We start from the raw sequence: 53342 nt of genomic DNA on the forward strand, positions 1-53342 counted from the left end.
TGTCCGTCGTCAGAACATTTGGCGCTGATGGCTGCGTAAATTAGCGGAGCGTTGGCCTCATCAGTTGGGTTGATATTAAGCGGCGAGCTTGCGGTGTTGCAAGCGCCGATATTCGATAGTCTGTCGTTTGATCCTTTCGCGTTGTTGGATGATGGTTTGTGCCCTGCCGAAGTAGGCATCGGCGGGCGTGACGTTGTTCAGGCTCTCGTGGTAGCGCTGGTGGTTGTAATGCTCGACGAACGCTTCGATCTGCTGCTCAAGGTCGCCGGGCAGGAAGTAGTTTTCCAGCAGGATGCGGTTTTTGAGTGTCTGGTGCCAGCGTTCGATCTTGCCCTGGGTTTGCGGATGCATCGGGGCACCACGCACATGGCTCATCTTCTGTGCCTCGATATACTCAGCCAGTTCGCCTGCGATGTAGCTGGGACCATTGTCGCTGAGCAGCCGGGGCTTGTGCTGAACAGTAGCATGATCGCAGCCCGACGCTGCCAAGGCCATGTCGAGCGTATCGGTGACATCCTCGGCGCGCATATTGCTGCACAGCCTCCAGGCGATGATATAGCGCGAGAAGTCGTCGAGCACCGTGGATAGGTACATCCATCCCCAGCCAATGATCTTGAAGTAGGTAAAGTCTGTCTGCCACATCTCGTTGGGACGGGTAGTCTTGGTGTGGAACTCGTTGGCTGCCTTCACCACAACATAGGCCGGACTGGTGATCAGGTCATGGGCCTTCAGAAGCCTGTAAACCGTAGCTTCCGACACGAAGTAACGCCGCGCGTCGGTAAACCGTACCGCCCGCTCCCGGGGTGGCAGCGCGGACTGATCCAGCGCCCGTTCAATGATCTGGTCATGGATGGCGTCGGGGATGCGGTTCCACACGCGGCTTGGTGCGGATGGCCGATCAGCCAGCGCCTCCGGCCCGCCTTCGAGATAGCGGTCATACCAGCGATAGAAGGTTCGCCGGGCGATGCCCAGCTTGTCAAGGGTGAGCTTGGCAGGCAGATGCGACTGCTCGACGATGCGGATGATCTCGAGCTTTTCAGATGCGGGATACCTCATTCGTCGTCGCCCCCATCCGCGATCATGCTTTTTTTGAGCAGGCGGTTCTCAAGGGTCAGATCCGCAACGCACTCCTTTAAGGCACGTGCCTCACGGCGTAGTTCCTGCACATCGCCGCTGGTGGCCGCGCGGGCAGTATCACCCGCAAGCCTGCGCTTGCCAGCTTCCATGAACTCCTTGGACCAGGTGTAATACAGGCTCTGCGCAATGCCTTCCTTGCGGCACAGCTCGGCGATACTGTCTTCCCCGCGCAGGCCTTCCAGCACGATCCTGATCTTGTCTTCAGCAGAAAAATGCCGCCGGGTTGCACGGCGAATATCCTTTACGACACGCTCGGCAGAGGCCTTAGGTTGGCCAGAGTGTTTTGGTCTCATCTTCGTTCCTTCGTCACTCCGATGAGACCAAAACACTCCTTAAATCACAACATCAAATCTGTGCCATTGGTGCTGACGGGGAACAGAGGTGAAGTGAATGTTGTAGCTGGAAGGAAAGGCTCCGGAAAAACAGCAATCTTCTTTCAGGTACGAGATGCCTTTAGAACCGATAAGTCGGCAATTATCACCGACCTAAAGCCCGAATCGCACCAGCTGAGTCAGTTTCGCGAAGAGCTGTTGAAAATTGTTGAAGTTGGAGCTTACGACCATACGCTTGCAGCGTTTTGGTATTTCGTAGTGCTCTCTGAAATTCTCTTAACAATGAGGCATAACTTCGATTTCCAGTCGAAATTTGACTCCCGGGCTCTTGGACGACTGCAGGAAGCAGACCGCTGGCTGGAAGAATTTAACGTTGATCAAACGGGAGATTTTACAACTCGTATTAACCGCCTGGGAAGCTTTATACTTCAAGAAATTGAAGCTGCTAAAGGGCATCGTCAGAAAATATCCGCGGACTTCCTAACTAATGTAATTTTTCGCGGTGGTATCACGCAACTCAAGAAATTTCTGCTTGAGAACACAACTGGGAATGATCATTTCGTGTTACTGTTCGATAACATCGACAAGGGCTGGCCTACAAATGGCGTCCACGAATTTGATGTGCGTTTAGTACGATTGTTGATTGAAACGCTTGACAAAATTAAGCGAGATTTCTCTGCCGCATCGCGTGATTTCATGTCGGTAGTATTCTTGAGAAATGATATTTACGAGATGCTCGTCGATAAAACCCCAGATCGCGGAAAAGCGGGTCAGGTAAGAATTGACTGGACCGATCGTGCCAAACTGAAGCAAGTTATTTTTCGAAGGTTGCAGGCGTCGTCGAAGTCCAAAGGCGAGAGTTTCGACAAAGTCTGGCAGACATTCTTTGTTCGAAATGTTGATAACAAGGACTCTTTTGAATTTTTTGTTGATCATTGCTTAATGAGACCTCGCTTTCTCATCAACATAATCGAAAATGCCATATCGAATGCGGTGAATCGGGGTCATGCGAAGGTGGACGAGACGGATTGTATTGATGCAGTTCGCCAGCATTCATTATATTTGGTCGATGATTTTGGATACGAGATTAGAGACGTATCTGGTTTGTCGGCTGAATTGTTATATTCTCTAGTTGGCGTAGAGAAAATAATGGAAGAGAGCCAATTTCTCTCTCGTTTCATCCACGATGGTATGAACGCTGAAGAAGCTGAAAAGGCATTTAGCCTAATGTTGTGGTACGGTGTCATCGGAATCCATGATCGGAACGGAAATGAGCGTTTCATATACGATTACGAATACAACATGAAGCGATTGGAGGCAGAACGCCGGCTACTCGGAGATGAAGCTAAGTACGTGACAAATGCCGCGTTGCATGTGGCACTTCAAAGCTGAATGATCGCTACTGAGATAGAAATCATCATTCACCCGGGTCGTCATTATGTGATTCCAATATATGTGGAATCTGAACCGACGGTTGTCGGCTGACTCTTATCTAAATAAAGCAGACAATTTCGCTCCAACGGCAGTTGACTTTCACTATCAGCAAATTCTGCACGATCACCAAACTCAACCGCTACAAAGAGCAGCAGAGACGCGGAGCGCAAACGCCGGTCTTGCATCTCGAAACGCCCGTCTCTAAAATGAGTTTACCACCCGAAATGGCGCAAATTCGCGCCGATTCTTGAGTAATTTATCGTTATATTACAAGTGCTTGACTTGCTGGCGGAGATGGAGGGATTCGAACTCTCGATGGTGTTTTGTCATTAAATGACGGCATACTGTCCAATTATGACATTAGGAGCCGGCCGTTTATCATTTTGTGCTCCCGATTGATTCTGAAACTAAACCGAACGTTGCCTTCTGACTCGCTGCTCAACTCATCAGGCAAATTCAAGCAGCCGTAGTTGAGTTTGAACATTGGCAAATTTTGTTCATTCACCAAACTCAACGGCCTCCAAGTGCATCAGAGACGCTGGGTGCTTACGCCCCGTCCATGCCCACAAGCACGGGTCTCCGAAGATGACTTTTGACCGCAAAATGGCGCAAATTCGCGCCACTTTTTCAACATTTTATTGTTATATAGCAAATACTTGACTAGGTGGCGGAGACGGAGGGATTCGAACCCTCGATACGCTTTTGACGTATACTCACTTTCCAGGCGAGCGCCTTCGACCACTCGGCCACGTCTCCGCATCCCTTTTGGGGAAGCGACGCCCCTAGCGGCTCCTTTACGCTTTCGCAAGGCACTGTGATTTGCCATAAGCCGTTCCATGAAAAGATTTTCGAAATTGACCGCAGTTGCCGCCCTTTGCGCGACCATTCCCGCTTTCGCCCAAGAGGTGAAAACCTACCCCGCACCGGGCGAGATTATCGCTGCAGCAAGTGCGCGGGAATGGGTTTCGATTGCGCCAGCCGACCTTTTGGTCATGGACCTTGCACCGGATACCGCAGGCAAACCGCGCCGCGTGGTCATACAGTTGATGACTGCTCCATTCAGTCAGGGTTGGGTCGGCAATATCCGCAAGCTTGCCGCCGCCAAATGGTGGGATGGCACGGCGATTGTTCGCGTTCAGGACAATTATGTGACGCAATGGGGTGACCCGACCGAGAAAAAAGCGTTGCCCGATGGGTTGGCTGTTGTGCCGGAGAGCGACTATTCGGTCAGCAAAAAGCAGCCAACCGGCGGGTGGACCGCAAAAACGATGAAAAGTACCGCACCGAAGCAAAAAGGCGAATATGGCCTTAGCCAACCACTTTGGGGGTGGCCAATAGGACAGGACGCAAGCCACATCTGGCCAACGCACTGCTACGGCATGGTTGGCGTTGGCCGTAACCTGTCGCCCGACACCGGGACGGGCGCGGAACTCTATACCGTCATTGGCCATGCCCCGCGACATCTGGACCGCAATATTGCGCTGGTCGGACGGATCATTGAAGGCATGGAACATATGTCCAGCCTGCCGCGCGGGACGGGCGCGCTGGGTTTTTACGAAAAGGACGAAGAGCGGGTGCCTATCCTTTCGGTAAGGCTAGGGCACGAAGCGCAAGATGTTGCGGCCTTCGAATATCTTTCGACCGAAAGCGCAAGTTTCGCCGCCTATGCCGATGCCCGCGCCAACCGGCGCGATCCATTTTTCATATCCCCAGCAGGCGGTGCAGATATCTGTAACATTCCCGTTCCGGTCAGGCGGAAACTTTCGAAATAACGAAGGAGGATTATGGTGACCGAAAGCTATGCGGTTACCGCCCAGCTTTGGCTTTGGAACAGCGACAAGGCCCCCGCAAGCTGGCATTTTTTGACGATTGATGGCGAGGCTGCCGAAGCCATTCATGCGTTGGCATTTATGCGGCGGCTCGAAAGCGGACGACGGCGCGGCTGGGGCGCTATGAAGGTGCGGGCCTGTATCGGCGATACGTCATGGGACACATCCATTTTTCCCGACAAGGGCAGTGGCGGGTGGTTATTGCCGGTAAAAGCTGCTGTCCGAAAATCAGAGGGGTTGGTCGCAGGGGATGAAGTTGAGGTTTCTTTGGCGGTTTAGGGTCGAGGGCAAGGGTCAGGACCCTAATCCATCATCAAGTCGCGCATCTTGTCGAGTGCCGCCTTTTTAATCTGGCACACGCGCGCGGCTCCGACGCCAAGTGTTTCCCCGATTTCATCCAGATTCAGTTCCTCGACAAAATAGAGCTGCAAAATTGTAGCCTCCCGCTCGGTCAGCTTGGCGAGATTGGCCACCAATGTTTCGCGCAACTGGGCCTTTTCAAGCGCGGTGTCGGCGCTGTCCGCCAGGTCGGCAAACCACATATCATGGTCGGAATAGCTTTCGTCGATGGAATCCTGCGCCACGGCCTGTGTCGATGCCGTCATCGCATAATAGGCCTGCGGTTCAAGGCCTGCTGCATCGGCCATTTCAGCATCGCTGGGTGGGCGCATATATTCCTGTTCCAATTTCGCGCGGATGCTGGCCAGATATCGGCGGTTTGCCATCCCCGCACGGCCCATGCGCGCGTCGCGGCGCAACGCATCGACCATAGCACCGCGTATGCGGGTTGAGGCATAAGGGGCAAAAGCGATGCCGCGATCTTCAAAATGCTGGGCGGCTTCGACCAGCGCGATAAAACCGATCTGGATCAGGTCTTCCACTTCGATGGCGGTCGACATACGGCTATGCACATGCCATGCAACGCGGCGGACAAGCGTGCTATGCGTTTCGATCAGGCGCGCCGGGCTTGTTGCGTCCGGGCGGGCATAAGCCGCGCGTGCTTCATTCAGCATCATGGTCTCCTTTATAGTGATTGGCATCGGCCAAGCGCGGTGTTCCGCCGACGACGGCGATCACTTCGACTTTTTTGGTTTCGGGTATTTCGAGGAAAGACAGCACCGCGACATCGCTGAACTGCGCCCGCAACAACCGGGCAACAGCGGCGCGGCATAGAGGCGATGTGATGACAGCAAAGCTGCGGGCGGCGACCAGCATAGGTTGGACCGCATCATCGACAGCAGTGATAATCCGGCGGGCAAGCGCGGGTTCGAACGGCCAGTTTGCCGAAGGCGCACTTTGCACGGACTGGACGAGCAGGCTTTCCAGTTCACCCTCAAAGGTAATAGCCGGTAACGGCATTTTCACCGGAACAATGGTCTGCACGATCAGCGCGCCCAGACGCTGGCGCACAGCCTCGACCAGATCGGCAGCGTCGAGATTGCGGGGGGCGAGGTCGACCATCGCTTCGGCCACACGGCGGAAATCGCGCAGTGGGACGCGCTCAACCAACAAAGCCCGGCACAATGCTGTGATCGCGGCCAATGCATAAGGCGCAGGGGTCAGTCCGGCGGCGAGTTGCGGATAGCTCTCTTTAAGATTGTCGATCAGCGCTTGTGCGTCATCCATGCCAAACAATTCAGCCGCTGACGCGGTGGCCAATTGGTTGAGATGGGTGGCAATTACGGTAGCTGGATCGACGACCGTATATCCAGCCGCAACCGCATCGATCCGGTCACGTTCTGATATCCAAAGCGCGTCCAAGCCAAAGCTGGGGTCTTTGACCGCCCGGCCCGTGACACCTTCAAGGCAATCACCGGAATCAAGCGCGAGCAGTTCATTTGCCCATGCACTATCTTCGCCGACCAATACCCCGGATATCCGGATCTGATAGGCATTACCCGGCAGGGAAAGATCATCGGAGACCTTCACCATCGGGACAACAAAGCCGAATTCACGCGATAGCTGGCGGCGAATTGCGGTTACCCGGCCCATCAATGGTGCACCCTTGCGTTCATCGACAAGGCTGACCAGTGAATAGCCCAGTTCCAGCGTAATCGGAGCGGTCTCCGCGATTTCATGCCATTCGATAATGTGGCCGGGTGTCGCGTCCGGAATTGTCTCGGCCGGCCGGGGCGGTAATTTTTCTGCGCGCCTGAGCAGCCACCAAATACCACCGGCGAGAGCGGCTGCCGGAAGGACAACGAGTTGCGGCATCGCCGGAACCATCCCCAGCAAGGTCAAAGTACCCGCCACCGGCCCCCACGCCCTGGCATGGCCGAACTGTGTGGAAATCTGTCCTGACAAATCCAGCGGCGAAGACACGCGGGTAACAATCGCAGCAGCAGCAATAGACAACAGCAACGCGGGTACCTGCGCCACCAAAGCGTCACCAATGGCCAGTTTGATATAGATTTCCGCCGCATCGCCAAAGCTGAGGTCATGGCTGACAACGCCGAGCAGCAATCCGCCAAAGATATTGACGAACAGGATCAGCAGGCCTGCAATCGCGTCGCCTTTTACAAATTTGGAAGCACCGTCCATCGACCCGTAAAAGTCGGCTTCGGTTGCAACTTCCTGACGCCGCGCTTTGGCTTCGTCCGGCGTTACAAGCCCGGCGTTCAAATCGGCGTCGATGGCCATTTGCTTGCCCGGCAGTGCATCAAGGGTAAAGCGCGCCGACACTTCGGAAACGCGGCCCGCACCCTTGGTGATCACGACCATGTTGATAATCAAAAGAACGGCAAAGACTAATAGGCCGACAATGTAATCGCCGCCGATCAGCAATGCGCCGAAAGCTTCAATGACATGGCCCGCGGCCGCCGTGCCGGTATGGCCATCGACCAGAACCACGCGGGTCGAGGCAACATTTAGCGCCAACCGGAATAATGTCGCCAAAAGCAAAACCGTCGGGAATGCAGAAAAATCCAGCGGCTTTGCGACATTCATCGCGACCATCAGGACAGCAAGGCTAATCATGATATTGAGGATGAACCCCACGTCGAGCAACAGCGCAGGGACCGGCACAATCATCAACATGACGAGCAGCAGCACTGCCACCGGCAAAGCGCCGCCCTTTATCGTATTGAGCCAGATCGAAAAGTTGATCCGCCCGATCATGTCGAAGCACCCGACAGGCGGCGATAGGCGTTACGGGCGAAGTTGAGGTCGAGTTTTTTCGGCATTGGCTCCATCGTCGCCATTTCTAGCGGGGTCCGGTTCTGCGTGGTCGCAATCGCACTTTTTTGGCGATTGGCGCTCATCATTGGAAAGCCGCTGGGCGAATTGCCCAGTTTTGATGCGAAATTCTGGCGTATCTCGGACAGGCTTCGTGCAGAACCATCGCCACGGTAGAATATGGATCGGTTTGCCCGCGCAGCTTCGGCAAATAACGGTGCGGCACTTTGTTCAGGGTCGTCCCGATGCGCGTCAAGAAATTTTGCCGCGCCTTCCGCGCCCAAAAAATGTGCGAGGTAGAGATCGACGGGTTCCGGACTGCTGCCGGTCCGGGATTGCAAATATTGGCCATTATCAGCTGCAAATTCGGCGGCCATGGAGGCGGCCGCTTCGGGATTGTTCCGCAAATCAAGAATGGCGGAACGCGCGTCACCATCTGCAACGGAAAATGTCCCGTCAGAATTTTTGGATATCGCGCTGGCCGCCCATTCAAGCCCATGCGATGCACCATGTTCTTTAACGGTACCCAGCCATGTCTGTTTGGTGAATTGATAGAGCCCAGTCGCACTCGAGGTGCTGGCGCGCGCATTTGGGCGCATTCCGCTCTCGATCCGCGCCTGATCCATCAAATAGTCGAAATCCACGCCTGTGCGCGCGGATGCCTGTGCAATCGCCGCCGCCACGCGTTGCGGTGACGCTGTGTCGTTTATAGGTCTGGTCATATCCTGGTCCGGTTGGTCATGCCGGATGAATTGCAATGCCCGTGCCAGTTTTGTGAAACTTACGCTTTTATGCGCGTTTCTGGGGCATTACATAAATAGCAGACGATGCAAGACCGCGACATTCGGCCAAGCGGTCAATTTTCTGTCGGTTCCACGCCGTCAGATATTTGACCCGGATACGCGCCGCCTCTGCCTGTTTCAGGCCATGCGACAACTGGCTTTGCGCGGGCACTTGCTTTTGCAAACGCAGCTTTTCAATGGCCGTGGACAGCGCGCTGCTGGCCGCCATTATTGCGTCAGCGTCTTGCATATCGAGCGCCGCTATCAATTCAGCCTGTTGTTGAAGAACCGCATCCATCATCACACTCATCCAAGGTCCTGCCCGCCAAAGCGTATGATGCCTTCGGCAACCGCACCAAGATCGACCTGATATGCTCCGCTAGCAAGGGCGGCTCTTAGAGTCGCAACCTTTTCGGCGTCAAAAGGAGGCCCCTTTTGCGCGAGCGCAGATGCAAGGCTCAAGCTTTGCGGCGCGGCGGGCTTCAAATTATTTTCACGCTTCGGCACGGCGTCTACAGCACCCGATGCACGAAGACCCGGAGCCAGTCTGGCCGGTCCGAACTGTACGGAATCCACCATTTTTCTGTTCCTTTCCATTTGGGCCGTCAGGAAACCGACAGCCTGTATGGAATCAGAAACGGCGATCACGCCATAAAGTTTAGCAATAGATTAATCCGGATCAGAACGAAGCCTGTCCGCGTGCCGTTGCGACGGCGGTCATGGTCGATGACGGCCCGGCATTTGTCGAGGATTTGACACGCACAGCCTGTCCCACTGCAGCATCCTCCAACGCGATCATAGTCGTAGAAACGGCAAAACCGCGACCACCTGAAACACATTCGACCATTTCACCTTTGCGGATCACAATCTCTGCCGTTTCCGCCTTTTGTGCGGTGGTATTCACCGGAACCCGAAGACGCCAGCCAAGGGCGGGGCATCGCACAATGACCGAACCGCCCGCAGGCGGAGCTATAATCGGGCTTTCCGGACACGCTGCAAGCTTCAACCGTTTGTCGACCTGCTCTGCGTCGGGTGACACTGCTGTGATACGGTCATCCAGCCTGTTCAGATCTTCAAACGTAGAAGAGGAAGCGGCGACAAGCAGCAAGAGGTGAAACATGAAAAGCTCCTGTGAAAAGATATGTTCTCACAGCAAAGCAATTATCGTGCCATTTAGAGATAAATTAGGTGGCTCGGGTACCGCTTAAAGGAAAGGAGCTATATCAGAGATCGCGCGATTGCCCGTATAGCATCCACGCCGGAAACAAATGCCATATGCGTGCAGTCGAGCTCGATCTGGTGATCTGACTCGTGACTTTGGCCACAAGCCGACCCCGGAGCGACCACGCCGTCGTTTTGCGACCAAAAGGCACAAGTGGGAACTGGCGGCTTTTCAGATAAAGTTACGTCGAGCGGTGGGTTATCCACTTTGTAACCGGCAACAAATTCATAGAGCCGCCATGCGTTATTAGCCCGGGGATCACCTGAAAAAGGGCTGCCTAATGTTACAACTTTTGCAACATTGTGGCGGGAAACTTTGGCGTATTCGCGCGCGATCAACCCGCCCAAACTCCAGCCCACAAGCGTCAGCGGCTTATCTATGTCGAGTTCCGCCACGCGTTTGTCGAGCCGTTCGAAAATATCGGCCTTTATGCCCTTATTGCGACCCAAGCCCCAGCCATGTGCGGCAAATCCGGCATCCTGCAGCGAACGGCGTAGGCGTGAAGTTGTCTGGTCGGAGGCCATAAAGCCCGGAACGATCATAACCGGCCGTCCATTCCCGACCACATCCAGATCTACAGTCGAGGCAAAAGCTGCGCTGGTACGCATATAGGCAAAGGACAAGGCTTCACGTGCCAATAATTGCAAAGCGGGCGCGACCGGTCCGGCACTATTACGTGCGTGACCCATCGGGCGGTTGAACGAAATGTCTGAGAATCGGGAAGCCATGCTCCCTTATATGGCCGTCGTAGATTTATGAAAGATTTATGACGAAATTTATGACGAAACTTATTCTGGCATCACGCTTTGCGTCGGGACGTCCATTACCGAAGGAGCGGTCGCGGGAAAAGCGGGTACGGGGATTGGGGGTGCTGCAAGCGCGCTTCTTTCCAGTATATCCAGAGCTTTACGCGTTTCGGCATAGGTTTTAGCCCGTGCCAGCCAGGCTTGCGCCTCGACCGAAGACCCGCCGGGCATTGACGAAATTTCCAATATCGCGCCGCTCAAATTTCCAGATTCTACCAGTGCGTGGGCGCGCAACAACCTTTGCGTAGGCGCCGGCGACAGCGATTCGGACTTACGTAATACAAATAATTCGGAAAACTCGCGCTGGATCGTCGCCCAAATTGTTTCATCCCGCATTCCCGTTAGCAAGAGATTTTCGATAGCGGAAAGTTCAGATTGCAGGGATTGCAAGGTAACCGGTGTCTGTGCGGCCTCCATGATTGTGATGACGGCATCGGGCTGGCTCGTCCCGAAACGCAACCGCAACTGGTCAATCAAATAGCCCAACGGCGCACCGCTATCGATCGCTCTTCGTGCTGCAAATGCGACCAGAAGTCCTTCTGCACGCGCAGTATTTCCAGCTGCAATCGCAGAATCGATCGAAGAAATGGCGGGTGGCGCAGTCAACTGCACTGCGGTCGCATCCCGCATCTTGCTTGCCGGTGCAGGCGCGGTAATCCGCTTTTCGCCTTTTTCGAACCAGCCATATTCATCGGCCAGCCACCAACTGACACCTGCCCCACCTGCGAATGCAAAAAACAGCAAGGCAAGTATATGTTTCATCTTCATCCCGCCACGCGCGGGTGCGGCATTCGTCGCAAAATCGGTCATTCAATCCCCTTCGTCCCAACCATCAGTTAGGGATTAAGCGCCCTTTTTGTAAAGCGCCTTTAAAGCAGAGACAAGAGTGCGTCGTCCGATGGCATTGAAGCAACAAACACTTTGGCCCAACCCGAACCCGCCGCCAGTGCGATTTTTTCAGAAAGCGCCGCAATCGAAATAGCATCTTTTTTAATAGCTTGTTGCGAAACCAAATCTGCAAAATGACGCGCTGCCCGCGCCGAATGTAGCAGAACATGGTCAGCGCTTAACAACATTTCGGAAAAATACTGCGGGTTTGGCAACGCAGCACTTCGGTATACGATGCGGCAGCTGATCTCCATATCATCAGGTTTTTGAAATTCCGTGCGGTCTTCGCCTGCAAGCCAAAGCAAATTGCGCGCTTCAATATCAGCCAAAAGCTGATCGACGCCATTGATGCCGGTATACTCTATTTGAAACCCGAAAGAACGGGCGACGTCGGCGCTATTCTGTCCGACCGCAAAAACCGGCAAATGTTCGAGCGCCGCGTGTTTATCCCCGGCATGACGGATTGCGTTTGCGCTTGTGATTAGAAGGCCGTCATATTCAATTTCGCCCGGAATTTCCCAATCCACCGGCTCGGCGGCGAATAACGGCATAAGTAGCGGTTCATGACCAGAGGCACGAACACGATCAGCGGTTGCATCAGCGCCCGGTTGAGGGCGGATAATCAGCAATTTCACTGGGTGAATAATTGACGCAAGCTGTCGCTGGATTTTTCCAGCAACTGCGCCGCCAATGTTGCCGGACCATTTATATCATCCAAGGCAAACTCGATCGATCCGCATTGCCGCTCGCTGCCGTCTTCCAACAATATTTCACCGCGCAAATATATACTGTCACTATGACATAGCGCATATGCAGCTACAGGCGAATGGCAGTTGCCGCTCAACGCCGCCAAAAATGCGCGCTCGGCGGAAACGGCAACGAAGGTCGCCCGGTCATTCACAGCCTGCAAAAACGCTGCCAAATCTTCGCGCGTGGCCAAGTGATCAATACCGATAGCGCCCTGGGCAGAAGCCGGAAGCATGGTTTCAAGCGCCAGGCTTGTTCCCACATCGCTTTGTCCGAGGCGATCAAGACCAGCCGCCGCCAAAAGCGTTGCGTCAAACTCTCCTGCCTCGACCTGAGCCATTCGCGTGGCAACATTGCCACGGATCGGTGACATGACCAAATCGGGCCGCAAAGCCTTTAACTGCGCCGCCCTGCGGGGACTTGAGGTTCCAATCTTTGCGTTAAGCGGCAGATCGTCCAATGTTGAAGCACCAATCAAACGGTCGTGCACATCGGCCCGGGGCAGCATTGCCGACAGGGTAAATAAGGGCGACCGGACCGTTTCGACATCTTTCATCGAATGGACCGCGATGTCGATATCATCGTCGATCAGTGCGCGTTCCAGTTCTTTGGTCCACAGCGCTTTGCCCCCAATTTCTGCAAGTGGCCGGTCCTGAATCTTGTCGCCGGTCGACAGCATCGGGACCAGCACCACCGCATTTTCAGCCAAGTCATAAGCTTTTCGTATCGCCGACGCGGCCATTTCGGCTTGGGCCAAAGCGAGAGGCGAGCGGCGCGTTCCGATACGCAAAGGGCTGTCTGGTGTATATTCAGTGACGGTCATGCCGCTTGTTCATAACGAGGTAGGCACCTATGGGAAAGGGCAATGGCAATTATTCTGGGTCTTGAATCTAGCTGCGACGAAACCGCAGCTGCAATTGTGCGTTCGGATCGCACGATATTGGCCCATGCACTTGCCGGACAGGAGGATCATCACCGCGCCTTTGGCGGCGTTGTTCCCGAGATCGCCGCGCGCGCCCATGCCGAACTGATGACTCCATTGGTGCAGGCCGCGCTTGCCGATGCCGGGATGACCTTGGACGACGTCGACGCAATCGCCGCGACGGCAGGTCCCGGCCTTATCGGCGGTGTAATGGTGGGGCTGGTTACCGCAAAGGCTTTGGCCATGGCCGCTGGCAAGCCGCTCATTGCGGTCAACCATCTGGAGGGTCATGCGCTGTCGCCGCGTCTGGTCGATCCTGACTTGAATTTCCCGTATCTGCTGTTGTTGGTTTCTGGCGGCCATTGCCAGTTGCTGCGCGTTAACGGCGTCGGTGACTACAACCGGTTGGCTACCACCATTGATGACGCGGTGGGCGAAGCGTTCGACAAAACAGCCAAGATTTTGGGACTCGGTTTTCCGGGCGGCCCCGCCGTCGAACGTGCCGCAACCAATGGAAACTCAGCGGCGGTTCCACTGCCAAGGCCTCTCAAAGGTGCCGATGAACCCCATTTTTCCTTTGCTGGATTGAAAAGCGCGGTTCTGCGGGCTTTTCAATCGGGGCAATATAAGGTCGACGATATTGCGGCATCTTTTCAACAGGCGGTTGTCGAATGTCTCCGCGACAGGCTGCAATATTCGGTCGACCGTATCGATCCCCTGCCTGCTTTGGTTGTGGCTGGCGGCGTTGCTGCGAATATTGCGATACGCGATATGCTATCCGAATTTGCCGCAGCAAGAGCGATGCGCTTTGTCGCGCCTCCATTATGGTTATGTACCGATAATGGCGCGATGATTGCGTGGGCAGGCGCGGAACGTTTTGCCGCTGGCTTAACCGACGGATTGGATTTTGTGGCACGGCCACGCTGGCCACTCGACCCCGACGCGGCCCCTGCGCGGGGTGCAGGAGTAAAGGCATGAACGATCCTAAATACCCGATAGGCATAATAGGCGGTGGTGCATGGGGAACCGCGCTGGCATCGGTAATGGCACAAATCCATCCGCAGGTCCTGATCTGGGCCCGCGAAGAGGATGTCGTCACTGCGATCAACGAAACGCGGGAGAACAGTGTATTTCTGAAGGGCTTGAAACTCCCGCTTAATATTCAGGCAACAAGCGACCTTGCGGCAATGGGTACCTGCGGCGCGCTGCTGATCGTTACACCTGCCCAACATGTCCGTGCGACCATTGCAGCACTGCCAGCGACTGACGCGCCTTTGTTGCTGTGTGCGAAGGGAATCGAGGCGGGCACGCAAATGTTGATGTCGGACATTGTCGCCGAACTGCGCCCGGATAATGCAATAGCGGTACTGTCTGGACCGACTTTTGCCCATGAAGTGGCGGCAGGAAAGCCTACAGCCATAACGCTTGCAACCGCCAATCAGGGGCTGGGTGCGGTCCTTGTGCGGTTGATCGCAACGCCGCATTTCCGGCCTTATTGGTCAGATGATGTCACCGGAGCAGAAATCGGCGGGGCAGTTAAAAATGTCCTCGCCATAGGTTGTGGCGTTGTGGACGGTGCAGGCCTAGGCCAAAACGCCCGCGCCTCGCTCATTGCGCGCGGCTTTGCCGAGATCCAGCGTTATGGACTTGCCCGAGGAGCGCGCCCCGATACGTTGGCCGGTCTATCGGGCTTAGGCGATTTGGTGCTAACCTGTAGCTCGGAAAATTCGCGTAATTTCTCGTTAGGTCGCGGGTTAGGTCAGGGGAAATCGGCAATGGATCTGCTTGCCAACCGCCGCACCGTTGCAGAAGGTGCCTATACTGCCCCTGTTCTGCTTAAATCAGCCCAAGAGCTAGGCGTCGACATGCCCATTGTCGCTGCAGTCTGTGCATTGCTTGAGGGCAAGGCCACGGTCGGCGAAGTCACATCCGCGCTGCTTACCCGTCCCCTGAAGGCCGAAAGCTGGTAACGCGTTGGCATTTACGCTAGCGTATGTTCAACAGGGATGAAATTTTGAACGCAGTCCGGACCGACGAGGATGACATTCAGGCGCTTGCGAAAGGCGGGCGGACTAATGTACTCGGCTTTTTGTTGCGGCTTGCCGCCAGAATTCCGTTCCTGCTTATTGCAGGCCGTCTTTATGGGCCAGAGGCACTGGGCAGATTTGCTTATGCCATTTTAATCGTCGAATTCGTAGCGCAACTGGCAACGTTAGGCCTAAGACGCGGTTTGGCGGAATTGTTGTCGCAAGGTGACCGGCCACACGCCAATCTTGTGGCGGACGCAATGTTTTCGGCTATGGTTGCCTCGGCCCTTGGCGCGGTATTTTTAATTGCCGTTCCGCAGATCATGTTCCCCAACAGCTCCATTAACGGTCTTGACCGTTTTTTACCGCTTGTCATCTTTGCTATAGTTGCAACCGATGTTGCGCTGGCGGCGCTGGCCTATCGTTTTGACATCCTTTCAACAGTGCGCGCCCGAGCCATAATAGAGCCATGGACAATCAGCATCGCGGCAGGCGCTCTATATTTTTATTCCGCGCGTGACGGCTTGATCATTGCATATGTGGTATCGTTAGTTGCCGCATTGCTCTTCGCGCTCTGGCCCTTGTGGCGCAGCTATGGAGTCGCCAGGGGCTGGGTGCCGAATCTATCGCGTTCTTATGTCATTGCCCGCCGCAACCTCCCCCTCGCCGCCGCAGATGCTGCCGAATGGGGAAGCAGACGGCTTGATCTTGCAATATTAGGCCTATTCGCTTCCCCTGCCGTCGTCGGAATATATTATGTGGCACAACAGGTCGCCAGCCTGCCGCAAAAGTTGAAAACCAGTTTTGACCCAATTTTAAGCCCTGTCATCACCCGCAATCTGAAATCAAAAAACTACGCCGAAATTGCCCGTCAAATTGGCCAAGTGGGCTTCTGGATTATCGCCGCTCAGGCCGGTATCGCGCTCGCGCTTGGCATTCCAGGGGAGGCAGTGATGGGACTGGTCGGGCCGGAATTTGTGGGCGGAACAGGTGCTTTGGCTTTCTTGTTAGCGGCCGAAGTAGCCGCAGCCGCTGCTGTGGTCAGCGAATCTGCACTTGTCTATATGGCCCGCCACCGCAATCTGCTTATCTCCATCGCCATGTTATCGGTTCAGGCGCTGGTTAGCGTCGGCCTTATTTTAATGATCCCTTATTTGCCCGTTAAGCCGTCTTATGTCGGGCTTTATCAGGCAGCTGCGGTGGCCTGTGGCCTTATGATTTCCCTTGGTATCGGCTCGATCATCAAATCCCGTTTGCTGAGCCGCTTGCTAGGGCACGGCATCAGCATCTGGCGCAGCACTTTGATCTTTGCAGTTATCAGTGCAGCCGGAATGGGCATCATCATCGTCAGTGTGCCCGCTCGTTTCGAATGGGTGGAGCTAGCGCTGGGAATACCTGCAATATTGGGGCTTTATGGCTGGATCATCTGGCGCTGGGGTTTCGGTCCCGAAGACAGGGTGTTGTTCCGCAAACAAGCGGATTAACCCAATCGTTGACGAACCAACTCCGCAATATCGGCTTCGGGCCGTGCACCATAATGCGAGATGATTTCAGCCGCGCACACAGCCCCCATCGTCAGGCATTTCGCCATTGGCTGACCTTGTGCAATTCCTGCAAAGACACCGGCAGCGAACAAGTCGCCTGCGCCAGTAGTGTCGACAAGTTGCGTGACCGGTTCCGCCGACACTGTGGTGCGCACACCATTTTCCACGGCAATTGCCCCATGTTCACCGCGTGTGCAAACCAGCAATGGCACCTTAGCAGATATAGCCGAAACCGAATCTTCAAAATCCTCACTGCCATGCAGCGCGCAAATTTCGACTTCGTTCGCAAACAGAATGTCGATGCGCCCGGCTTCCATCTCGGCCAGAAAATCAGGGCCGTGGCGCGAAATGACAAAGGCATCCGATAAAGTCAGCGCCACTTTCCGACCGGCGGCACGCGCCACATCAATCGCGGTCCGCATCGCGGCGCGGGGCTCTTCGGGGTCCCACAAATAACCTTCAAGATACAGGATCGCCGCGCTTTCGATCAGATCTTTATCGATCAACCGCGCAGGCAAATATTGCGACGCGCCTAAAAATGTATTCATGGTCCGCTGCGCGTCAGGCGTGACCAAGATGTAGCAACAGGCGGTCGCTGGCGGACCATCACGCGCGGGTATGTCGAAATGGATACCACCGGCGCGAATGTCGTGCGCGAAAACATCGCCCAACTGATCGTTTGCCACCTGCCCGATAAACGCGGTCTTGTGTCCCAGTCGTGCCAGACCGGCCAAAGTGTTGGCGGCTGACCCGCCACTGATTTCACGCGCGGGGCCCATATGGTCATAAAGCGACTTTGCGCGAACTTCGTCAATTAGCTGCATGCTGCCTTTGGTCAGGCTCTGTTCGGTGATGAACGCATCGTCCGTTTCGGCGATAATATCCACAATAGCATTACCAATTGCGAGTACGTCAAAGCGAATGTCTTTCATATTTAATCCTGTTTACGGTCCGGCGCGCCCTAGTGGGATTGGACATTCCGGGCAAGCGCTTTAGAGTGTCGCCATGATCCAAGCACTTATGTTGTCATTCCAGAGCCTGTCGGACACCCGCGTCGCCCGCCTTCTGGCTAAAGTTATCGCTCTTAGTATCGGCATTTTCATTGTGTTGGGTGTTGGCCTTTGGTTCGGTATGGCAGCTTTGTTCGGTTGGCTCAATTTGACGGATGACGGAACATGGTCGGCGCTTTTGTCGATAGCTCTATCGCTTTTGGCGGCCGTCCTGCTTTTTCGCATTGTCGCTATCGCCGTCACCTGGGTCTTTGCCGACGATATCATTGACGCCGTTGAAGACCATTATTACCCGCAATTTGCAGATATAGGCAAAAGGCCGGGACTTGCGACCGGAGTTAAAATGGCGATCCGCTCCGTCATTCGCGTTATTGCTTATAATTTGCTGGCCCTGCCAGTTTATGTTTTGCTGCTCTTTACCGGCGTTGGCACTGCCATTGCTTTCATGCTGGTCAATGCCTTGCTGCTTGGCCGCGATCTGGAGGATATGCTGATCGCCCGGCATGGGGCCGCACATGGCGCGATCCGCAAGCTGCCTCGCCTTTTGCTTGGCCTTTTAGGCACGGCGGGAATGCTGGTGCCGGTGCTCAATCTGTTCGTGCCCGTCTTAATTACGGCAATGGCCGTGCACATTGTGCATTCGGGGGTCGCAAAGCTGTGAATTTTAGGCGAGGCATTTTATGGTGTGTTGCGTTGGCGTTCGGTACGTCTGCCCAAATTCATGCTGAGCGGCCGGTACTTGAAAAGCGCGGGCTGGACTTGGTGATGGGCAAGGATGTCGAAACGCTGAAGCGATTATTTGGCGAACCACGCCTCGATATAATCGAGGTCTATGGCCGCAAATTGCAATTCATTGGCAAGGCCTGCGTGCTGGACGCTTTTTTCTATCCGGACGGAAAAGGCGGGACGGAAATAGTGACCCATATTGACGCCCGGCGCAGCGACGGTGCCGAGGTTGACCGCGCGGCCTGCATCGAAGCGCTGATCCGAAGGTAGAGCCGGAAACAGGGGCTGTTACGCCTCCCATTCTGCGCGCACGGAATGGCTTTCTTCCTGACTTGCCAAGCGTAGTTTCAAACCAGCGAAACCTTCCGGCGATAACTGCCGCAGCGTCCAAATCGCACTGCCCCTTACCACATCATCCGCGTCATCCAGCAAGCGCATCACAGCCGGTAACAAAGAAACATCCCTGCTATTGCCCGCCGCAATCAGCACGTTCCGCACAAAGCGATTGCGGCCAATTCGCTTGATCGGCGACCCCGAAAACAGCACCCGGAATGCGGCATCATCAAGTGTCAACAAATCAGCCAGTTTCGGTGCCACCAGTTCTGCCCTTGGCAAAAATGCCTTGTTTGCGGCGGCGGAACTGGCAAATTTATTCCACGGGCACACCGCCAGACAATCGTCACAGCCATAAATGTGATTGCCAATCAAGGGGCGTAAAGCGGCGTCAATTGGTCCTTTATGTTCGATAGTCAGATAAGAAATGCACCGCCGTGCATCGACTTTATAGGGCGCTGGAAAGGCGTCCGTCGGACAGATATCCTGACACGCACGACATGAACCGCAATTGTCCTTGGCCGCCACATCAGGTTCGATTTCGGCGGTAGTGTAAATCGCGCCCAGAAAAAGCCAGCTCCCATGTGTGCGACTGACGACATTGCTGTGCTTTCCTTGCCAGCCCAGTCCTGCAGCTTCGGCGAGTGCCTTTTCCATAACAGGTGCGGTGTCGACAAACACTTTTACCCCGACATCAGCCTGATGCGCGATCCAGCCCGCAAGCCGCTTTAGCGCGCCTTTCACAACGTCATGATAGTCACGCCCCTGGGCATAGACCGAAATGCGCGCGCAATCATTCTGACCGGCAAGAGCCATAGGATCAGCAGCGGGGGCATAGCTCATGCCGAGCATGATAACCGACTTTACCTCTGGCCAAAGCACATCAGGGCTGGCCCTTTGATCGACGCGGCTCTCCATCCAGAGCATTTCGCCGTGGCATCCATCGGCAAGCCATTGGCGCAATCGTGCGCCAGCCGCCGGTGCCAAATGGCCGGGCGCGATGCCAATTGCGACAAAACCTTCACCTGCGGCTTGGGCTTTCAACGCGTTAACCAAATTTGTCTTGTGTCTTTTCACACGCCAACCCTATTCAGCACCTCAATCTTATCCGGGGCGCGTTACCAATATGTATGCAATCGAGGCACATGGACTTGTCAAGCAATTCGACGGATTTCGTGCCGTTGATGGCGTGGATTTGAAAGTTCCGGTGGGTAGCATTTATGGCATATTGGGGCCCAATGGCGCAGGCAAAACAACGATGCTACGTACCTTACTGGGTATTATCGACCCGGATGCCGGCGTGCGGACCCTGCTTGGGTCCGACAGGCCAATCACCCAATCACGCAATGTTGGCTATTTACCGGAAGAGCGCGGCCTTTACCAATCGATGCGTGCTGTCGATACCATTGCATTCATGGGCGCGCTGCGTGGCCTATCGCTAAAGGAAGGCAAGGAAAAAGGCCGTGCTTTATTGGAAGAAGCAGGGCTAGGGTACGCTGCCGACCGACAGATAAGGCAGCTTTCCAAAGGCATGGCGCAAACCGTGCAATTAATGGGTACGATTGTGCATGATCCCAAGCTGATCGTTTTGGATGAACCTTTTTCAGGCCTGGATGCCCTGAACCAGGCCAAGCTTGAACACATGATCCGGGCACAATCGAAAAAAGGCGTGACGATCATTTTTTCGACCCATGTCATCGCACACGCTGAACGTCTGTGTGAACGCATTGCCATCATTGCCAGAGGCAAGATCAGTTTCGACGGGCTGGTATCCGAAGCTCGCGACCGGCTGCGTCCGCAAGTGCATCTGGAAACAGAAACGCTGGACGGTGCATGGCGTGCTGCCCTTCCTGCGGACACTCGGGCAGAGGGGCATTGGTGGCATTTTACATTGCCCGAAACTGGCGTCGAACCATTGCTGACCGCCTTGGTCGAGGGCAAAGCGGGCATCAAATCACTGTCGATCGAACGGCCCGGGCTGCATGACGCGTTTGTTGCGATTGCCGGCGAATCGGTCGCCGCCGAAATGGACGAACCCGTGGCAGGAGAAACATTGTGAAAGAGATACTCCGCGCCGCTTTTGTGATCGCCCGCCGCGACTTCACCGCGATCATTTATTCCAAAGCCTTTATCTTCTTTCTTCTTGGGCCATTCTTTCCGGTCCTCGTTGGAATCGCCGCTGGCAGCCTTGGCGGCCAGATTGCCCGCGAAGCCGCGCAACCTGTGGTCGGACTTGCCATGACGCAATCTGATTCACGGAAAATGACCGAGGCGCGCGAAACCTTGTCGGCTAACATGGGCGAAAATTATTTTACCAAGATCAAGATTGTTGGCGATGCAGCGCAGGATAAAGGTAAAAATCCGAAAGATTATCTCAAGAAAAAAGAGGATAATCTAAGCGTCGTTGTGACCGGAACGCTCGCTAAACCGGTTGTCACCGGCACCAAAGCTTCGGTCAAGCGCGAAAGTGCAGGGATCGAATTGCTGGCCGCTCACGCGCTAAATCCCGGCGCTGTCAAATTGACAGAGGCCGAAGCCGATATCGTTGCCGAAACCGCCAATAGCGACAAGCAATTACGGACGGTAACCGCGCAGGGTGGCCAGATCCTCGTATTCTTCCTGACAATGTTGCTGGCCGGTATGGTGCTGTCCAATCTGGTTGAAGAGAAATCGAACAAGATTATCGAAATCCTGGCAGCCTCAATACCGATGGAATCGGTGTTTTTGGGCAAATTATTCGCGATGCTGGGGATGGCGCTGTTGGGCATATTGGTGTGGACGACAATCGGGGGAATTGGCATGCAGGTCACGCAAGGGCTGCCCAATTTCCCGACACCAGCGGTGGGATGGCCCGTTTTCATCACTCTGTGCTTCACCTATTTCATCATGGCGTATCTCATGCTTGGCGCGCTGTTTTTGGGGATTGGCGCAATGGCCGCAACAGTGCGCGAGGTGCAGACCATATCGATGCCTGTCACGATGGCGCAGCTCATCAATTTCTTTTTCGCATCCTATGCTTTGACTAAAACAAGCCAACCCGTGGAGCAATTCGCCGCGATTTTCCCGTTCAGCTCGCCCTTCGCCATGATAGGCCGCGCCGCGCTGGAACCGACGCTTTGGCATCATGGCGTGGCGATTGTGGGCCAGTTATTCTTCGCGATCCTTCTGCTTCGCCTCGGCGTGTGGCTATTCAAGCGTAATGTCATGAAATCGGGCAATGCCGGCCGCATAAAGGATGGCGGCAAACGTAAATTGTTCGGACTGATTGGGGTGGGCGGTTGAAAGGTGCCGATCTTACGATAAGTTGCGTATCGAAACGGGATTGACATATTTGTAAGTAGTGGCAGTTTCTTCGGCGAGAGGAATTTATAAAATGGCCACTGCACCCGTCTTTGAAAACGATTCGCTTCCATGGGAAATAAACAAGGCTCCGCATCGTTGGGATGTAACCCTTCCCGAAATTTATACTGAAGATCGCTGGCATCCGATATTCAAGGAAATGCGGGAGAAAGCACCGATCAACAAAATCGAAGGCAGTGGTTTTGGCAGTTACTGGAACGTTACAACGCTAAAAGCCATTCAGCATGTTGAAGCTTTGCCGGACATTTATTCTTCATCCTTTGAACATGGCGGCATTACACTGGTTGATGAAGAATCGCTGGATGATCCCATTCCTGAAGACCAGAAAATCGTCATGCCGATGTTCATTGCGATGGACCGGCCCAAACATACCGAAGAACGGCGGGTTATAGCGCCTGCATTCACGCCGGGGGAAATGGAGCGAATGTCGCTCGACATTCGCCAACGCACGGGCGAGTTGCTTGATTCATTACCAATTGGCAAGCCTATTGATTGGGTCGATCTGGTTTCGATTGAACTGACAACCCAAATGCTGGCTTTGCTGTTCGATTTTCCGTGGCAGGACCGTCGCAAATTGACCGAATGGTCGGACTGGGCCGGTGATGTCGAACTGTTCCGTACCGAAGAAACCCGCAAGGCCAGGCTGGAAAAAATGTTCGAAATGGGGGCCTATTTCCAAGGCCTTTGGGAAGAACGTAAAAACCGGGGTGAGGCACCTGATCTTATAAGCCGTATGATCCATTCACCGATGAAGGACATGAACCAATTCGAATATATGGGCAATTTGATCCTGTTAATCGTGGGCGGTAATGACACCACCCGCAATTCGATGTCCGGCTATGCTTATGGCCTGCATTCGTTTCAGGACGAGCGGGAAAAGCTGGAGCAAAACCCGCAATTCATTCCCAATGCAGTCAGCGAAATCATCCGTTGGCAGACGCCTTTGGCACATATGCGGCGCACGGCAATGCGCGACCACGACCTGTTCGGTGCGCCGATCAAGGCCGGGGACAAGATCGGCATGTGGTATCTGTCCGCCAACCGCGATGAAACGGTGTTCGATAATCCCGACAAGTTGGTTGTGGACCGCGAAAATGCGCGGCGGCATTTGGCCTTTGGCTATGGTATCCATCGGTGCGTCGGGGCGCGGCTTGCCGAACTGCAAATCCGCATACTTCTCGAAGAAATGGCAAAGCGGCGGTTGCGGCCCAATGTGTTAGGCGAACCCGAGCGCGTCGCGGGATGCTTTGTGCACGGGTATCGCAAGATGATGGTTGAATTGTCGACCTATTGAAACCTTTTGGTCTACTGGCGCGTATATATATCTGAATTCAGATTAAGGATATCGCCATGCAGATGAATAAGCGCCAGTTTCTCTCCTTAAGCAGTGTCGGGGTTGCAGCTTTCATGTTCGGCTGCGGCACCGGCGTCACCGCCAAAACACGTTATGCCGTGACCTACAGTGACGCCGAATGGAAAAAGCGTTTGCCACCTGCAGCCTATCGCGTGTTGCGGCAGGAAGATACCGAGACGCCTTATACCAGCCCGCTGAACAAGGAAAAGCGCAAGGGAACCTTTGTGTGTGCAGCCTGTAGTCAACGGCTGTTCTCATCCACAACCAAATATGACAGCGGCACCGGATGGCCGAGTTTCTGGCAACCATTGGCAGGCGGGGTCGGCACAAAGACCGACTATAAAATCGGACTACCCCGCACCGAAGTGCATTGTGCTCGCTGCGGTGGACATCTGGGTCATGTGTTCGATGACGGGCCAAAGCCAACCGGCAAGCGTTACTGCATGAACGGCGTCGCTATGAAGTTCATGCTTGGCTAAACCTTATTTACTGTCCCCAATGCCCGAAAAATCGAGCTCTGCCGGTTTCTTAGAAGGATCGGCTTTGCTGTGGTTTTCAATCATGGAAAATATCGCCGATGCGCGCCCGTCTTGTTGGGCATATTCGCGTGCCGAATATCCCGCACGGCTGTCTTTCTTGTCAGGATTAGCGCCAGCTTTTAACAACGTGCGTACCGCCTCGATATTCCTCAATTGCACTGCCAATATCAATGCAGTTTCACCGGATCGGTTGGTTTGGTCGACCTGTGCCTTTTTTCCCAATAATGTCTCGATGCCTTCAACATAGCCAAGCTGCGTCGCCAACATCAACGGGGTAGTACCTTTTTTGTCGGCAAGGCCGGGGTTCCCGCCTTTTTGTAGCAAATAGCTCAACCAAGTTGAATCCCGGCGCTGGATTACAATATGCAATGCGGTTTCGCCGGTGGTGCTATCGCGGGTATTGACGATAACCGTTCCGGGTTCGGAAAGAAACTTCTCAGCCTCGTCGCCTTTGCGTTCTTTGACGGCTTTCAGAAAATTATAGCTGTCTGAAAACTGTGCATGTGCAGCCGGTACAAATATACCAGCGGATATTGAAAGCATCGCCGCAGCAGCGGCAATCAAAACCAATTTCTTATTCAAGGAAATATGCCTCATATTTCTAAAACCAAAATGCTTGATATCGGTGCATTAGCAGACCATGTCTGCCCCTGCTATGAACAAAAACCTCTACCTTGCGCTTTCTGTCGCGATATCGCCTCTTCTTTTGCTTGGCGCTTGCAGTCAAGATCCTGCAAAACCCTCACTTTTAGAAGCGCCGTTGGCCGGGGCCGCGATTGGCGGCGACTTCGTCCTTACTGATCAGGACGGGAAAAAACGGACATGGAAAGAATTTAACGGCAAATACCGCATCGTCTATTTCGGATACACCAACTGCCCCGACATCTGTACCCCGGATATGCAAAATCTGATGGCTGGCCTGAAATCCTTTGAAAAAGCAAAGCCCGAATTGGCGGCGAAGATACAGCCGATTTTCATTACGGTTGACCCCGGACGCGATACACCTGACGTACTAAAGCAATTTGTCGGCGCATTTCATCCTCGCGCACTCGGCCTGACCGGTACGGACGCAGAAATTGCCGATGCGGCCGAGAAATTCGCTATTTATTCCAGCCGGGTCGAAGGTTCATCCCCCGAAAGCTATTTGATGAGCCACAGCCAGACGCCCTTTTTGATGGACCCCGATGGTAAACCCATCGCGATTCTGCCCGCCGATCAACCCAAGACCGATGCGAATGAAGGCGCCCCCAAATTGGTTGAAGCCGATCTGGAAAAATGGGTGCGCTGAACCACCCGATGACCGAAGCAGCTTTCTGGGAAGCGCCAATCGAAACGCTGGACCGTGCACAATGGGAGGCATTGTGCGATGGATGCGGCAAATGCTGCCTTAACAAGGTGGAGGATGAAGACACTGGCCGTGTCTATCCCACCAATGTTGCCTGCAAATTGCTTGACCTTCAAACGTGCCGTTGTGCCGATTACCGCAATCGCAAGGCCATTGTGCCCGAATGCCTTCGTTTGACGCCGCGCAAGATTGACGACTATGTCTGGCTACCGTCCACCTGCGCTTATGTCCTGCGCGCAGCGGGCAAGCCCCTTCCCGAATGGCATTATCTTGTCAGTGGTAGTCGCGAGACCATTCATGAGGCTGGCATGTCAGTCAAAGGTCGGGCAATATCGGAATTGCATGCTGGACCGCTTGAAAACCATATTGTCGAACAGCCTCTCTGACCCAGAGATTGATATCGAAGGCGAGAGCGTACCCGTGCGTATCAAACGCAACCCGCGTGCACGCCGGATCTCGATGCGGGCAGACGCAGTAAAGCGCGAAATCCGGATCACCATGCCGAATTACACCCCCACCAACGTGGCGCTGGATTTCGTCGCAAAAAAGCGTGAATGGATCGCAGCCCGGCTGCAGAGTGCCCCTGACGCAGTTCCAATCCGGCCGGGAAGCGAGATTGCGGTTGAAGGGGAAGCACACAGCATCGAATGGCGTGAAGACTGGCCGCGTACAATCCGTTGCGGCGAAGGCATGATCCGGCTTGGCGGTCCCGAGTCTTCCGTCGAAGCGCGCATACTACGCTGGCTAAAGGCAGAAGCGCGGCGCATCTATGACAAGGAAATCCGCCATTATTGCGAGAAGGCAGGCGAACCCCTGCCCCGTCTTTCGTTGGGTGATCCACGAAGCCGTTGGGGCAGCTGTTCGAGCCGGGGCACAATTTCGCTCAGCTGGCGACTGATCATGGCTCCGGCCCATGTGCGCCGCTCAGTCATCGCCCACGAAGTCGCGCATATGCGGCATATGGACCACAGCACGGCGTTCTATGGCTGGCTCGATACCCTGTACGAAGGCGACCGGAAGGCCGCCGATCGCTGGCTAAAAATGCACGGCACCGGTTTGCAGCGTGTCGGCCGTTAGGAGGAATTCATGCTTGAAATGCGAGATAAATGCGAACGCTGCGAAACACCGTTAATGTGGGACAGCGACGCAGCGCGGATCTGCAGCTATGAATGCACCTTCTGCGCGCCGTGCGTGAACGGCCCGCTTGAAGGCCGCTGCCCCAACTGCGGCGGCGATTTACAGGTCAGGCCCAAACGCGCCAAGAAAGCTGGCTGAGAAGCCTGCTGACCAAAAAGGATCGGAAACGTCAGGCCTTGGTGATTTCGCTCCCCAAGGCCCCATATTTCTTTTCGAAACCAGTTATGTCGCCAGCGACCAGAAGCTTCGCCTGATCGACCCAGTTATCGCGAGTGATGCGGCCCGCAAAATTGCCAAGCTTGCCATCCAGTTCGGCAATATCGGCCGACGTCAGCTTGGCTACTTGCGTGAAACTCGTAACACCCAGAGATTTGAGCAGCGTGTTCAGCTTGGGACCAACGCCTTTCAGCAGTTCCAGATTGTCAGGGATGACCGGCTTTGCGACCGCCTTGGGTTTCGGCGCGGCCTTTGGCTTTGGAGCGGCTTTGGCGGCGGGTTTTGGTTCTGCCTTTGGCGCCGCAAGGACAGCTGCCTTTTTGGGTGCTGCCTTTGGCTTAGGAGTAACTTCTGCTTTCGCCTTGGCAGGAACCTTAGCGGGCGCGGCCTTCGCAACCGCCGCTTTTGCCACGGCAGCTTTCGGTGCGGCAGTTTTGGGGGTCGCAGTTTTAGAGACAGGGGCTTTCTTCGGCGCTGCCTTCGCTGGTGCGATCTTGGGTGCTGCTTTGGTAGCTGCGGCTTTCAGCGGTGCCTGCGCTTTGGGTGGTGCAGTCCTGGACGATGGTGTCGGGTCGTCCATCAGCTTTGCCGGTGCAGCGGCCTTGGGCGCGGCGGGCGGTGGAGCCGCGACTACCGGAGGCGCGGGAACAGCTTTTGGTGGCGCAGCTTCGCTCGCCCCATCTTCTTTCTTCACGGAACCCAGTGCTAGCAACCACCACATCAATGCGGTGAATATGACGATAGCGCTAATGATAATCGGCAAATAAGCACTCATGATTTTCTCCCCGAAACTACCCTCTACTCAACTGCACATGTTAAGCAAATTTTGGGAATAAGCGAAAGCGCTAATCACATCGCTGCTTCGCGCTCCACTTCACGCCAGCCTATATCGCGACGGAAAAAGCCCGACGGAAAATCAATGCCATCCACCACAGCATAAGCATTGATCTGGGCCTCGGTCACCGTCGCGCCGGTTGCAGTCACATTGAGGACGCGCCCGCCATTGGCGATCAATTGGCCGTCTTTTTCGGCAGTACCAGCATGAAATATTTTGCCCGTCCGCACGTCGTTCAACGATATTGCCCCGCCCTTTTGAGGGGTGCCGGGATATCCATTTGCGGCCATAACCACAGTTAGCGCCACGTCGCCCGAAAACGTCGGGACGGGAGCGCTTGCAAGCTCTCCTTTTGCAACCGCCAGCATCAGCGTCGCGAGGTCGCCGGTAAAGCGCGACATCAACACCTGGCATTCCGGGTCACCAAAGCGCGCATTATATTCGATCAATTTAGGGCCTTCGCCGGTCAACATCAGGCCCGCGAATAAGACCCCTGAATAAGGCATATTGTGCGCAGCCATATAAGCGACTGTCGGTTTGATAATGCGCTCCATCACATCAGCCTGTATCGCTTCAGTCAGAACCGCTGCCGGCGAATAGGCACCCATTCCGCCGGTATTTGGTCCGGTGTCGCCATCCCCGACCCGTTTGTGATCTTGTGCAGAACCGAATGCCACGACATCGATGCCGTCCGTCAACGCAAAAAAGCTAGCTTCTTCGCCAGTCATAAATTCTTCAAGTACGATCGAGGCACCTGCATCGCCAAAGCCGCCGCCGAACATATCTTCAATGGCGGCTTGGGCGTCCTCCAATGCTTCGGCAATAATCACGCCTTTGCCAGCGGCCAGCCCGTCAGCCTTGATGACAAAAGGCGGCTTAAATTCAGCAAGTCCGGTGAGTGCGGATGCCTTGCTATTGTGCCGCCTGTAACCTGCCGTCGGGATATTGGCGGCGGCGCACATATCTTTGGTAAAACCCTTCGACCCTTCCAACTGGGCAGCCTTGCGATTGGGTCCAAACACCGGAATTCCGGCGTCACGCAGGGAATCGGCGAGGCCATCGGCCAGCGGCGCTTCCGGACCGACCACGACCAGTCCGATATCATGCCCGGCGCAAAAACTGATAACCGCCATATGATCCGCAATATTCAGGTCAACCAGTTCTGCCTCTTCGGCAATGCCGGGATTGCCCGGCGCGGCGAAAAGTGTATCGCAGCTTGGTGATTGCGCGAGTTTCCATGCTAACGCATGTTCGCGTCCGCCTGAACCAATGAGCAAGATATTCATGTCCGATAACGATCCCAACGCAACAACAGCGCGCCTGTTAGCCGAGGAGCGCCCCGGCGACAATGCCCAGCCAATGAGCGTGTCAGAATTGTCTTCCGCTCTCAAACGCACTGTCGAGGACCGCTTTGGCCATGTTCGCGTACGTGGCGAGATATCGGGCTTCAAACGCGCAGCCTCCGGCCATATTTACTTCAGCCTGAAGGACGAAAACGCTCGTCTGGACGCCGTCATGTGGAAGGGCGGAGCCGCCCGCCTGCCCTTCGCTCCCGAAGACGGGCTGGAAGTTGTCGCAACGGGCAAACTTACAACATATGCCGGTCGTTCCAATTACCAGATCGTGGTCGAAAGCCTTGAAGTTGCTGGCGAAGGCGCGATGATGCTTTTGTTTGAAAAGTTGAAAGCACGATTGGCCGCAGAGGGTCTTTTTGCACCCGAAAAGAAAAAGCGACTGCCCTCGCTTCCGCGCACTATAGGAGTGGTGACGTCGCCGACCGGAGCTGTGATCAGGGACATTCTCCACCGTCTTGATGACCGCTTTCCCAGCCATGTCATTGTCTGGCCAGTGCTGGTTCAAGGGGATGGTGCCGCCGCGCAAATTGCAAAGGCTGTAAACGGATTTTCCGCTATGCCAATTGGCGGGCCGGTAACACGACCTGATCTCGTGATTGTCGCCCGTGGTGGCGGTTCTATTGAGGATTTGTGGGCGTTCAACGAAGAAATCGTGGTTCGCGCGGTTGCGGATTGTGATATTCCCATCATCTCGGCGGTCGGCCACGAAACCGACACAACATTATGCGATTTCGCCGCGGATTTTCGGGCACCCACGCCAACCGCAGCGGCGGAGGTTGCCGTCCCTGTGCGAAGCGAACTGATACAGCGTGTTGGTCAAGCGGCCTTACGCATGACAGGAGCCGTCCGCCGCCATGTCGATCGCGCTGCCGAACGATTGGAAGCACAGCGAAGGTTGATGCCCAAACTGACCGAGCTTTCAGCGCCCCATCAGCAGCGTACCGACGAACTGTCCGAACGGCTACGCCAATCGCTGCGAACGCGGGTGGGTAAAGCCGAACTTGCTTTTTCTGGTCCGGCCCAAATGTTGCACCCACGTATGCTTTTGCGTCAGGTCGAAAAAGATCAGCGGCGTCTGGATGCCTTGTCACGGTTGGCCATCAGCCTGCATCCCGAGGCACCGCTGAAGCGCGGCTTTGCGCGCGTGACTGATGCACAAGGAAAAACGATCCTGTCGCGTGATGCAGCGATTAAGGCGGGCAATGTTGGCTTGCGCTTTGCCGACGGAGAAGTTGGTGCAACGGTGCAAAATGGCCGCGTCTTGCCCAAGCCAGTCGCACCTAAAACGGCACACCCTCAACAAAATCAGGGCAATCTTTTTGAAGGCTAGGGTCACGGCCCTAGACCGTCATTGCCCATTCATGTGCTTTGCGCCATAATGCGATTATGTTGATGTCGAGTAAGAACAAGATCGCCCGCCTGCATTACATGGCCAATGGATTCCGTTTGTTAAGCCCGGGCGATCACGTCTTGTGCGCAATTACCGGACAGGTGATTCCGCTTGAGGAACTGCGATACTGGAGCGTAGTCAAGCAGGAACCTTATGCCAGTGCGGAAATTTCGACGCGGGCTGCATTGAGTAAAGGCTAAGGCCGATATGAAGGGGCGAAGTTCGATTGTGCTGCTGATGTTCGCGGCGCTTGCAACCTGCACGGCAACGCCGCCACAAGCGGCAATCCCTGAACGAATAAAGCCCGTTGAAACTATGACAACGGCTGCACCTGCACCTGCAGAGCGCATCCGTGCCGATTTCTGGTTTTCGGGTAGTGCTTTGCAAGGTGGCCTTATTATTGGCCAAGCACCCTCCGGAACGCGCATGGCCTTGCTGAACGGCACCGAAATTCCGTTAACGGCCGAAGGATTTTTCCTGATCGGCTTTGATCGTGACGCCGAAAACAGCTTCAGTTTGGTCGCGCTGTTTTCCGACGGGACGCGTAAAGACCATTATCTGCCGGTCGCGCCAGGTAACTGGAAAATCGAACATGTCGCAGCGAACCCCACAGGGGGCGCAAAAACCACAGAGGAATTCCAAGCGCGGCGGGGCGCGGAACTTGCGCGCATCAACGGTGCCAGAGCAATTCGTTCAACCAGCGACGGCTGGCGGCAGAATTTCATCCGGCCAGTCGTTGGACGAATTTCCGGCCTTTTTGGCGCGCAGCGCATCTACAACGGCACACCGGGCAGCTACCACAGCGGAATGGATATTGCCGCGCCTGCCGGTACACCATTTATTGCACCGGCCGACGGAATTGTGACCCTCGCCGCCGCAGACGCCTTTACCCTAGAGGGGCATTTGCTGATGATTGACCACGGCATGGGCCTTAACAGCGCCTTTCTGCACTGCTCCGAATTACTAGTGAAGGAAGGCGACGTGGTAAAACAGGGCCAAATCATCGGCAAAGTCGGTTCCACAGGCCGAGCCAGCGGACCGCATTTACATTGGGGCATGAAATGGAACAGCGCACGGATCGATCCGAAACTTTTGATCTTTGCCAGTTAGTGGCCGTTAAACTGAGCTAATTCACTCGCCGCATCCGTATCGCCCGTTGTCCTGCGATATTGGCAAAATAGCTACCCATTGCGGCTTCTCGAATTTTTATCTCCATGTCCTTTGCAGGGTTTCGCACGAAGGTTTGCGTGTCGACCTGCACCCAGCGCGCGCCATCATCCAAAATGATCGTCCATTGGCCATAGCCTGTCTGAAAGGCGGAATCGATCTTTGCGACCAGTACGAATTTCTCTTTTTCTACGCTGTCATTGCCAAATATTTTGAGTTTCGGAATCGAAAAACCAAATAAGCCGCGCTTCGCCTCTTTCATGGAGGTTGAGTCTGCAAGAACCAGCTCGTCCTTCTTTTCCGCCTCGTCCATCGCCGCGACTCTAGAATCGTAACAGGCCAATCGCTCGCCAGCGTCATCTACTGATCGACAGGCCACCAATTCTTCGAATATCGCAGGGCGAACTTCCTGCAATTCTTTATCTTTACCTATGACGGGTGACGCTGACACGGCGAAGATGCCGACGAGCGCCAGATGCCACACAATTTTCATGATACTCCCTCTCGATCAATCGAGAGTATTTTTAACAAGCAAAAATAGATATTTGCAAGTCAGGAATGCAACTACTTCATCCTGCTTTCCAATCACTGACCGTGCCGAAAGTCGGTAATGTCTTTGGGCGCGGCTCCGCGTCTGAGTTTTGATAATATCCTGGCGGAAGTTTGGTGATAGGCATTCCAGCCGCCGCCAACATATAAGGGGAAATGCGTCGGCTGGTGCAAAGCCCACCATTGCCATCATTTACGAGGCGCTCTTCAAATTCGATACCCTGTTGATGCCCCATGGATCGCACCACCGTGGATACCGCAAGTTGTCCATCGCCGAAATCCAGAACGAAATTTGTGCCTTCAGGTACGTTCACGATGCCTTCAATCAAGGCACCCGAAACCGACAGATTCCGCAAGACAACATTATAACAGTGATTCTCGTGTATCACGCCTATTTTGCGGAACATCGAATGCCGGTCACCACGCGTTACCGCAGGGCCAGTCGGCGTGATTTTCCATTCCCCAGCCTGTAACCGTTCCAGCAATTCTTCGTTACTGACTGCCTGACTGTAGATAAAACCCTGAACGTGGCTGACATTAAGACCCCGGATCATTTCCAACTGATCCAGCGATTCAATGCCCTCTGCGGTGGTATCCATATCCAGCGCTTCGGCCAGAGCAACTATGGCAGCGATAATCGCGCCGTCCCGACTACCCGGTTCAGTTGCCGTGCGTACAAAGCTTTGGTCGATCTTGATCTTGTCAAACGGCGCCGTCCGAAGATATCCCAACGACGAATATCCGGTTCCAAAATCATCCAGCGCTAATCGCACGCCGATATTTTTGAGCGCTTCAAACATTAAGTCAGTATCCGAAGATTCCTGCAAAAAAACGCCTTCGGTGATTTCCAGTTCAAGGCGTTCCGGAGACAAACCAGATGCTGTAAGTGCGCTTTCTATGATCTTTGGTAACAAATCATTTGCGAATTGGATCGGCGACACATTGACCGCTACTCTCAATTTTCCAGGCCATTTCGCCGCCTGTTCACACGCTTTTTGCAGGGCCCATTCGCCAAGCTCGCCTATCAGATTTGTTTCCTCCGCAATCGGAATAAACAAAGCCGGTGAAATATGCCCCCGTTCTGGATGTTGCCAGCGGATCAAGGCTTCGAAACCGGTTACGGCATTTGTCTTTGCATCTACCACGGGTTGATATGCCAACCAAATCTGTTCGTTGGCGAGTGCGTCGCGCAAATCTTCTTCGAGGACACGGCGGTCCTCGGCAACTTGCAACAGTTCACTGGAATAAAAACGGAACCGCCCGCGCCCTCCACCTTTCGCTGCATATAATGCAAGGTCAGCATTCCGAATCAAGTCTTCACTGCTTTGGCCATCAAATGGACTGACTGCAATTCCCACTGACGCACCGATGATGCACCGGCTACCGTCGACCGAATAAGGGTGCGAGAGGCTTTTTATGATCTTGTCCGCCATATCCCCCAACGTGCCGCGATCATCTACGTCCTGCAGGATAATCTGAAACTCATCGCCCCCCAAACGGCCAATTTTTTCCCGATCTCCGACAACTTTTATAAGCCGTTCTGCCACTTGCTTCAGCAAGGCATCACCCGCCGGATGACCAAGTGTGTCATTTACATGTTTGAATCGATCCAGATCAATCAGCATGACCGAGCACGCCCGCCGTTGATGCTTGAATGCAGACAAAGTGGTGTCGAGCAGCTTCGACATCCTGAAACGGTTGAGTAAACCCGTTAAAGAATCGTAGGTCGCAAGCCGCGAATTATCTTTGGCGTTGATGCGTTGCACGGTAATATCCGCACCGCTGCCCCGATATCCGCCGAACTTGTCCGCTGAATGGAAAAATGGCCTCCCTGACACCGCCCACCAGACCTCATCCTCCCCTGGCTTTGCCGCTTGCAGGGGCAAATCGTCAAATTTGGATTGCTTTCGCAAGATGAATGGCAACGTTCTTTGATGTCCGGCCGACTCATCGGACTGCTGGAAAAGTTGTGCGAAGGCAGTACCAATAAGTGCATCCGTTGAAGTGCCCAGCAATTCACCGACTGAGGCGCTGATATACGTAATCAGCCCCTCGGAATCGGTGGACCAGAACCAACCACGCCCGCTTTCTTCGAAATTTTGTAGCAACAATGTGGCATTTTTTGATGCAGTGGTCGCCATCGAGCTTTCGGTTCGATGGGCGGCGCGATTGGCAATTTTACCAAAAAAACCCTGCGAGTCTTCCTGGTTCGAATCAGGATTCGTTCCACCGCTCCATGAGAATTTACCTGCTGCCATTTTACAAAAAGCCCAACTGATCCGACCGGAAATATAGCAAAAGGCAGTTTCCGAATGGTAAATATTCCCTTGTTTTATCAGTCTATGTTAGGGTGCGTTCGATGAACCAGTAACTCGCGGTGATACCAATCCCGTAAGTTGCCAATTTTATGGTCGGGCTTAGCAACATTGAAAACCGTCGTTGCAAGATTTCAATAGCCAAAATGGTCGCGCCAACGATAGCGATTTGACCTGCCTCAACCCCCAGATTGAACGTCAATAAGGCGATGGGAATATCCTGTTCGGGTAACCCAATTTCTTTCAGCGCACCGGCAAAGCCGAAGCCGTGCAAAAGACCAAAGCCGAACGCAACAACCCAAGGCGCGCGTTCCGAAAGTCGTTTATCATCCGGCTTGCGTTTGACTATTTCCACCGCCAGGAACAGGATCGACAGGGCAATGACGCTTTCAACGGGCTTTTGCGGCAAACCGATCCACCCCAATGTCGTACCCGCCAAAGTGAACGAATGCGCCACCGTGAATGCCGTCACAGCTTTGGCAATTGTCCAGAATCCCGATAATAAAAGAACCAGTGCAACCACGAAGAGCAGATGGTCATATCCGAACAGAATATGGTCAATGCCAGTCAGGAAATAGGTTTGGGCAACTTGCCATCGATCCGCCCTGGCAGAAATAACAGCGAGCGGTGCCGCAGGTGTCAGCCGTATCGCCTGAACCGGACGGGCCAAAGGCGCAATGCGAACCAAAACGTCGGATTGCAAGGTGTTGAAATTCTCCAGCCCGAATGTCTGGCCGGCGACGTCTTGGCGGCAATGGACCGGCATTCGCGTCGTTACCGCAGCGTCGGAAAATTCCCGCACCGGTGCACCTGCGCCTTTGCAAACAGCGGGCAATTGCGGTTGCGTCGAAGGCGTAAACCCGCCTTGCACCGGAAATTTCCAGACCAATGTCCATTGTGTCGCGGTATTTTGCGTAAATTCCACATAACCGGGCCGCAGTTCATCGGCTTGCACAGATGCCGGGAACGCCAACAACATTATCAACCACCAAAGCCGGATCACGGCGCGGCAATCTTGATCGTATATCCATCCAAAAGCGTCTGGTACGCTTTGTTTTCGCGTTCTTTGGCAGTGTGGACACGCCAGTCATTTTCGACGGCTTGACGCACTTTGCCCAGCGATGGTTTGGCCGATGACCGTATCGAACGCACACGGATCAGATGAGAACCGAAGCCGGACTGGACCGGCCCTGTCCACTCGCCTTGAGGGGTATTTGTCAATGCAGTCGTAAATGGGTCGCCAAATTCGCGTGCAATGTCGGATCGTGTTGCCCCTTCCAGTGACTGAGGCAACGAGATCGCTTTACCCAATTTTCGCCAATCGCCCCCAGCTGCGATATTTTTCAAAATCGCAGCGGACGCGATTTGACCATTTTCGCCAAGGTAAATCTGGTCGAAGCTTATTTCTGCATCAGTTGCAAAGCGCGCCGGAAAACGGTCAAGCCAGCGTTGCAGTGTCGCTTCATCGACATTGGCATTTTCCGATTGCGCCGTAGCCAGAAACTCCATCTTCGATCGCAAGCGCCGACGAATGACCGTGTCGTCTTCATCAAGGCCAAGCCGCTTTGCCTCGCGATAATAGATTTCTTCTTTTATGTGGTCGCGGATTAAACCGTCGATTTCGCTTTGTGTAGGCGCACGCCGCCAAATCTGTTCCCAGCTCGCCGAGAGACGCGCAACCCTTTCCTGGGTTATCATGATTGTCCGGCTATCCGCGTCCACGCCACCGCCACGCCAGTATGACACCAGAAATATGAACATCCCTGCGACCATAAAATGCAGTAAAGGCTCCCGAAGCCACGTGCCGATCTTTGAATCCGGTGAATTAACGCCCCACATTTTATTTGCCTAAAGCGCCATCAAAACGGTTGCAAGCGCGGATAAAGAATGTGAGAAATGCCGACAGTTCGGGTCTGAAGCTACAGGCTTTGCTGCAACTGGGGAGCACGCACCGATTTGACTGAAAGCGACCCGACGACCGGCGATTCCGAACCGCCACCATCAACCGTGTTTTTCAGCTACTCACGCGAAGATCAAGCGCGGGCAATTCCTGTGATTGGACTTATTCAGGATGCCGGGTTTTCGACATGGTGGGACGGCTTGCTCGAGGGTGGAGAACGGTTTTCCAAATCGACGGAAAATGCACTCGACCGGGCCAAAGCCGTCGTTGTGCTTTGGTCTAAAACTTCGGTCCAGTCCCATTGGGTTCGTGACGAAGCCACGCGTGGGCGTGATCGTGGTATATTGATTCCATTGTCGCTCGACGGGTCTGAACCGCCGCTCGGTTTTGGCCAATTTCAGGTCATCAATCTCGCCCAGTCCAGAATGGATAGTTCCGATACCGAAATTCTGCGAATGTTGCGGGCGATTGCGGCCTCGCATCGCGCAGTTTTGACAACGCCGGTGAGTAACGCGAAACAGGGTAAAAAAATAAGCCGACGTTTTGCCATTGGCGGCGGATTGACGGTGGCCGCCGCGGCCGCGGGTGCCGGCGGTTTCGCCCTTTGGAAGGCAGAGATATTCGGCGGCACGGCGACCCGAAACAGCGTTGCTGTCTTGCCCTTCGACAATTTAAGCCGCGACCCTGAACAACGTTATTTTTCCGATGGTCTGACATCCGAAATCCGGTCTTATCTGTCACGCAATGCACTGCTGGAAATTGTCGGGCAGACATCATCCAACCAGTTTCGGGAAGGTAATCGAGATCCGAAAACCATCGCAAACGAACTGAAAGTATCCTTCCTTCTTGACGGCAATGTGCAGCGAATAGGTGACAAGGTTAAAATAGCTGTCGAGTTGACCAATGGCAAAACGGGGCGGACCAAATGGAGTGATATATTCGAACGGCAGCTTTCCGACATTTTTGCCGTCCAGAGCGAAATTGCAACCGCCGTTGCCGCCGCGCTTTCATCAGCGATGGAAGACACATCAACCGGTAAAGCCGCAATTCAAATTGGCGGTACGAAAAGCCTGACGGCCTTCGACGCATATCTGCGCGGACGCGACCTTTTCGAAGCGCATATTGATGAAAATTCGGAACGGGCCGCACTGGCCAAATTCGATCAAGCAATTGCTATCGACCCCGATTATGCGGCGGCACGGGCTTTACGTTCCCGCAATCTGGCCGTGATCGCAAACCAATATGCGACCGCAAGCGAACGAAAGACGCTTTATGATGAAGCGGTGAATGAAGCCCTGTCGGCGACAAGGACCGCGCCGACATTTGCCCCGGCATTTGCAGCTTTGGGATATGCTTTATTCTATGGGCGACTGGATGCCAAAGCAGCACGCGCGCCTTATGAACGCGCCTACGAACTGGCAAAAAGTGACGTCGATGTTCTCAGCAGATATGCCGTCTATTGCGCGCGTACCGGTCGCTTTGTTGCCGCCGAAACCGCAATCAACCACGCAGCCGCGCTCGATCCGCTCAATTCGTCCATGTTCAAATCCGCTGGCAATATCAAATATGCGGCCAAGGCTTATAACGAAGCCATTGGGTTCGGGCGCAAGGCCTTGGCGCTCAGTCCACAGCGGGGCACATTGCACGGCGACATTGGAAATGCCCATTTCATGCTGGGGGAACTGGACAAAGCGCAGGCGGAATTTGCTTTGGAAAGCAACAGCCTTCTTGCACTGCCGGGCAACGCGATCATCGCCCAAAGACAGGGTGACAGAAGAAAAGCGCAGGATGCATTGGCGGCGTTAATCGCAGAACATGGCGACAATGCCTTGTACCAGCAGGCGCAGATTTTCGCGCAATGGGGTGATAAGGAGCAAGCCTTTAAGTCCCTTGAAAAAGCCTATGCCACCGCAGATTCGGGACTTGTGTATCTGCTCAACGACCCGTTTCTCGATCCGCTCCGATCCGATGACAAGTTTAATGCCTTGCTACGACAACTGAAGTTTGTTTAAACTCATCTTTTCTGAAGGGGGAAATCCAATGCGTAAAGTAATGTTAGTGTCGACTGCTGTTGCCCTGTCGTTAAGTGTGATGGCCTGTAACAAGCCTGAAGCTGAAAAAACATCTGAAGAAGTCGTCGCCGACGAAACCGTTGTTGCAGAGCCTGAAGTTGAAGATTCGGCAAAAGACGTCACGACATCGGAACCAGGAACTTCAGACCAGGGCTCAACGGACCAAGGTTCGACAGATCAAGGATCAACTGATCAAGGATCAACTGATCAGGGTAGTACTGACCAATAAGCGTTCAAGGTTGCGGCTCAACAGAGTTGGAGATTGCGCGCACGCGCATCTCCGCCTGTTTGATCCAATTGGTATATTGCGCCAGATCGACGAATAATGACGGGTTCTGCTTACCATTCTCATTCGCGCCACATCCGACGCCGCCCGACACTAGACCAACCTGAACAACGCGACCGTTCGATTGTTGGATAACGGGGCCGCCGCTGTCCCCTCGACAGCTAAAACTGTTGCCCGGTTTTGTGCGGTCTTCGGGGGTGACAGCACAAATCTTCTTGTCGATATTCTGATAGCCGGACAAAAGCTTGCAGGCACTGGTATCATAAGCCTGCATTGCGGCGATACGCAGTTTATCCTGTGCAAATTGTGGGCCGGCCTGTGTCCGTTCGTGTCGCTCTGTCCTGCCAACCACACCGGTATAGCCCCACCCAAGTACGCTGATTTTTGATCCGGCGACAATCTTGCTAAATCCCGTCACATCATTGGGCAGTTTGATTGCATATTGCGTTGCAGGCGCGGCGATGGGTTCGATCCGCAGGACCGCAATATCATCCTTTTGACTGCCGGGTTTATACCCTTTGTGCACCACAACAGACACAATCCGGTACCGCGCGCCGCCCTTGCTCAAAGTTTGCGTGCCAACCAGAACTTCCCGTGTGGCAAGCACTTTCTTGCCGTCGACGGGCGGATGTGCAACGCAATGCGCCGCTGTTAAAACAATATTCTTCGCAATTAACGACCCTGCACACCGATGGTAACGTTGAAATGGCAATTGCTTTACCAGCGACTTGCCCTTGGCCCGTTTCTCTGTGTCTTCGTCAATTTGGGCTTGGGTATAGGTCTGATTGGAATAGATTTGCACCTGCCAAGGTGCAAAGCCTGCCTTTACAACGTCTCCGCCGCCCACGGACCGAGATTTTCTGACAATGGCGGCAATGGTTTCGACGTTCATGCTCCAGCTTTGAGGTGCTAATTTCTGCCAACGAGGAATGGAAATGTCTTGCCCTGACAGAAAGATGCACAACGCTTCGGCACCAGCGCTGTTACATTTTGAAGGGTCAATTTTCGTGATATCGGACTGGAATATCGCATCATCAATCGGGCTGTCGGACCTTAAGGTGAAAATGTGGTATCGCCCTTGCACAAGCTCTATGGGATCGCCTTGGGCTTCCAGCATTGCGCCCGGTTCCAAGGCCGATTTGCTGCTCATGACAAGCCGCAATTCGTTATCGGGGCTAATCAGGAACAGATATACATATTGGGGGATTTCGCTTTCGTTACGCACGGCAAAGCGGACTTTATCGTAGGTTCCCAGGTTGCGTAAAATGGAATTGCCCGTATCGGGACATGGCTGATTCTCCTTTTCCGCGCATAACGAATATTGATGTCTACCGGTGGGTAGTGCGTACGCGACTAACGCACGGGCGCGAATAATCTTGGCAATCTCACGATCGAATTTCTCGCTAAATTGCGGATCATCAGGATTGCCGAGTACAATCGCGGAATATACTTTCTGTTCGATAGCGGACGTGTCGTAATTGTTTGAAACAAAGGAAATGTCAGTGTCGCCCGCGCTCGCGGATATCGGCGGGTGGAGCATATCGAACAGGACCAATTGTGACGGATCATCGGCCAATCGGCTCATCTCATATTCGGCAGGCCAGCCCACTTGCAGCGCGGAATTCCGGGCTACGAAATCCTGCATCCGTCGATAGTCACGACCTAAATTCTGGCGGAACCCGATTGTAACAGGACGTTGATCCGAACAATTGGCGTTCGCAGGTGCGCTTTGTCCGATGACAGATCCGATTTCGACATCTGCAGACTCGCACCCCGTGATCGCGGGCGCTGGCTCGCCGTCTTCGGCCAACTGCCGTCCGTCTTCATATGCATCAAGTTGTTGCGCATAAGCCGCGGGCGAACTGCAAATCGCCGTAAAGAACAAAAGCCCTGATCCCAGATCGCGACAGAATTTCAAACCCGATATTGTTGTTCCACGAAAATGCTGCGTCATCTTCCCCCCAATTGGAAGCAACCGGAGCGACCCGTGCCCGACAAATATCACAGCATAGGTTCAGGCGTAACCCCGGTTAGAATATCTTAAACTGGCACGGTAATATGCTTTCCGCCAAAGACCGCTTGCCAATTTTCTATCTCGTCGACCACGATGTCGTCGATGGCGTGGGCAAGTCCCGAAACATGGGCATAAGTGATGGAATAGTCAGGGGCATCAAGCAACAAAGCAATCCGCGTTTCGACATCGCCAAGCTTTTCCGCCGTTATTTCCGAAATCGACGCAAAGCGCTCAAAGTCACCGAAATAGTGGATGCCCGCAAAGGCTCCACCCAATGTCGGAAACAAAACCCCCAGAAAAGTGAATCCCTTGGCAACTGCATGCGGTAAATCATGGGGGAGCCATGCCAATCTGGCACCGATTTCGATCATCAGATACATGGCGACTGACAAGACAGCGCACAAAAATAGCAATTCAGATGTGCGGTGCAAATTATGCTGCGTTCGTTTCAGGCGAGCAGCTTTGCCTTGATGGTAATTACGTTGCGGAACCACATGGTGGTCGCGCATCAACATCAGTACTCCGTGCAAGAATTGCGGTGTTAACGCCATCTTCGGCAAGCCGACTCCGCGCATGACATGCCGGACATGCCATTCGGGCCAATTTCCCTTCGAACCACGCGGCCACCGGCCTGTGGACCGGGCTGCCCCAAGCAGCAATAATATGGGCGCATGGCGGAAATATTCGGCAACGCGGCGGGTTTCAAACCAGCGTTCATGCCAATGCCGTTTCTTGCCAGTCAAAAAGATTCCGACAATCGCCAGCAACAACAGAAATTCAAAAGCCGCAAACCCCCATTTTGCATCAATGGATGCAAATGGCAGATATGCAATTCCGCCGATAATTGCAAAAGCAGAGAGCAAGAAACTCGCCACCATTCCGCCGCGATAGGCATCCGACAGCCAGGTCGATACCCCGTCTGCCCAAGCAAACGGTTTCAAAATGTCATTGGCGATGCGCTCGGCGGTGACCGGATCTCCGCCAGGCAATGCTTTTGCCGTTTGAAGCAAGGGCGCGCCGCTGCCCTTTGCGATCATGTCGGGATGTTCATAATATTGCGTAAGGTTACGAAAGGCGCGAGTGCCACCTTCACCAAATATGGCCTCGACCCTTCGATAGGCCTGGAAAAAGCCATTGCTTTTGCTACGCCATGTCCGGTTGGTGCGTTCGTTTTGCCAGTTATCACCATGAGGGCACAATGTTTCGCGCATTATTGTTCTTAAAACAGCCTCGGCATCGGATGTTCGTGCGCGCTGGGTCAATCCGGCCAGTTCTTCACTCGCGCGTAAAATATCCCAGTTTTCGGGATTGGCGGCATCAATCCAGATAACTGCAATCCCTTGTTCGAGCGCACATTCAATTGTGTGGCGCGTACCGCCGACATTCCCCCGGGTCACGCCATCCCAGATTCCGACCAGTATATCGGAATGTTCGACCATTACGCGTGCCGCCATCGCAGCCCTATCCGAACATATGCTTATAAAGGCTTGTTCGGCCGCATAGTCGTCTGGTGCACTCAAATGCGCGCGATATAATGCCTCAACTTCATTATCTTGCTCGGCCAGTTCGAACAGGCCGACTTTATCGGCAATTGTCTGGATTTCGTCCGCGCGTTTTGCCGTGTCTGCATCCGTTGCGATATTGCCGTCCAGCAAAGCTTGCATATCGGCAAGATGTGTGGGCTGTGCGTTGATGGCAAGGTTCAACGCTCGCCCAAACGGCAATGGCGCAGCAACCGGCCAACCTTGGGCATATGCCGCATCTACAGCCATCAAATCGGCCCCGTAGGCCAGCAAAGAATGAAGCCGAATGAGCGGGGGCATGCCGGTATCAGCCTTACCCGTTTCTTCAACCGCAATCCGGCCAATCAGGTTCATCAGCTTTGAAAGACTAATCGAAATCGCGGTTCGATTTTTCGAAAATACCCGGTGGCGGCTGCGATGGCCGGTTATGCCAATATCCAATATGCTAACCGGTGAGACCAATCCCGAAGTGCCGCCATTTTCACGTAGCATGCAGACACCCATTCTTTCCCGGACGCAGAATAATTTTATACCGTTAGATGAACTAGAACGGGATCTCTTTTTGTACAAGCGCCTCGATATAATCGGATTGGGAAAAATCCGGGACCGCGACCGAAGCTTGCTATGGCCTCATCGATTGGGTATCAGAATTCTGCGATCGTATATGTTGGGCATGACATTCCATATCCATCCACTATTTTAATCGAGAGCATTTTCATGACAAACGCCCGTTACTCCATGACCGCGATGATACTTCACTGGTTGATCGCGCTGGCGCTGATTTTCCAGATTGCATTGGGTTGGCAGTTTGAAGCTCTCGAACGCGGAGCCAATCTTTTCGGCCTGTATCAATTGCACAAGTCGGTCGGAATTGCGATTTTGGTCCTATCATTGGCGCGCTTGTTCTTACGCTATACAAGACCAAGACCCGCCGCGTTTGCGGATAACATCTGGTCCGAACGTGCGGCTAAATTTGTTCATGCCGCATTTTATGCGGTGATGATCGGTGGTCCGCTGACCGGATGGATGGTGGTTTCAACGGCAAAGATTGACGTACCGACGCTGTTGTTCGGAATTATTCCCTTGCCACATCTGCCGATTGGTCGACCCTTTCACGAACCAGCCGAAATATTGCACGAACTGTTGGCTTGGGTTGCGATCGCGTTACTCTTTCTCCATGTCGCTGGGGCCTTGCGGCACCAGTTTTTTAAACAGGAAAATATACTGGGCCGCATGATACCTTGGGCTCTTGAAAGGCGGGGGCCGCTTTTATTGACACTGACATCCCTTTTCGCCGCCTTGGGATTTGCTTTTTGGATGGGCAGTTCGATCACTGCAACAGGGTCAGGAACTAATGACAAGCCGGCGTTGAACGGTAACGTCGTTAGCAATCCCGAAGCCACCCCAAATTTGCCAAAAGAAGCCGAAGAGAGCGCAGAAGCTGACGAACAATCAACGGTCGTCGAAGAGGAAATTCCGGCAAGCGATGTGAAGCAAAAGCTCGCAAATTGGCAAGTATCGCGCGGAGGTAGGCTCGGCTTTTCGGTTGATTGGAACGGGACGCCAATCAACGGCAGCTTTGGACGCTGGACGGGTGACATCCGCTTTAGTCCCGACGATCTTGCCGGCTCGACAATAATCGTCAATGTTGACCTCGGATCGGCCACTACATCGGACGCGCAGCGCGATGAAATGTTGCAGGGCGATAGCTTTTTCAACATTGCCGCGCACCCCAAAGCGGTATTTTCATCATCATCAATCTCCAATGTTGGCGGAGACAAATACCGTGCGCGCGGTACTTTGAAGCTCAATGGTAAATCACAACCGCTTACTCTGGATTTTCGACTCACAATTGATGGCACCAACGCGAGAGTTTCGGGCACATCCCGGCTTAAGCGAACCGCATATGGGGTGGGCAGCGGAGAATGGGCTGCAACAGATGAGATCGCTGACAATGTTTCGGTATCTTTTGATTTTGCAGCCAAAAACAAAGATTAAATTTCCTAACGCCACCGCCACCGACCATGTGTGCCTTTGTTGCAACGCTTTGAAGTTATATGTGCTTTTTGCGTGATTTGCAGAGGTGGCAATTGCAATGTTTCTTGACTCGAAACGCGATTGCGCTATTTAATATCTCAAGTAAAATCGGATGTGGGGGCATGCTCTTTTTTGGAGTGCCATTCCGGTTTGATAATGCCTGACGGTGAATTGCGACCCCATCGACAAGCATCTAAGCTCTCTTCTTCCCACAATGAGGAGAGCATATTTTCTAACAGCTTTTTAATCTTCTCAATGGGTGTACTGCGGTATTTCAGCCGAAGCTGGAACACCGCACGTAATCGTCACTCTCCAGTCGGGAAGCCGCGCTTCTTCATGATATATTTCACATCCGGATCACGCCCGCGAAACGCACGATAAGCTTCGATCCGATCGGTTTCATTGCCCGTGGAAAGCAACATCGAACGGAAACGCTCCGCCGTCTGCTTGTCCCACACGTCGCCCTTTTCGGTAAAGGCCGCCCATGTGTCAGCATCCATGGTTTCGGACCACAGATAGCTGTAATAGCCCGCCGAATAGCCATCGTCCGCAAACAGATGGTTAAACTGCGGCAGGCGATGGCGCATTGCCATTTCTTTGGGCATCCCGATTTCCGCCAACGTATCGCGTTCAAAGGCGGTGGGATCGGCCACTGGCGTCGACCGGTTGTGCAGCTTCATGTCTACAATGGCGCTGGACAGATATTCCACCGTGGTAAAACCCTGATTGAATGTATCGCTCGCCTTTATCTTGTCCACCAATGCCGCCGGTATGGGTTCGCCGGTCTTGTAATGCTTGGCATATGTGTTGAGGACATAGGGCGTCAGCAGCCAATTTTCGTTTACCTGACTTGGATATTCCACGAAATCGCGGGGCGTGCCGCCAAGGCCGGGCCACATAATGTCGGAATTGAGATAGTGGATCGCGTGGCCAAATTCGTGAAACAGGGTCGACGCATCGTCGATGCTGATAAGCGTCTGTACGCCATCGGCCCCGGGAACGAAGTTATTGTTGTTCGACGCCAGCACGATATCATTTTTGCCGCCAAGCTTATGCTGGCTGCGATAGGTCGTCATCCACGCCCCTGACCGTTTGCCGGCACGGGCGAAATTGTCGAGATAGAACAGGCCGATCAGCTTGCCGTCGCACTTGACTTCAAATGTCCGCACTTTCGGTTCGAAAACCGGTACAGTACCGGTATTTTCGGCAAAGCTCATGCCATAAAGCTTGCCTGCCGCATCGAACATGGCAGCGACCATATTGTCGAGTTGGAAATAAGGTTTGATGGCCTCCTGATCGAGGTCATATTTCGCTTTGCGGACCTTTTCCGCATAGAAACGGTAGTCCCATGGCGCAATGATGATGCCATCGGTATTGGCGATAGCCTGCATATCGGCCACCTCTTCCTTGACGCGTGCGACGGCCGCTGGCCAAACTTTCATCATCAGATCCATCGCCTTGTCCGGATCTTTCGCCATGGTATCGGCCATGCGGTAATGGGCATGGGTCGGAAAGCCGAGAATTTCGGCACGGTCCTGACGCAGTTTCAATATTTCGGCGATAGTCGCATTGGTGTCATTGGCATCTCCATTATCGCCACGCTTCGTAAAAGCGCGCCACACTTTTTCACGCAAGTCACGCCGCGTCGAATTTTCGAGGAGAGGTTGAACTGCGGACCGGGTATTGACGACGGCCCAGCCGGTCTTGCCTTTCGCCTTGGCCGCCGCACTGAGCGCTGCGACAAAAGTTTCCGGCAAGCCCGCCAAATCAGCTTCCTTATCGATCAGGATAAAGCTTTCTTCATCGGCCAAAACCTTTTCGGAAAATGCCGAAAATTTCTTGGAAAGATCGGTTTCAATGCCAATGACCTTTGCCTTTTGGGCCGCATCGAGCAGCGCGCCATTTCGCACAAGGCCATCATAGGTCCGTTCTAGCAAGCGCATTTGCTTGGCATCCAGATTCAGTGAGGCACGTTGGTCGTACAGATATTTCACGCGCTGGAAATACCGCGCATCAAGCGTCAATTCTGAGAAAAAGGCGCTGACCTTTGGTTCCCATTCGGCCTGAATTTTGCGGATTTCCGGATTTGAAAGGTTCGAGGAATGGACGCCCCAGATCGAAAATAGCCGTCCTATTTTTTCGCCGGACAATTCGCTGGCAGTGATCGTATTTTCAAAGCTGATCGGGCCCGGTGTTTCCAACATTGCCTCAAATTCGGCTTTTGAAGTGGCCATAGCCGCCTCAAAAGCTGCTGGGAATTGAGCAACTTTTACCTGGTCCCATGGAGGGACGCCGCCATATGGTCCTGTCCATTCCTGCAATAACGCAGGTTCAGCCGCTTTCGCAGCTTTGTATTCTTTGGCATTAGCAACCTCTGTCATGGGCACTCCCGCAATCGAAAGCGCCGCAACGCTCGCCAGTATTTTTCCAATTTTCACGCATAACACTCCTCGGCAACATAAATCCATACGATGGCAATATAGCTTCGCCTAGTGATGGCATCAGGAGTAGCGACTGCGCTGCGGTCATGCAAATGCCAGTTTGATTACAGCTATTGCGTCCGAACTGGAGGAAATTGTTTGGTGCTTTACGTCTTGAAATATTGAACTTTTAAGTCCCTAAGGCGCCCATATTCGGTCGCAGGAGTTAATAGATTGACAGCAAATTTTGGCAAGGCGACACGCCGCATAACAGCCATGATCTTTGCAGAAGGCACCAAGCGAAAAGATCAGCTGGCATGGTTGGCGCGCGCATCGGGCTGCGCGATATCGAGCACCGACCTTGAGTTTAGCGCCGACTATATTCTAGTCGACTTTTCCTCCGAAACGGAGATGCTCGCAGATTCACTTACGGCAATAGTAAGATATCTCGAACAACATCGCAGTACAGCGGTGGTGTGGATAAATCTGGATGGCCTTGAAACCGCCTTTGCTATGTTGCCGCAAGGGCAATGTCATTTCCTGATCGATGCCAATGATGCCGAGGCGATACCGATATTGGCGGGGGCATTGGGAACAGGCAAGATGGACCGATTGCACGACAGGGATCACCCAGTGGAGTTCGGTTCTTTACACCGGATCAGCGACGAACTGGCTGAATTTGCGCGCACACTCGCAAAAATTGCAGAAACCAATCGCCCTAAAAACCTTTCAGACAAACCCGTATCATTCAGACCCGCCCCTATCGGCGGATTTCAACCATTTCCGACGACGCCCATTTCCGTCAGCCGTACCCTGACAGGTTCACAAATCCGTGAAATCATTAGGTTGCGACGTCAACGGGAACGGTTTTTTGATTCGGAATTGTTCGCTGATCCTGCATGGGACATATTGCTCGATCTGAAAGCGGCGCAGTTTGAAAATCAGAATGTATCAGTTTCCAGCCTTTGTATCGCAGCCGCCGTGCCGTCAACAACCGCGCTGCGCTGGATCACTGTCATGACCGAGAGCGGCATGCTGGTCCGGCGGCAAGATCCAGATGACGCAAGGCGGGTGTTTATTGAACTTTCGAGCCGCGCAAGCGCCCAACTGGATGATTATTTTGGCTCAATTGCTGATCGTTTGATTCAGATTGTCTGAAAATACTTGCCAAAGCCGCGGCGCTTTGGCAAAGGCGCGCTTCCCCACGGGGGCGCTTAGCTCAGTTGGTAGAGCATCTCGTTTACACCGAGAGGGTCGGCGGTTCGAGCCCGTCAGCGCCCACCATTTTTCAGAATATGTCTGAAAAATAAGGAGAAAGCCGATGCCGTTCATCGTACAGAAAGCTTTCGACGTGCATCTCCGGCGGATGAGGGGTCATTTTGCAACATTGGGACCAGCCTTGGTATTGTGCGCGGCTATGCTGACGCCTAATTCTGCCTACGCGCGGGAAAATGAGCAAGGCGAACAAAATGAAACGCTCAATTGCGCGGACCCCAAACACCGGCACTCCATTGTCCGGTCGCTAACCGAATCCTTGCCGATTCGCAAAAAGGATAAGGCCCGCGTCCGCCGCGTCCTGATGTAATCAAATTGCTTCACGCAGTAGCTTTGCCATTTCGGCATCATCCCATTCCACACCGCCTGTAACCCGCCAGACTTCGTGGCCTTCGGAATCATATAATATGGTGGTGGGCAGGGCGATCTGGTTGTTGAACGCCGCAAGCAAGGCATTGTCGCTGTCGGTGTAGGGTTCGAGATTTTTGATACCGGCTTTGGCAAAAAAGGCATCCACCGGCGGTCGCCCTGTAAGGTCTTGGGATATCACGATAACTGCCATGCTGCCCTGCTCGAGCGCGGCAAGCGCATCCAATGTCGGCATTTCCGCCTTGCATGGCGCGCACCATGTTGCCCACATGTTGACCAAAAGGGGTTTGCCCGCAAAGTCAGCAAGGGTAACATCGCCGCCGTCCGCGCCTTTGAAAACCGCCGATGGTGCCTGTTGCCCTGCAAATCGATAGCTCAAGGCCGCACGCATACCGTTTGCGCTTTCAAGGCCGATATCGGCTTTCGCTGATATTGAGTCATTTTCGGCTCCCGAACCGGCTTGCCCTTGCCCCTTTGGCGGACTTCCCGTATCGCACGCGGCCAGAACGAGAAGGACTAAAGCGAGAAGGATTGGGGCGATTACCAAACGCATGTCAGATTCCAATAGCATGTGGGGCGGCCGTTTTGGCGCAGGCCCCGGGGACATCATGCGTGAGATAAATGCCTCGATTCCATTCGACAAGCGTCTTTGGCAAGAAGACATCGCCGGAAGCAAGGCGCACGCGCAAATGCTGGCCGCGCAAGGCATCATAAGCAGCGACGATGAAACTGCAATCCAGCAAGGGCTGTCCGCCATCCACGCCGAATATGAAGCAGACGGCGTGCCCGAAGACTGGACGCTTGAAGATATTCACATGGTAACGGAAACCCGCCTGCGCGCTCTGGTCGGTGAACCCGCAGCCCGGTTGCATACTGCGCGTTCACGCAACGATCAGGTGGCGACCGATTTCAGGCTCTGGGTCCGTGTCGCGATAGGACGGATCGACTCAGGGTTGAAAGCGTTCCAGTCCGCACTTGTCGCACGCGCCGACGAACATGCCGACAGCATCATGCCAGGTTTTACCCATTTGCAAGTCGCACAGCCGGTCACGTTGGGCCATCATCTGATGGCTTATTATGAAATGGCCAAGCGCGACCGCAGCCGTTTTGCCGACTGCGCCCATCGTTTGAACCAATCGCCTTTGGGCGCGGCGGCGCTGGCGGGAACGTCCTTTCCCATAGACCGGGCCGCCACGGCGCAGGCGCTAGGCTTTGACGGGCCGATGGGTAACAGCCTCGATGCCGTTTCGGACCGTGACTTTGCGCTCGAATTTCTGACCTGTGCCACACAAACCGCACTACACCTGTCGCGCCTTGCCGAAGAAATGATCCTGTGGGCATCGCAGCCTTTCGGTTTTATCCTTCTGCCTGATGCGTGGTCCACAGGAAGTTCGATCATGCCGCAAAAGCGCAACCCGGATGCCGCCGAACTGGTACGCGGCCATGCCGGACGTATCATGGGCAGCATGACCAGCCTGATGGTAACGATGAAGGGCCTGCCGCTCGCTTATTCCAAAGATATGCAAGACGACAAGCCGCCGGTGTTCGAGGCCTATGACCTGCTCTCCTTATCGATTGCCGCAATGACTGGCATGGTCGGCAATGTCACATTCCAGACGGCACGTATGCGCGAGGTCGCCGCTTCCGGCTTTTCGACCGCGACCGACCTGGCCGACTGGCTGGTACGCGAACATGGACTGGCGTTCCGCGATGCCCACCATGTTACCGGCAGCGTGGTCAAAGCGTGCGAAGAGCGCGGGATAACTTTGGATGCAATAACATCGAACGATCTGGCCGCGATCTATCCCCAGCTTCAGGAAAGCGATCTTCCCGATTTATCGGTTGAAGGTTCGGTGGCAAGCCGAACCAGCGCTGGCGGCACCGCTCCGGTTCGGGTAAGGGAAGAAATCGCCTTTGCGAAAAAGGAGCTTGAGGCATGACATCGCGACAAAAGCTGGTCTTTCTGGCGCTTGGTATCTGTCTTGCGGGCTGCGGCAAAGTTGGTGATCTGGAACCACGAACCGGCAATACACTTCCGGTTAAAGCCTATGGCCAAACCACCGAACAGTCCGCACAAGCACTTTCCACACCAAGCGTGCAGGCGCGTCCCGGACGCACGGATGAACTGTTGAAACGATCGGAACGGCGCATTGATGATCCCTTTGATGTGCCACCGGGGGAAGAACCTAAGCCATTCACTCCGGAAGATCCTGCCACCCAAACTTCACCGAAATAACAATAAGCCCAGTCTTCCATGAACCATTTTGATCTTATAAATGGCGTGTTGCACGCCGAAGATGTGCCCCTGCCCGCGATTGCCGACAGTGTGGGAACTCCGGTCTACGTCTATTCCCGCGCCACATTGGAACGGCATGCACAGGTTTTTCGTGACGCCTTATCAGGATTGGACAATCCGCATCTTGCGTTCGCGGTAAAAGCCAATCCCAATCTTGCTGTCCTTAAAGTGCTTGCACGTCAGGGCTATGGCGCCGATGTCGTTTCAGGCGGCGAAATGGATCGGGCGCTCGCAGCCGGTATCCTGGCCGAAGAAATCGTGTTTTCAGGCGTCGGCAAAACGGCCGAAGAAATCGTCCGTGCCCTGAAGGCGGGCATTGGCCAGTTCAACATTGAATCGGAAGAAGAAGGACGCGAGTTGGCAACACTTGCCGACACGCTGAACCTGCCTGCCAATGCCGTACTTCGCATCAATCCCGATGTTGACGCAGGTACACATGGCAAAATTTCAACTGGCAAGGCCGACAATAAATTTGGCGTGAACATTCACCGCGCACCGGAAATTTACGGACGCCTTGACGCTCTGCCCAGCCTCAATATGCGCGGTGTAGCTTTGCATATCGGTAGCCAATTGACGAGTTTGGAGCCGCTGGAAACAGCTTTTGGCAAAATCGGCGCGCTCATGCGCCACTTGCGGGGTAACGGCCACAGCATCACGCATGTAGATCTGGGCGGTGGATTGGGCGTCCAGTATAAAGCTGAAGACAGTCCGCCAGAACCGTCCGATTACGGGGCCATGGTCGCCCGGATCACCCGTGACTGGGGTGTACGACTGATGTTCGAGCCGGGCCGTGTGATCGCCGGAAATGCCGGAATTTTATTAACCCGCGTCATCCGCGTAAAGCCGGGATCAGGTAATCTGCCCTTTGCCATAGTCGATGCCGCGATGAACGATCTTGCGCGTCCGGCGCTGTACGACGCTTGGCATGATTTTGAGGCGGTTGAACCCAACGGACAGAAAATGACCGCCAACATTGTTGGCCCTGTCTGCGAAACCGGCGACACCTTTGCGATGGGACGCGAGATTGACGTCGTCGTGGCCAACGATCTGGCCATTTTCCGCACCGCCGGAGCCTATGGCGCGACGATGGCCAGCACCTATAACAGCCGTGGTCTTGTACCCGAAGTGCTGGTCGACGGCGACAAGTTCGCGATAGTCGCAGAGCGCATTTCGCCCGAAACCATCTTAGCCGCCGAACATGTGCCGGATTGGCTGAAATAAGGGATATGGACCAGCTCCCGATTTTCGTGAATTTACGGGGCCGGAAAGTTATTCTGGTCGGCGAAGGCGACGCCGCGGATGCCAAAGGGCGATTGATCGAACGTGCTGGCGGTATCTGCGTAGATGCCGATGACAACGAGGCAGTGCTGGCGTTTGTCGCTGTGGAAGACGAAGCAGAGGCTTTGGCCAGTGCAGCTGAATTGAAAGCGCGAGGTTTGCTGGTCAATGTTGTAGACAGGCCGGAACATTGCGATTTCACAACACCCGCTTTGGTTGATCGTGAACCTGTTTTGGTCGCCATCGGAACCGGCGGTGCCTCGGCGGGTATGGCCAAGGCCATCAGGCAACGGATAGAGACATTGCTGCCGGAAAATCTCGGTATGCTTGCGAAATCCGTATCCAATGCGCGCGACGCCATTCGCGCCCAATGGCCCCAAGCCGCAGACCGCCGCCGCGCGCTTGATCAGGCCTTTGCCGCAGGCGGTTCGTTAGACCCGTTCCAAAGCCACGGCGCATCGGCGATCGACGCGTGGTTGGACTCAGGTAGCGCAGCTCCGCCCTCCCGTCTGGTAGAAATACCCCTGCTATCGGGCAACGCCGATGACCTGACCTTGTTAACGGCGCGATTGCTTGGGGAGGCCGATCATATATTTCACGACGCGAACGTCCCCCCCGTCATCCTCAACCGCGCCCGCGCGGATGCAGTACGCCATGAAGGCACCCCACCAACCCCCGCACCCGAGGGTTTGGTGCTTTACCTGAGGTTGCCGTCCGCGTGTAGATAGGGCATGACCTTTGTGTGAATTGCAGGATGGATAATGTGCCCGAAATTTCGTCTCAGATGCTGATTGTTGGTTGCGGCAATATGGGGGGTGCGATGTTGCGCGGGTGGTTGGCTTCGGGAAGGTCGCCTTCGGATTTTACCGTGATCGATCCTGTGGCGCAGGATCTGCCTTTGGGTGTCCGCCATGTCGCGTCGACCGATGCGCTGGACGAAGTATTTCACACGGTCCTTTTGGGTATCAAACCCCAGATGCTGGAAAGTCTTGCCCCTGCGATCCGCGCACGGATTGCGCCAGACGCGCTGGTTCTTTCGATTTTGGCAGGCGCCATGACCCCGGCTCTTGCCGCTTTGTTTCCCGATACGCAGATCGTGCGGCTGATGCCAAATCTGTCGGCGGCGCTGGGGCTTTCACCATTGGGATTGTTTTCGGCGACGCTGTCGATGCCGGATCGCGAGGTTCTCAACGCCTATTTGGCACCATTGGGGACACCTGTCTGGGTCGAGGATGAAACCCAGATGGACGCCGTTACCGCGCTTGCCGGGTCCGGCCCCGCCTTTGTCTATCGTTTTATCGACGCCATGGCCCAAGGCGGCGTTGCGGCCGGCTTACCTGCAGAAACGTCGGCGCGGCTGGCGTTGGCCACAGTTGCGGGTGCGGCGCGGCTGGCGG

General features: G+C 54.3%; 53 protein-coding genes and 2 tRNA genes. 30 read left to right on the forward strand and 25 right to left on the reverse strand.

The features are described from left to right. Positions 1–75: 75 nt before the first annotated feature. A protein-coding gene (locus tag ACEW72_RS01615) for an IS3 family transposase (RefSeq protein WP_373474634.1) occupies positions 76–1430 on the reverse strand; the annotation gives its coding sequence in 2 pieces (ribosomal slippage) (positions 76–1091 and positions 1091–1430; 1356 coding nt in all). A 21-nt stretch (positions 1431–1451) separates the two neighbouring features. On the opposite strand from ACEW72_RS01615, the gene ACEW72_RS01620 reads away from it, so the two are divergent. Beyond that, the gene (locus ACEW72_RS01620; protein ID WP_373474635.1) at positions 1452–2861 is read left to right on the forward strand and encodes a P-loop ATPase, Sll1717 family; all 1410 of its coding nucleotides are present in this window, start codon (positions 1452–1454) and stop codon (positions 2859–2861) included. Between the two features lie 707 nt (positions 2862–3568). On the opposite strand, the gene ACEW72_RS01625 is transcribed toward ACEW72_RS01620, so the two are convergent. Beyond that, positions 3569–3659 (reverse strand) — tRNA-Ser (locus ACEW72_RS01625). An 80-nt stretch (positions 3660–3739) separates the two neighbouring features. Here ACEW72_RS01625 and ACEW72_RS01630 point away from each other — a divergent pair. Then, positions 3740–4675 carry a peptidylprolyl isomerase gene (locus ACEW72_RS01630; protein ID WP_373474636.1) on the forward strand — a complete coding sequence of 312 codons (936 nt, stop codon included), beginning with the start codon at positions 3740–3742 and terminating at the stop codon, positions 4673–4675. Positions 4676–4687: 12 nt separating this feature from the next. Next, on the forward strand, positions 4688–5011 hold the full coding sequence (locus tag ACEW72_RS01635) for a DUF1905 domain-containing protein (protein ID WP_373474637.1): 324 nt from the start codon (positions 4688–4690) through the stop codon (positions 5009–5011). 23 nt (positions 5012–5034) lie between these two features. Here ACEW72_RS01635 and ACEW72_RS01640 read toward each other — a convergent pair whose 3' ends face one another. The 10 genes from ACEW72_RS01640 to hemC all read right to left on the reverse strand — a co-directional run bounded on the left by ACEW72_RS01640 (position 5035) and on the right by hemC (position 13174). Beyond that, positions 5035–5748 carry a sigma-70 family RNA polymerase sigma factor gene (locus tag ACEW72_RS01640; RefSeq protein WP_373474638.1) on the reverse strand — a complete coding sequence of 238 codons (714 nt, stop codon included), beginning with the start codon at positions 5746–5748 and terminating at the stop codon, positions 5035–5037. Further along, the gene (gene flhA / locus ACEW72_RS01645) at positions 5735–7849 is read right to left on the reverse strand and encodes a flagellar biosynthesis protein FlhA (protein ID WP_373474639.1); all 2115 of its coding nucleotides are present in this window, start codon (positions 7847–7849) and stop codon (positions 5735–5737) included. The genes ACEW72_RS01640 and flhA overlap by 14 nt, the downstream gene beginning before the upstream one ends. Continuing rightward, positions 7846–8628, reverse strand: coding sequence for a transglycosylase SLT domain-containing protein (locus tag ACEW72_RS01650; protein ID WP_373474640.1), 783 nt, complete (start codon positions 8626–8628; stop codon positions 7846–7848). The genes flhA and ACEW72_RS01650 overlap by 4 nt, the downstream gene beginning before the upstream one ends. A 67-nt stretch (positions 8629–8695) precedes the next feature. Continuing rightward, a complete protein-coding gene (locus ACEW72_RS01655; RefSeq protein ID WP_373474641.1) occupies positions 8696–8998 on the reverse strand; it encodes a hypothetical protein in 303 nt (100 codons plus the stop codon). Next, entirely contained in the window at positions 8995–9267 is a 273-nt protein-coding gene (flgM, locus tag ACEW72_RS01660; protein ID WP_373474642.1) for a flagellar biosynthesis anti-sigma factor FlgM, read from the reverse strand. The genes ACEW72_RS01655 and flgM overlap by 4 nt, the downstream gene beginning before the upstream one ends. Before the next feature lie 100 nt (positions 9268–9367). Further along, positions 9368–9808: a flagella basal body P-ring formation protein FlgA gene (locus ACEW72_RS01665; RefSeq protein WP_373474643.1), complete on the reverse strand. Its 441-nt coding sequence runs from the start codon at positions 9806–9808 to the stop codon at positions 9368–9370. A 98-nt stretch (positions 9809–9906) separates the two neighbouring features. Then, entirely contained in the window at positions 9907–10638 is a 732-nt protein-coding gene (locus ACEW72_RS01670; RefSeq protein WP_373474644.1) for an esterase/lipase family protein, read from the reverse strand. Positions 10639–10698: 60 nt separating this feature from the next. After that, positions 10699–11526 (reverse strand): hypothetical protein, encoded by an 828-nt coding sequence (locus ACEW72_RS01675; protein WP_373474645.1) that lies wholly within the window; start codon positions 11524–11526, stop codon positions 10699–10701. A 59-nt stretch (positions 11527–11585) separates the two neighbouring features. Beyond that, positions 11586–12239, reverse strand: a complete 654-nt coding sequence (locus tag ACEW72_RS01680; protein WP_373474646.1) for a uroporphyrinogen-III synthase — start codon at positions 12237–12239, stop codon at positions 11586–11588. After that, complete coding sequence (hemC, locus tag ACEW72_RS01685; protein WP_373474647.1) at positions 12236–13174, reverse strand: hydroxymethylbilane synthase; 939 nt, start codon at positions 13172–13174, stop codon at positions 12236–12238. Before hemC ends, ACEW72_RS01680 begins: the two co-directional genes overlap by 4 nt. A 42-nt stretch (positions 13175–13216) precedes the next feature. On the opposite strand from hemC, the gene tsaD reads away from it, so the two are divergent. Genes tsaD through ACEW72_RS01700 form a run of 3 tightly spaced genes read left to right on the forward strand, consistent with a single transcriptional unit; the run spans position 13217 to position 16784 of the window. Next, a complete protein-coding gene (gene tsaD, locus ACEW72_RS01690) occupies positions 13217–14251 on the forward strand; it encodes a tRNA (adenosine(37)-N6)-threonylcarbamoyltransferase complex transferase subunit TsaD (RefSeq protein WP_373474648.1) in 1035 nt (344 codons plus the stop codon). Continuing rightward, positions 14248–15243: an NAD(P)H-dependent glycerol-3-phosphate dehydrogenase gene (locus ACEW72_RS01695; protein ID WP_373474649.1), complete on the forward strand. Its 996-nt coding sequence runs from the start codon at positions 14248–14250 to the stop codon at positions 15241–15243. Before tsaD ends, ACEW72_RS01695 begins: the two co-directional genes overlap by 4 nt. A gap of 44 nt (positions 15244–15287) precedes the next feature. Continuing rightward, entirely contained in the window at positions 15288–16784 is a 1497-nt protein-coding gene (locus tag ACEW72_RS01700) for a lipopolysaccharide biosynthesis protein (RefSeq protein WP_373474650.1), read from the forward strand. On the opposite strand, the gene ACEW72_RS01705 is transcribed toward ACEW72_RS01700, so the two are convergent. Then, a complete protein-coding gene (locus ACEW72_RS01705; protein WP_373474651.1) occupies positions 16781–17776 on the reverse strand; it encodes an adenosine kinase in 996 nt (331 codons plus the stop codon). The genes ACEW72_RS01700 and ACEW72_RS01705 overlap by 4 nt on opposite strands. Positions 17777–17849: 73 nt before the next feature. On the opposite strand from ACEW72_RS01705, the gene ACEW72_RS01710 reads away from it, so the two are divergent. Next, positions 17850–18515: an EI24 domain-containing protein gene (locus ACEW72_RS01710; RefSeq protein WP_373474652.1), complete on the forward strand. Its 666-nt coding sequence runs from the start codon at positions 17850–17852 to the stop codon at positions 18513–18515. Next, positions 18512–18850: a hypothetical protein gene (locus ACEW72_RS01715; protein ID WP_373474653.1), complete on the forward strand. Its 339-nt coding sequence runs from the start codon at positions 18512–18514 to the stop codon at positions 18848–18850. The genes ACEW72_RS01710 and ACEW72_RS01715 overlap by 4 nt, the downstream gene beginning before the upstream one ends. A gap of 18 nt (positions 18851–18868) precedes the next feature. Here the strand turns inward: ACEW72_RS01715 and queG are convergent, their stop codons facing one another. Beyond that, on the reverse strand, positions 18869–19990 hold the full coding sequence (queG, locus tag ACEW72_RS01720; RefSeq protein WP_373474654.1) for a tRNA epoxyqueuosine(34) reductase QueG: 1122 nt from the start codon (positions 19988–19990) through the stop codon (positions 18869–18871). Positions 19991–20039: 49 nt separating this feature from the next. Here queG and ACEW72_RS01725 point away from each other — a divergent pair, with 49 nt between their 5' ends. From ACEW72_RS01725 to msrB, 4 genes are all read left to right on the forward strand, one after another. Then, entirely contained in the window at positions 20040–20972 is a 933-nt protein-coding gene (locus tag ACEW72_RS01725; RefSeq protein ID WP_373474655.1) for an ABC transporter ATP-binding protein, read from the forward strand. Next, complete coding sequence (locus tag ACEW72_RS01730; RefSeq protein ID WP_373474656.1) at positions 20969–22195, forward strand: ABC transporter permease; 1227 nt, start codon at positions 20969–20971, stop codon at positions 22193–22195. The genes ACEW72_RS01725 and ACEW72_RS01730 overlap by 4 nt, the downstream gene beginning before the upstream one ends. 91 nt (positions 22196–22286) lie before the next feature. After that, on the forward strand, positions 22287–23567 hold the full coding sequence (locus tag ACEW72_RS01735; protein WP_373474657.1) for a cytochrome P450: 1281 nt from the start codon (positions 22287–22289) through the stop codon (positions 23565–23567). Positions 23568–23623: 56 nt separating this feature from the next. Further along, the gene (msrB, locus tag ACEW72_RS01740; RefSeq protein ID WP_373474658.1) at positions 23624–24106 is read left to right on the forward strand and encodes a peptide-methionine (R)-S-oxide reductase MsrB; all 483 of its coding nucleotides are present in this window, start codon (positions 23624–23626) and stop codon (positions 24104–24106) included. A 3-nt stretch (positions 24107–24109) separates the two neighbouring features. On the opposite strand, the gene ACEW72_RS01745 is transcribed toward msrB, so the two are convergent. Beyond that, positions 24110–24748: an ankyrin repeat domain-containing protein gene (locus tag ACEW72_RS01745; RefSeq protein ID WP_373474659.1), complete on the reverse strand. Its 639-nt coding sequence runs from the start codon at positions 24746–24748 to the stop codon at positions 24110–24112. Between the two features lie 73 nt (positions 24749–24821). Here ACEW72_RS01745 and ACEW72_RS01750 point away from each other — a divergent pair, with 73 nt between their 5' ends. From ACEW72_RS01750 to ACEW72_RS01765, 4 genes are read left to right on the forward strand one after another with little or no spacing between them, the layout of a single operon-like run. Further along, positions 24822–25454 carry an SCO family protein gene (locus ACEW72_RS01750; RefSeq protein ID WP_373474660.1) on the forward strand — a complete coding sequence of 211 codons (633 nt, stop codon included), beginning with the start codon at positions 24822–24824 and terminating at the stop codon, positions 25452–25454. Then, complete coding sequence (locus ACEW72_RS01755; protein ID WP_373474661.1) at positions 25442–25897, forward strand: YcgN family cysteine cluster protein; 456 nt, start codon at positions 25442–25444, stop codon at positions 25895–25897. Before ACEW72_RS01750 ends, ACEW72_RS01755 begins: the two co-directional genes overlap by 13 nt. Continuing rightward, positions 25854–26588, forward strand: coding sequence for a M48 family metallopeptidase (locus ACEW72_RS01760; RefSeq protein ID WP_373474662.1), 735 nt, complete (start codon positions 25854–25856; stop codon positions 26586–26588). Before ACEW72_RS01755 ends, ACEW72_RS01760 begins: the two co-directional genes overlap by 44 nt. Positions 26589–26597: 9 nt before the next feature. Continuing rightward, positions 26598–26786, forward strand: a complete 189-nt coding sequence (locus ACEW72_RS01765; RefSeq protein WP_373474663.1) for a DUF1272 domain-containing protein — start codon at positions 26598–26600, stop codon at positions 26784–26786. A gap of 31 nt (positions 26787–26817) precedes the next feature. Here ACEW72_RS01765 and ACEW72_RS01770 read toward each other — a convergent pair whose 3' ends face one another. Continuing rightward, positions 26818–27639: a hypothetical protein gene (locus ACEW72_RS01770; protein ID WP_373474664.1), complete on the reverse strand. Its 822-nt coding sequence runs from the start codon at positions 27637–27639 to the stop codon at positions 26818–26820. 74 nt (positions 27640–27713) lie between these two features. Further along, complete coding sequence (gene purD, locus ACEW72_RS01775; RefSeq protein WP_373474665.1) at positions 27714–28985, reverse strand: phosphoribosylamine--glycine ligase; 1272 nt, start codon at positions 28983–28985, stop codon at positions 27714–27716. On the opposite strand from purD, the gene xseA reads away from it, so the two are divergent. Genes xseA through ACEW72_RS01790 form a run of 3 tightly spaced genes read left to right on the forward strand, consistent with a single transcriptional unit; the run spans position 28984 to position 31554 of the window. Continuing rightward, positions 28984–30384, forward strand: coding sequence for an exodeoxyribonuclease VII large subunit (gene xseA / locus ACEW72_RS01780; protein WP_373474666.1), 1401 nt, complete (start codon positions 28984–28986; stop codon positions 30382–30384). The genes purD and xseA overlap by 2 nt on opposite strands. A 56-nt stretch (positions 30385–30440) precedes the next feature. Beyond that, positions 30441–30644, forward strand: coding sequence for a DUF2093 domain-containing protein (locus ACEW72_RS01785; RefSeq protein ID WP_373474667.1), 204 nt, complete (start codon positions 30441–30443; stop codon positions 30642–30644). Between the two features lie 7 nt (positions 30645–30651). Continuing rightward, positions 30652–31554: a M23 family metallopeptidase gene (locus ACEW72_RS01790; protein ID WP_373474668.1), complete on the forward strand. Its 903-nt coding sequence runs from the start codon at positions 30652–30654 to the stop codon at positions 31552–31554. Positions 31555–31570: 16 nt separating this feature from the next. Here ACEW72_RS01790 and ACEW72_RS01795 read toward each other — a convergent pair whose 3' ends face one another. The 4 genes from ACEW72_RS01795 to ACEW72_RS01810 form a co-directional block, all read right to left on the reverse strand. Continuing rightward, complete coding sequence (locus tag ACEW72_RS01795; protein ID WP_373474669.1) at positions 31571–32104, reverse strand: hypothetical protein; 534 nt, start codon at positions 32102–32104, stop codon at positions 31571–31573. Positions 32105–32180: 76 nt separating this feature from the next. Beyond that, complete coding sequence (locus ACEW72_RS01800) at positions 32181–34301, reverse strand: putative bifunctional diguanylate cyclase/phosphodiesterase (RefSeq protein ID WP_373474670.1); 2121 nt, start codon at positions 34299–34301, stop codon at positions 32181–32183. 199 nt (positions 34302–34500) lie between these two features. Further along, positions 34501–35478 (reverse strand): HupE/UreJ family protein, encoded by a 978-nt coding sequence (locus tag ACEW72_RS01805; RefSeq protein WP_373474671.1) that lies wholly within the window; start codon positions 35476–35478, stop codon positions 34501–34503. After that, positions 35475–36314 (reverse strand): peptidyl-prolyl cis-trans isomerase, encoded by an 840-nt coding sequence (locus tag ACEW72_RS01810; RefSeq protein WP_373474672.1) that lies wholly within the window; start codon positions 36312–36314, stop codon positions 35475–35477. Before ACEW72_RS01810 ends, ACEW72_RS01805 begins: the two co-directional genes overlap by 4 nt. Before the next feature lie 117 nt (positions 36315–36431). On the opposite strand from ACEW72_RS01810, the gene ACEW72_RS01815 reads away from it, so the two are divergent. After that, a complete protein-coding gene (locus tag ACEW72_RS01815; RefSeq protein WP_373474673.1) occupies positions 36432–38387 on the forward strand; it encodes a TIR domain-containing protein in 1956 nt (651 codons plus the stop codon). 28 nt (positions 38388–38415) lie between these two features. Continuing rightward, complete coding sequence (locus ACEW72_RS01820; RefSeq protein WP_373474674.1) at positions 38416–38676, forward strand: hypothetical protein; 261 nt, start codon at positions 38416–38418, stop codon at positions 38674–38676. Positions 38677–38680: 4 nt separating this feature from the next. Here the strand turns inward: ACEW72_RS01820 and ACEW72_RS01825 are convergent, their stop codons facing one another. Then, positions 38681–40687 (reverse strand): trypsin-like serine protease, encoded by a 2007-nt coding sequence (locus ACEW72_RS01825; protein WP_373474675.1) that lies wholly within the window; start codon positions 40685–40687, stop codon positions 38681–38683. An 86-nt stretch (positions 40688–40773) separates the two neighbouring features. Next, positions 40774–42762, reverse strand: coding sequence for a hypothetical protein (locus ACEW72_RS01830; protein ID WP_373474676.1), 1989 nt, complete (start codon positions 42760–42762; stop codon positions 40774–40776). 132 nt (positions 42763–42894) lie between these two features. On the opposite strand from ACEW72_RS01830, the gene ACEW72_RS01835 reads away from it, so the two are divergent. Next, complete coding sequence (locus tag ACEW72_RS01835; RefSeq protein WP_373474677.1) at positions 42895–44268, forward strand: YceI family protein; 1374 nt, start codon at positions 42895–42897, stop codon at positions 44266–44268. A 344-nt stretch (positions 44269–44612) separates the two neighbouring features. Here the strand turns inward: ACEW72_RS01835 and ACEW72_RS01840 are convergent, their stop codons facing one another. Beyond that, entirely contained in the window at positions 44613–46745 is a 2133-nt protein-coding gene (locus tag ACEW72_RS01840; protein WP_373474678.1) for a M3 family metallopeptidase, read from the reverse strand. A 216-nt stretch (positions 46746–46961) separates the two neighbouring features. On the opposite strand from ACEW72_RS01840, the gene ACEW72_RS01845 reads away from it, so the two are divergent. The 3 genes from ACEW72_RS01845 (at position 46962) to ACEW72_RS01855 (ending at position 48312) form a co-directional block, all read left to right on the forward strand. Further along, the gene (locus ACEW72_RS01845; protein ID WP_373474679.1) at positions 46962–47885 is read left to right on the forward strand and encodes a hypothetical protein; all 924 of its coding nucleotides are present in this window, start codon (positions 46962–46964) and stop codon (positions 47883–47885) included. Positions 47886–47935: 50 nt separating this feature from the next. Next, positions 47936–48011, forward strand: a tRNA-Val gene (locus ACEW72_RS01850). A 37-nt stretch (positions 48012–48048) separates the two neighbouring features. Further along, complete coding sequence (locus ACEW72_RS01855; RefSeq protein WP_373474680.1) at positions 48049–48312, forward strand: hypothetical protein; 264 nt, start codon at positions 48049–48051, stop codon at positions 48310–48312. On the opposite strand, the gene ACEW72_RS01860 is transcribed toward ACEW72_RS01855, so the two are convergent. Then, the gene (locus tag ACEW72_RS01860; protein ID WP_373474681.1) at positions 48313–48924 is read right to left on the reverse strand and encodes a TlpA family protein disulfide reductase; all 612 of its coding nucleotides are present in this window, start codon (positions 48922–48924) and stop codon (positions 48313–48315) included. 16 nt (positions 48925–48940) lie between these two features. On the opposite strand from ACEW72_RS01860, the gene argH reads away from it, so the two are divergent. From argH to ACEW72_RS01885, 5 genes are all read left to right on the forward strand, one after another. Continuing rightward, on the forward strand, positions 48941–50311 hold the full coding sequence (gene argH / locus ACEW72_RS01865) for an argininosuccinate lyase (protein WP_373474686.1): 1371 nt from the start codon (positions 48941–48943) through the stop codon (positions 50309–50311). Further along, positions 50308–50607: a hypothetical protein gene (locus ACEW72_RS01870; protein WP_373474682.1), complete on the forward strand. Its 300-nt coding sequence runs from the start codon at positions 50308–50310 to the stop codon at positions 50605–50607. Before argH ends, ACEW72_RS01870 begins: the two co-directional genes overlap by 4 nt. Positions 50608–50625: 18 nt before the next feature. Continuing rightward, positions 50626–51888, forward strand: coding sequence for a diaminopimelate decarboxylase (gene lysA / locus ACEW72_RS01875; RefSeq protein WP_373474683.1), 1263 nt, complete (start codon positions 50626–50628; stop codon positions 51886–51888). Between the two features lie 5 nt (positions 51889–51893). Then, positions 51894–52673, forward strand: a complete 780-nt coding sequence (locus tag ACEW72_RS01880) for an NAD(P)-dependent oxidoreductase (RefSeq protein WP_373474684.1) — start codon at positions 51894–51896, stop codon at positions 52671–52673. Positions 52674–52708: 35 nt separating this feature from the next. Further along, a partial coding sequence (locus ACEW72_RS01885) for a pyrroline-5-carboxylate reductase family protein (RefSeq protein WP_373474685.1) occupies positions 52709–53342 on the forward strand: 634 nt, incomplete at its 3' end.

The organism is Sphingorhabdus sp. (assembly GCF_041737645.1).
Classification (GTDB): Bacteria; Pseudomonadota; Alphaproteobacteria; order Sphingomonadales; family Sphingomonadaceae; genus Sphingorhabdus_B.

Excerpts from the sequence above, each read along its gene's own strand:
- ACEW72_RS01750 (WP_373474660.1), top strand. The coding sequence starts at position 24,822 with ATGAACAAAAACCTCTACCTTGCGCTTTCTGTCGCGATATCGCCTCTT.
- ACEW72_RS01650 (WP_373474640.1), bottom strand. The coding sequence starts at position 8,628 with ATGACCAGACCTATAAACGACACAGCGTCACCGCAACGCGTGGCGGCG.
- ACEW72_RS01855 (WP_373474680.1), top strand. The coding sequence starts at position 48,049 with ATGCCGTTCATCGTACAGAAAGCTTTCGACGTGCATCTCCGGCGGATG.
- ACEW72_RS01830 (WP_373474676.1), bottom strand. The coding sequence starts at position 42,762 with ATGCTACGTGAAAATGGCGGCACTTCGGGATTGGTCTCACCGGTTAGC.
- ACEW72_RS01725 (WP_373474655.1), top strand. The coding sequence starts at position 20,040 with ATGTATGCAATCGAGGCACATGGACTTGTCAAGCAATTCGACGGATTT.
- ACEW72_RS01760 (WP_373474662.1), top strand. The coding sequence starts at position 25,854 with ATGCTGGACCGCTTGAAAACCATATTGTCGAACAGCCTCTCTGACCCA.
- ACEW72_RS01880 (WP_373474684.1), top strand. The coding sequence starts at position 51,894 with ATGGACCAGCTCCCGATTTTCGTGAATTTACGGGGCCGGAAAGTTATT.
- ACEW72_RS01835 (WP_373474677.1), top strand. The coding sequence starts at position 42,895 with ATGGCCTCATCGATTGGGTATCAGAATTCTGCGATCGTATATGTTGGG.
- argH (WP_373474686.1), top strand. The coding sequence starts at position 48,941 with ATGTGGGGCGGCCGTTTTGGCGCAGGCCCCGGGGACATCATGCGTGAG.
- ACEW72_RS01860 (WP_373474681.1), bottom strand. The coding sequence starts at position 48,924 with ATGCGTTTGGTAATCGCCCCAATCCTTCTCGCTTTAGTCCTTCTCGTT.
- ACEW72_RS01640 (WP_373474638.1), bottom strand. The coding sequence starts at position 5,748 with ATGATGCTGAATGAAGCACGCGCGGCTTATGCCCGCCCGGACGCAACA.
- ACEW72_RS01695 (WP_373474649.1), top strand. The coding sequence starts at position 14,248 with ATGAACGATCCTAAATACCCGATAGGCATAATAGGCGGTGGTGCATGG.
- ACEW72_RS01870 (WP_373474682.1), top strand. The coding sequence starts at position 50,308 with ATGACATCGCGACAAAAGCTGGTCTTTCTGGCGCTTGGTATCTGTCTT.
- ACEW72_RS01755 (WP_373474661.1), top strand. The coding sequence starts at position 25,442 with ATGGGTGCGCTGAACCACCCGATGACCGAAGCAGCTTTCTGGGAAGCG.
- tsaD (WP_373474648.1), top strand. The coding sequence starts at position 13,217 with ATGGCAATTATTCTGGGTCTTGAATCTAGCTGCGACGAAACCGCAGCT.
- purD (WP_373474665.1), bottom strand. The coding sequence starts at position 28,985 with ATGAATATCTTGCTCATTGGTTCAGGCGGACGCGAACATGCGTTAGCA.
- ACEW72_RS01705 (WP_373474651.1), bottom strand. The coding sequence starts at position 17,776 with ATGAAAGACATTCGCTTTGACGTACTCGCAATTGGTAATGCTATTGTG.
- ACEW72_RS01790 (WP_373474668.1), top strand. The coding sequence starts at position 30,652 with ATGAAGGGGCGAAGTTCGATTGTGCTGCTGATGTTCGCGGCGCTTGCA.
- flhA (WP_373474639.1), bottom strand. The coding sequence starts at position 7,849 with ATGATCGGGCGGATCAACTTTTCGATCTGGCTCAATACGATAAAGGGC.
- ACEW72_RS01635 (WP_373474637.1), top strand. The coding sequence starts at position 4,688 with ATGGTGACCGAAAGCTATGCGGTTACCGCCCAGCTTTGGCTTTGGAAC.
- ACEW72_RS01810 (WP_373474672.1), bottom strand. The coding sequence starts at position 36,314 with ATGTGGGGCGTTAATTCACCGGATTCAAAGATCGGCACGTGGCTTCGG.
- ACEW72_RS01630 (WP_373474636.1), top strand. The coding sequence starts at position 3,740 with ATGAAAAGATTTTCGAAATTGACCGCAGTTGCCGCCCTTTGCGCGACC.
- hemC (WP_373474647.1), bottom strand. The coding sequence starts at position 13,174 with ATGACCGTCACTGAATATACACCAGACAGCCCTTTGCGTATCGGAACG.
- msrB (WP_373474658.1), top strand. The coding sequence starts at position 23,624 with ATGCAGATGAATAAGCGCCAGTTTCTCTCCTTAAGCAGTGTCGGGGTT.
- xseA (WP_373474666.1), top strand. The coding sequence starts at position 28,984 with ATGTCCGATAACGATCCCAACGCAACAACAGCGCGCCTGTTAGCCGAG.
- ACEW72_RS01670 (WP_373474644.1), bottom strand. The coding sequence starts at position 10,638 with ATGGCTTCCCGATTCTCAGACATTTCGTTCAACCGCCCGATGGGTCAC.
- flgM (WP_373474642.1), bottom strand. The coding sequence starts at position 9,267 with ATGGTGGATTCCGTACAGTTCGGACCGGCCAGACTGGCTCCGGGTCTT.
- ACEW72_RS01800 (WP_373474670.1), bottom strand. The coding sequence starts at position 34,301 with ATGGCGACCACTGCATCAAAAAATGCCACATTGTTGCTACAAAATTTC.
- ACEW72_RS01665 (WP_373474643.1), bottom strand. The coding sequence starts at position 9,808 with ATGTTTCACCTCTTGCTGCTTGTCGCCGCTTCCTCTTCTACGTTTGAA.
- ACEW72_RS01735 (WP_373474657.1), top strand. The coding sequence starts at position 22,287 with ATGGCCACTGCACCCGTCTTTGAAAACGATTCGCTTCCATGGGAAATA.
- ACEW72_RS01825 (WP_373474675.1), bottom strand. The coding sequence starts at position 40,687 with ATGACGCAGCATTTTCGTGGAACAACAATATCGGGTTTGAAATTCTGT.
- ACEW72_RS01820 (WP_373474674.1), top strand. The coding sequence starts at position 38,416 with ATGCGTAAAGTAATGTTAGTGTCGACTGCTGTTGCCCTGTCGTTAAGT.
- ACEW72_RS01655 (WP_373474641.1), bottom strand. The coding sequence starts at position 8,998 with ATGAGTGTGATGATGGATGCGGTTCTTCAACAACAGGCTGAATTGATA.
- ACEW72_RS01765 (WP_373474663.1), top strand. The coding sequence starts at position 26,598 with ATGCTTGAAATGCGAGATAAATGCGAACGCTGCGAAACACCGTTAATG.
- ACEW72_RS01620 (WP_373474635.1), top strand. The coding sequence starts at position 1,452 with ATGAGACCAAAACACTCCTTAAATCACAACATCAAATCTGTGCCATTG.
- ACEW72_RS01675 (WP_373474645.1), bottom strand. The coding sequence starts at position 11,526 with ATGACCGATTTTGCGACGAATGCCGCACCCGCGCGTGGCGGGATGAAG.
- ACEW72_RS01795 (WP_373474669.1), bottom strand. The coding sequence starts at position 32,104 with ATGAAAATTGTGTGGCATCTGGCGCTCGTCGGCATCTTCGCCGTGTCA.
- lysA (WP_373474683.1), top strand. The coding sequence starts at position 50,626 with ATGAACCATTTTGATCTTATAAATGGCGTGTTGCACGCCGAAGATGTG.
- ACEW72_RS01770 (WP_373474664.1), bottom strand. The coding sequence starts at position 27,639 with ATGAGTGCTTATTTGCCGATTATCATTAGCGCTATCGTCATATTCACC.
- ACEW72_RS01710 (WP_373474652.1), top strand. The coding sequence starts at position 17,850 with ATGATCCAAGCACTTATGTTGTCATTCCAGAGCCTGTCGGACACCCGC.
- ACEW72_RS01785 (WP_373474667.1), top strand. The coding sequence starts at position 30,441 with ATGTTGATGTCGAGTAAGAACAAGATCGCCCGCCTGCATTACATGGCC.